Genomic DNA, 57,408 nt, shown 5'->3' with positions numbered 1-57,408 from the left:
ACCGGTCTTCCTGCCTTACCTGAGCGGCGAACGCACGCCGCATAACGACGCCTCCGCACGCGGCGTGTTCTTTGGCTTGTCGACGGAGCACGGGCGCGCCGAACTGGCCTACAGCGTGATGGAAGGCGTGGCCTTTGCCATGGCCGACGGCAATGCGGCCCTGCGCAGCGCCGGCACGCATCTGGAAGAAGCGTCGTTCGTGGGCGGCGGTTCGCGCAGCCGCTTCTGGGCGCAGTTGTGCGCGAATGCCTCGGGTTTGCACGTGCTGCGCCACGACCACGGCGTGGCCGGCGGCACCATGGGCGCGGCGCGCCTGGCGCTGATGGCGGTGACAGGCTTGCCGCCGGCGCAGGTGTGCACGCGCCCGCCCGTGCAGGAAACGGTAGCGCCGCAGGCGTCCGCCGTGCTGGACGAGCGCCTGGCGCGCTACCGGCGTTTGTATCCGCTGCTGCGCGCGGAGTTTGCGGGAGCGGCCGCGCACTGACGCCGGCATCGGCACGGCCCCGGCAGGTACTTTTGCATTGACATACGCAGCGTATGTCAATAATATGCCTTCACATGCACCATGCATGCGAAAGGACTGCCGATGCCCGTATCCACCGTATCCACCCCGCGCCGTAGCCGCAGCAGCATGATCGAGGAAACGCGCGCCAGGCTGCTGGCGGCGGCGCGCCATGCGTTCGCCGAGCACGGCTATGCGAACACTTCGATGGATGATTTCACGGCTGCCGCCGGCCTGACCCGCGGCGCGCTGTACCACCATTTCGGCAGCAAGGAAAAATTGCTGTTAGCCGTGATCGATCAGCTCGAGGGCGAGCTTGGCGAGCGCCTGCAAGCCATGGCGGACGCCGCACCCACATCGTGGCAAGCGTTTCGCCGCCGCTGCCAGGGCTACCTGGAACTGGCGCTGGTGCCCGAACTGCGCCGCATCATCTTGCAGGACGCGCGCGCCATCTTCGGCGACGTGCCGCAGGCGAACCAGAGCGTCGGCATCGCCGCGTTGCAGGCGGCGCTGCAGGGGCTGATCGATGAAGGCGTGGCGCTGCCCATGCACGCAGGCGTGACGGCGCGCATGCTGTATGGCGCCGTGACCGAAGCGGCCTTCTGGATCGCCGAAGCCGATGGCGACCCGCCCGCGCGGCTGGCCACATCGCTGGCCGCCCTCGACAACCTGCTGGGCGGCTTGCTGGCCGGCCCGGCATCCGCTTGCACTTCCCAGTAACCGCCCCATGCAATGGAAAAATAACGCCGACCGTTTTGGCGCGCTCGCCAAGTTCTTTCACTGGACCAGCGCCGCCGCCTTTATCGGTGCGTATATCGTTGTCTACTATGTGATCTGGTTCCTGGACGAGGAGGCACCCGGCACGCTGGCGGTGCTCAACGTGCACTGGATGCTGGGCTTGCTGGTGGGCGCGCTGGTGCTGCCGCGCCTGGCCTGGCGGCTGCTCGACGCGCAGCCACAGGATGCGCCCGGCTCCGCGCTGGAGCACAGGCTGGCGCGCACCGCGCACTGGGGCTTGTATGGCCTGCTGATCGTGCTGCCCCTGACCGGCTACGCGGGCACCAGCCTGCATACCGACTTTGGCCTGTTTGCCGTGCCCAGCTTTCGCGATACGGCGCTGTTCGAGTGGATGGCGGCGACCTTCGGCGTTACCTGGGAAGGCTTCGAAGCGCCGCTCGATATCGTGCACCACTTCCTGGGAAAATGGGTAGCCTGGGGCGTGGTGGGCTTGCATGTGCTGGCCGCCGTGTTCCATCACCGCGTGCGCAAGGACAATGTACTGACCCGTATGCTGCCGTGATGCGGGTACGGGCAAGCTTGCCCGGATGGCCATGGCAGCGTCGGGAGATCATGACCATCCAGTCAACTTTGCGCTGTAATTTGTTGTTTCTATGTTGAAAGTGTTTCTCTAGCGAAAGCACCGCTTGGTTTTTCACGGGGCGCGCCGCATGATTTCCTTATTTGGTGAGAATTGGATAGTTTTGGCGGCGCCTTTGTTGCCATCCTGTTCTTGCCGCAGGGAGAAACACATGCAACTCGCGAATCTGAAAATTTCCGTCCGCCTGGGTCTGTTGGGCGCTTTTTTCTTTCTAGCGCTGCTGTTCGTCGGCGTACGCGGCTGGAGCGCGCTCGACGCGGCCAGCGCGCGCGGCAACGAGGCCATGCAGCGCGCCGTGGCCCTGACGGAAGCGGTCGACGCGGCGCGCAGCGCGCAGGTGGAATTCAAGATCCAGGTGCAGGAATGGAAAAACATCCTGCTGCGCGGCGGCGATGCGGCCACCTTCCAGCGCTACCGCGAAGCGTTCGTCGCCAGCGGCGCGCAGACGCGCAAGGAATTGAAAAGCCTGCAGGCCATGATGGCGGCGCTGACGCTCGATACGGCGCCCGTGGAGCATGCGCTGCAGGCGCACGATGCGCTGGGCGTGAGCTACCTGGCGGCGCTGCAAAAATTTGATGGCGCGCGCGCCGACAGCGCCCAGACCGTCGATGCGCTGGTCAAGGGCAAGGACCGCGAACCGACGCGCCAGATCGACGCCATCGTTGCGACCATCGGCAAGCAGTCGCACGCCCTGATGGCGCAGATGAAGGAGCAGGACGCCGCCGCGCACCGCAGCGCCAGCATCGCCATGCTGGCCACCGTGCTGGTGACCCTGGTCATCGGCAGCGTCACCGTGTGGTGGCTGATCCGCAGTATCACGGTGCCGCTGGGCGCCGCCGTCGGCATCGCCCAGCAGGTGGCGGCGGGTGATTTGCGCGCCGTGGTGGCCGATGGCAGCCGCGATGAAATCGGCGACCTGCTGCGCGCCTTGAAGGCGATGAGCGGCAACCTGGCCGCCATCGTGGGACGGGTGCGCGCCGGCACGGACGCCATCGCCACGGCGTCGGGGGAAATCGCCAGCGGCAACATGGACCTGTCTTCGCGCACGGAGGAGCAGGCCAGCTCGCTGGAAGAAACGGCTGCCTCGATGATCGAGCTGACGTCCACCGTGCGGCAGAATAACGACAACGCCGACCAGGCGCGCCAGCTGGCTGGCGGCGCGTCCGACGTGGCGCAGCGCGGTGGCGAGGCCGTGGCGCAGGTGGTGCAGACCATGATGCATATCAATGCCTCGTCGAAGCGCATCGTCGACATCATCGCCGTCATCGACGGCATCGCTTTCCAGACGAATATCCTGGCCTTGAATGCGGCCGTGGAAGCGGCCAGGGCCGGCGAGCAGGGACGCGGCTTCGCCGTCGTTGCGACGGAAGTGCGCAGCCTGGCGCACCGGTCGGCAGCGGCGGCCATGGAAATCAAGCAGCTGATCGGCGAATCCGTGCGCACGGTGGAAGAGGGCAGCGTGCTGGCCGGCCAGGCGGGGCGCACGATGGATGACGTGGTGAGCAGCGTGCAGCGCGTCAACGCCATCATCGGCGAGATCGCCGTGGCCAGCGTGGAGCAGCGCGACGGCATCGAGCAGATCAGCATCGCCATCAGCCAGATGGATGGCGTGACGCAGCAGAACGCGGCCCTGGTGGAGCAGGCCGCTGCGGCTGCGGATGCGCTGCAGCAGCAGGCGGCCAGCCTGGCCGACGCTGTCAGCATCTTCAAGCTGCACGGCACGCCCGGCGCGGCCGCACCGGCGGGCGCCACCCCGGCCCGGAGGATGTCGCTGGCCTGAAGCAGGCGTGCCTCCGCGCCGCTTGATGCCAGTCAAGCGGTGCCCGATCAGGCAACTATCGCGCCGAAATTCTTATACTATTTCCTTTCCGCATGGTTCTGCGCCCGGCCGCATGGCGCGCGTTGCAAAGGAAAAGCATGTCTTCCATCTCTTGCCTGGCGGGTGACGCATGACGGCGCTGCTGCTGGCGCTGTGCCTGACCCTGGCCATGGTGCTGGCCGTGCTGCTGGGCTGCCAGTGGCAGGCGGCGCGCACGTGGCGCATGCGCCATGCGACCGGCGCGGTGCTGCAGGCGGCGCAGGCGCGGCAGATGGCAGATGCGCTGGCGCTGCTGCAAGCGCTGCCGGCGGCCATCATCGGCACCGACCACGATGGCGTGGTGCGCTACCTGAATCCGCGCGCCAGCGCCATGGGCGGGTTGCTGGGCGACGATGGCCTGGGCCAGCCCGTGACGCAGCTGCTGCCGCTGTTCCATGACGGCACGCCCATCGATGCGGCGCGCCAGGTACGCGACTGCGTGGCCCAGCAGGAAGTGCTGGAAGTGGCGCGCGGCGCCGTGCTGCTGCGCCATCTCGACGGCAAGCGCATCGACGTCCAGTACAGCTGCGCGCCGCTGGCGCAGGGCGGCGCCGTGCTGCTGCTGCACGATGTGTCGGCGCGCCGGCGCGCCGAGCAGCAGCTGGAATTCATCGCCCACCACGACGGCCTGACGGGGCTGCCGAACCGCCTGCATTTCCAGATCCGCTTCGAGCACGGCATCGCCTACGCGCGTCGCCACCAGGCTTTGCTGGCCGTGCTGTTCGTCGACATCGACCGCTTCAAATCCATCAACGACAGCCTGGGGCACGACGTGGGCGACCAGGTGCTGACGGAGTTCGCGCGCCGGGTGCAGCAGTGCGTGCGCAAGGTCGATACGGTGGCGCGCCAGGGCGGCGACGAGTTCATCATCCTGCTGACGGAATTGCGCACGGCGCACGATGCCGAGCGGGTGGCCGAGAAAATCGTCGGCGCCATCGCCGCACCCTTCGTCATCGGCGAATACAGCCTGTCGGTGGCGGCCAGTGTGGGCGTGGCCCTGTATCCTGACGATGACGACGACGTCAATGCGCTGATCGAAAAGGCCGACCTGGCCATGTATGCGGCCAAGCGCCACGCGCCGGGCACCTGCCTGCGCTACGCGCCGCGCATGCAGACGCAATCGTATTCGCGCACCATCCTTGAGACGGCCCTGCGCCACGCGCTCGAACGCAACGAATTCGCCCTGTTCTACCAGCCGCGCATGGACTTGAGGACGCGCACGATCACGGGCGTGAAAGCGCTGCTGCGCTGGAAGCACCCGGAACTGGGCCTGATGATGCCGCTCGACTTTCTACCGGTACTGGAGGAAATCGCCTTGATCCTGCCGGTCGGGGCGTGGGTGATGGCCACGGCGGTGGAACAGGCGCGCAGCTGGATCGCGCAGGGGCAGATGCTGACCGTGTCGGTCAGCCTGTCGGCGCGCCAGTTCTACCAGCGCGACATCGCGCGCAATTTCGCCGCCGCGCTGGAGGCGGCCGGCGTGCCGGGGCATTGCATCGAGCTGGAAATCGCCGCCGCCATCCTGATCGACCGCAGCCAGAACTGCGAGCTGATATTGCGCCAGTTCCGCCAGCTGGGCATGGCGATCGCCATCAGCGATTTTGGCACGGGCGACGCTTCGCTGAACTACCTGAAACGCTTTCCCACGGATGCCGTGAAGATCGAAAAGTGTTTTGTCGATGACGTGGGCAAGCCGGGCGGCGATGGCGCCATGGTGCGGGCCATCGTGGCGATGGCGCGCACGCTCGGACTGCGCACCATCGCCGGCGGCGTGGAAAGCGGCGAGCAGCTGGAACTGCTGGCCGAGATGGGCTGCGACGAGGCGTTTGGCTACTACCTGGGCCGCGCCATGGCGCCCGAGGGCATCGAGGCGCTGCTCAAGTCGCCTAGCCCGGCCTGACGGACAGCGCCGCCAGCAGCACGGCAGCCAGCACGGCCGCGCCGCCGATGACGCGCGCCAGGCGCATGGCCTGGTGGGGCGCGTAGGGCAGCAGCCAGATCAGCAGCAAACCGCAACCCGTCAGGCTGCCGACCCAGTAGACGAGGCCGTAGCCGCCGCCGGCGATGTGCATGGCCCAGGCCAGGCCGGCCGCCAGCGCCAGCCATCCGGCCCACTGCAGGCGGCGGCGTAGCGGCGCGGGCGGCTCGGCGCCACGCCCGTGCAGGTCGGCGTAGTGGCGGTCCATCGCCAGGCACAGCGAAGCCAGGCCCGCATAGCACAGCGCGAAGACGAGAAAATTCGACAGCAGCTCCATCACGCGGCCTCCATCGTCGTTGCCGGCTTGGCGGCGGGTGTGGGTTTGACCGCCTTTGCGGGCAGCGGTTTCAGCTTGAACGCCGCATACGCGAGGCCCAGGCCCAGCACCAGCACCACCAGGTCGAAGGCGGCCACCGCCACGGGGCCGCGGCCCAGGAACAGGGTCACGCCCAGGTGCGAATCGGTGGTGAAGACGTTCAGCACGGGCAGCGACGCCAGCAGGAAGGCGCCGGCGGCCAGCTGCATGCGCCACATGGCGCGCGAGGGGCGCAGCTGGGCGATGATGGCGGCCAGGGCCCAGGCGCCGAAGAAGCAGGCGATTTCCTCTTTCGGCCGCTCTTCCATCGCCACCGGCAGCAGTCGGTTGGCCCAGAAGTAGGCGCCGAAGGCGATCGGGATGCCGGCGATGGCGCCGATGTTGAGCGCTTCGACCAGGCGCAGGCCGAAGCTGGCGCGCTTGCCGGCGGCCAGCGCCTTGGCCTGCTTCTGGCGCGTCTTGACGGCCCACAGCAGGGCGCCCGTGGCGACCATGGCGCAGCCGGCCAGGCCGGAGAGGAAGAACAGGGCGCGCAGCAGCGGGCCGCCGAAATGCGCAATGTGCAGCCCATACATTATGCCGTGCGTGGCGGCCGCGCCGGGCAGCGCGTCGCCATTGGTCGACAGCAGCTTGCCGGAAACGCCATCGAATTCCATCGATGGCTGCTTCGACGACATGTCGCGTCCGGATGCGCGCGACAGCGTCACGGTGGCGTTGGCGTCGCCCGGGTGGTTGACGGAGATGCGCTCGACCTTGCCGCCGCCCCAGTGCTGTTCCGCCTGGCGCACGAGGGGCGCCAGTGGCGTCAGCGGCGCGGCCACGCCGGCCCGCTTGCTGTCGCCCGAGCGGCCCGGGAACGCTTCGGCGAAGAAGGCGTCCTGGTCGCCCTTGTAGGCGGCCGTTGCGCCGGACGGCATGTACAGGAACATCAGGGTGACCAGGCCCGTGTAGGTGATCATGATGTGGTAGGGCAGGGCCAGCACGGCCGTCACATTGTGCGCGTCGAGCCACGAGCGCTGACCCTTTTTCGGCCGGAACGTAAACAGATCCTTGAAGATGCGCTTGTGCGTGACGATGCCGCTGATGATGGCAACGAACATGAACATGGCGCAAAAGCCCACGATCCAGCGGCCCCAGATGGCCGACATGTAGTGCAGGTCGAAGTGCAGGCGGTAGAGGAATTCGCCGCCCCGCGTCTCGCGCGGCTTGGACAGCACCTCGCCCGTGGCCGGGTCGGCTTTTTCGCTATGAAAATTGCCGCGCCGTCCGCGTTTCTTTTCGCCTGGCTTCGACGGTTTGCTCCAGCCCAGCAGCGTGGCGGGACTGCGCTCGCCGGGCAGGCTGATGAACCAGCGCGTGGCGCCCGTGGCCCGCTCTTCCATCGCTTGTTGCGCGACCTTGACCGCTTCCTCGGTGCTCACCTGGCTGGCGGCGGCGCCGTGCAGTTCGGGCTGCATCCACAGCGTGATTTCATTGCGGTAGTAGCTGGCCGTGCCGGCGCAAAACACCAGCAATAAAATCCAGCAGACGAGCAGGCCGGACCAGGTGTGCAGCCATGCCATCGACTGGCGGAAACCTTCTTTCATGCGAGACTCCAGGATAGTGCGTCCATCGATTGCAGGATGGCGGCGATGACGGCGGCGGGGATCAACAGCCCGAGCCAGGCGCGCAGGGCGCTGCGCGTGGCGAAGACCCACATCACGGCGCAGGTATAGATGGCAAACGACAGCAGGGTGGCCGTCATGACGGCTTCGGCACGGGCCATGGGCAGGCTCACCGACAGCAGCATGGTGAGCAGCGCGGCCAGCACGTAGCCGCCGACGATGGCCGCCACGCTGCGCGACGCCACGCCGAGACGGTACACGGCGCCGGCGGAGAGCCGCAGGCGCGGCATTTTAATGGTGGCTGGCGCTTGCATGGTCAGTCGTGATCCTTGCTCGGTGGCTGGGCCGGGCCGGCCGGCAGCGGCGTCACGCCTTGCGGCTGCACCAGGCTCAGGGTGGTCACGAACATGGCCTTGTCATAGGCTTGCGCGCCGCGCTGGCCGGCCGTCTTGTCCGTGTGCTGCACTTCCAGCACATAGCTTCCCTTCCATGGCAGCGGGAAGCTGACCAGGCCTTGCGCATCGCTCCACGCTTCCTTGCCCCAGCCCGATTGCACCACGGCGTTGACCTTGGCTTGCGCCAGCGGCTTGCCCTGGTAGCTGACCTGGAACTGGCCCGGTTTGCCGGTCGGCACCAGGTCCAGGGTCAGCGCGGGCGCCTGCGCCTTGCCGTCGGCGATCAGGCGCGCGGCGGGAATCCACACGGTGCGCGTGCTCTTGCCATCCTTCTTTTCTTCCCACGACGGGTAGTTGTCTTCCTCGACGATGATGCTTTCGCCGGCGCCCGCCTTGCCATTCAGGATGAACGCGCCGGCCGTCTTGTTCGCCTGCAGCGGCTGCGCGCCCTTGGCCGACAGCCACGTCACGTTCCTGATGCTGAACTTGTCCAGCAGGCCAGGCGACGCTTCGCGCAGGTTGTCGCCGAATTCGCCGAAGTACACGCTGGCTGCCTTGCCGTCCTGCTGCAGCCAGATCTGGTGCGCGCCGGCGTTGCCGCAGGCGAGGGCCGCGCCCAGCAGGGCGGTGGCGAGGACGCCGAGGCGCGCGATGGAAGTGAGGTGCATGGTGTATCCCTTATCTTCTTATGTGAAATGGAAAAAGCGGCCGCGCTCCCGGGGGACAGCGGCCTGCGATGCATCAGTACTGGTGGCGCAGGTTCAGCGCCACGTTGCGCGGTTCGCCGTAATAGCCGCCGTTATAGAAACCCACGCGGCGGAAATACGTCTTGTCGAACAGGTTGTTGACATTCAGGCTGGCCGACAGTTTCGGGCTGATCTGGTAGCGCGCCATCAGGTTGGCCAGCACGTAGCTGCCCTGGCTGACCCGGATCTTGCTTTTGTTCGGCAAGGTGGCCGTCGTCCAGATTTCGTTCTGCCAGTTCAAGCCGCCGCCGATGGTGAGATCTTGCAGCTCGCCCGGCAGGCGGTAGGTGGTCGAGACGCGCAGCATGTTGGTCGGCTGGATGGTGTTGGTCACCACGCCCTTGCCCGTCTTCGATTTGCTGTGCGTGTAGCCAGCGAACAGCTGCCAGCCGCTCAAGGGGCTGCCCGACACTTCCGCCTCGTAGCCGCGGCTTTTCGTGCCCTTGCCCGCCGAGACATAGGGGCGGCTGCCGTCCGGCAGCACAAAGGTCAGCGGCACCGATCTGTCCTCCTCGCCCAGGTTGTCCTGCTTGGCTTCATACACGGCGAAAGAGGCGTTCACGGCGCCGTCGAAGAATTCGCTCTTCACGCCCGCCTCCACGTTGCTGCCCGTGATCGGGTCGAGGAAGGCGTTGTGCTTGTCCTTCAGGTTTTGCGGCTTGAACAGGTCGGTATAGCTGGCGTATAGCGAAGTGCTTTTGCTGACGTCGAGCACCACGCCCGCGTACGGCGTGACGACATCGTCCGTCTTGTAGGCCGAGCTGCGCTTTTCAAAACGGCCCTGGGTGTCGTAGCGGTCGTTATACGTTTCCCACCTGGAGACGCGCGCGCCGGCCAGCACCTTGAAGCTGTCCGTGACGTTGATGCGCGTGGCGATGAAGGCGCCGGACTGCTTGGTGGTGGCGACGTCGCGCGCGCCAGTGCGCGTGAGCACCGGCTCGGGCACGTCGCCCGTCCAGTGGCGGAAGTCGGGGATGGTGGTGGCGAATGGCAGCGGATCGGGCAGCAAGGTTTCATTCGTCGTGCCGGTGCGCTTCCAGCCGTTCACGCCCAGCACCAGGTCGTGCCGGCGGCCGAACAGGGGGAAGGTGCCGTTGGCCGACAGGTCGAAGTTGTCCTGCTTTTCATCGTAGGGGAAGGCGCCGCTCCAGACTTCCAGGCCGCTGCCGTCGCGTTTCGGATAGCCGCTGCCGCCGTAGAACAGCTTGCCGTTCGAGGAGCTGTCCAGGCGCCCGTAGGCGGCCTTGATCTTCCAGTCGTTGGCAAAGCGGTGTTCGAGGTAGACGTACTTGTTTTCGAATGCGCGCTCCCAGCTGCTCCACTTGGCCGCCATGTTGAACGAGCGGGGCATGTTGGCCGGCGTGCCGTCCGCGAAGAACAGGGGTGTGGTGCCCCAGCTCGTGCCTTTCGGCGTGTTCTTTTGATAGTCGATGCCGGCCGTCAGCAACGTTGCAGGCGTCAGGTCCGCCTCGACGATGACGGCGCCCACCAGCTTGCGTTCCTTGTACAGGTCCATATGGGAATGGCGGTTCTGGCCCGCCACGACGACTCTCCCGCGGATGCTGCCATCGGCATTGAGCGGCGCGCTGATGTCGCCTTCCAGCCGGACCTTGCTCCACGAACCGACCGTCAAGCCGGCCGAGGCGGCAAACTCCTTGCCGGGGCGCTTGTGCAGCATGTTGATGGTGGCCGACGGGTCGCCATTGCCGCTGACCAGGCCCGTGGCGCCGCGCACGATTTCGATGCGGTCATAGATGGCCGTGTCGAACAGCGCATTGGAGCCGGAATTGACGGCCACGCCATCGATCTGATAATTGCCGATGGAAAAGCCGCGCGCCGAAAAACTGGTGCGTTCGCTGTCGTTTTCCTGCACCGTCACGCCCGTCGACTGCACCAGCACCTCGGCCAGGCTGTTCAAGCCCATGTCGTCCATGCGCTGGCGCGTCACCACGGAAATCGATTGCGGCGTTTCGCGGATGGACAGGCCCAGGCGCGTGGCCGTGGCCATCTGTCTGGTCGTGTAGGAGCCAGTATGCTCGGTCGATGCCTTGTCTTGCCGGCCCAGCACCTTGATTTCGCTCAGGGTGGCTTCCTCGGACTTGGCCGGGGCGTCAGCGGCCAGCACCGCGCCGGCGCCCAGCGCTGCCGTCAGCAAGGCCGAATGCACGGCGATGGCCAGCGGACGCAGGGTGACCTTGGAAACGGGTGGGGAAAACGGGCCGGCAACCATGCCGGCCAGCGAACGTGCTCGCGCCATGAAACATCCTTCTTCTCGTGTGCCCGCCGTCGCGCGGCTGGCATTTTTTTTGGTATGGAAGGCTTGCTTGGCGGTGGTGCCTGGCTGGCGCAATGTGTCATCCAGCCGCGCATCAGTCGGGCGACTGTGCGCAAACTCGGGTGGGAGTCTAAATGTGAATGAGAACTATTCTTATTATAATGTGGGGTTGCGAGACATGCAAGAGTGCAAGTTGTCAACGCGCACGTCCGCCCCATTGCTGGCGGCGGCCGTGCAAGCGCGCAAGCGCGGGCGTTTACAGCTGGCCGCGCAGGGTCAGCATGGCGTTGCGCGGTTCGCCATAGAAGTTGGAGCCATAGGCGGCCCACACGCGCGTGTAGTATTTCTTGTCAAACAGGTTGTTCACCGTCAGCGACAGCTCCAGTGTGGGACTGAGGCGGTAGCCAGCCTGCAAGACCACCGTGGTGACGGGCCCCTGTTCGAATTTCACGGGCCCGTTCAGGCGGTACATGCTGCTGACGCTGCGCAAGCCGCCGCCCACGCTGACTTTATCGAGCGCGCCCGCGAGCCGGTAATTGCTCCACAGGTTGAAGTTGTGGCGCGGCGCGATGAAGGTGTACAGCTGCGCCTTCTGGTCGTCGCTGCCTTCGAGGGTGCGCGTGCTGGTGTAGGAATAGCCGCTCGTGATGTTCCAGCCCGGCAAGGGGCTGCCGCTCAGTTCGGCTTCCACGCCCTGGCTGCGCATCTTGCCGGCGCCGATGGAAAACAGCGGGTTGGCTGGGTCGGGCATGACGCGGTTCTCGTCTTCCATGCGGAACAGGGCCGCATGCGCGTTGACGTTCTTGTCGAACAGCTCCGCCTTCAGTCCCAGCTCGAATTGCTGGCCCGTGCGCGGTTTCAGCGTCTGGCCGGCAGCGTCCGTAGTGGACTGGGGCGAGAAGATGCGCGTGTAGCTGCCGTAGGCCGATACTTGCTTGTCGAGCTCGTAGACCAGACCCGCATACGGCGTGAATTTCGCATTGATGGTGTTGCTGACATCGGTGAACTGGTTGAAATACGCGTTGCGGTTGACGGTATGGTTGTCCCAGTGCGTCAGGCGCCCGCCCAGGTTGACGGCCAGACGCTCGGTCGCTTGCAGGCGGGTGCGCGCGTACAGGCCGAACTGCTTCGTGCGATTGTCATTGCCGTTGGAAAAAGTATAGCTGGGCTGGGCGATATTGTTATCCGGATGGAAGATGTTGATCGGCGCATTGTCTCCGCCGCCATACCGGAAATTCTTGTGCACCTGGCGGTAATCGGCGCCCACGATCAGGTCGTGGCTGCGGCCGAACGCCTGGAACGGCGTGGCCAGCCAGGCGTCCAGGCCCTGCGTCTTCCAGTGGCTGCGGTAGTTCCAGCTGATCAGGCAACTCTCGCCCGTGACGGGGTCGGCCGAACAGTCGGACCAGCCAAAGTTACGCGATGGCTCGTCCTGCTCACGGTACAGGGCGGTCACCTTGAACTGGCCGCCATTGTCCAGTTTGTGGTCGAGCTCGGCAAAGTATTCCGTGACCTTTTCCGTGATGTGGTTCCACGCCGGATCCAGGTACGTTGAACGGGGTACGTCGAGCAGGCGCCCGTCTTCATACGCGGGCAGGCCGAAGGCGGGACGGCCCTGGTATTGCTGCCAGGTGACGCCACCCGTCAGCACGGTGCCCGGCGCCACGTCGATGGCAACGGTGCCGTACAGCAAGGGCTTTTCCGCATACACATGGTCGACGAAGGAGCGCCGGTGTTCGTAGGCGGCCACCAGGCGGCCGCGCACCTTGCCGTCCGCGCTCAGGGGGCCCGTGACGTCCGCTTTCGCATAGTAGCGGTCCCAGGAACCCGCGCTGAGCACGCCGCTGGCGGCGAAGGTGTCGCGCGCCCGCTTGCGCACCAGGTTGATGGTGCCGCCCGGGTCGCCCGCGCCCTGGAACAGGCCGGCGGGGCCGCGCAGCACTTCCACCCTGTCATAGATGGCCAGGCCGAAACCGGCCGACAGGTCGTTGCCCGTGCTGGCCGGCGTCATCACGCCATCGACCTGCACCGCATCGAGCGCATAGCCGCGCGAGTAAAAATTGCCGTGGTTGCCACCCGTGCTGCTCGCTTCGACGGTGATGCCCGTCACGCCGCGCATGGCGTCGTCCAGGCTCAGCAAATTCTGGTCGTTCAGCTGCTGGCGCGTCAGCACGGAGACGGACTGGGGAATCTCGCGCAGGCTTTGCCGTCCCTTGCCGATACTTACCGCCTGCGCCGCATACGACTTGGTCAGTTCGGTATCGATCGCCGCCTCCTGGCGCGCGCTGACGGTGATTTCCGCCAGGGTCGCCACCTTGCCCGTGGCGGCGGGCGCGGGGCGGATGATGACGCTGTTGCCATCGATGGCAGCCGCCAGGCCGCTGCCGGCCAGCAGGCGCTCCAGACTGTCGGCCACGCTGAGGGTGCCGCTGACGGCGGGCGCCGTCTTGCCGGCCACGAGTTCGGGCGCAAACAGCAGTTGCAGATTGGCTTGCCGCGCCAGTTCATTCAGGGCTTGTCCCAGCGGCTGGGCGGCGATGGCCAGCTTCACGGTGGGCGCCGTTTGCGCCTGTGCCTGGGGGATGCTGCCCAGGGCCAGCATGGCGGCCAGGGCGAGGGGAGCGGGTGTCAGATTGAGGCGGGGGGACCACATGTTGCATTTCTCCAGGTTAATTTGGTGTCGATTAACTTGGTAGACGCGGCAGTGCGCCAAATCCTCACCTGCGAATGCGAACTATTTGCATTTATTTTTCAGGCCGCCGCATCGCAGGGGCTTGCGCCGGCATTTTTGCCGCCATGCGGATCTCGCTGACGCCACCATCGCGCACGACGTGGACGGGCAGCAGCTGCGGCAAGGCGGAGGCGAAGCGGTCGAGCTGGGTCAGGCTGAAGCTGCCGCCGATGCGCAGCCTGGCCACGGCGGGATCGCGCACGGCCAGGCCCGTGTCGCCATAGCGGTCGAACTCGGCCAGCGCCGCGCCCAGCGGCACATTGTCGAAGGTGATCCTGCCTGCGCGCCAGGGCGCCACGCTGCCTGGGGCCAGGCTGGCGACGTCGGACAAACGGCCGCCGGCATCGCTGCTGACGCCCTGGCCAGCCGTCAGCGCGACTTGCTCTTGCCGCGCGCCCGCCACGCGCACCAGACCGTGCTGCACGGCCACGCGCAGCTGGCCGTCGTGTTCGAGCGTGTTGCGCACGGAAAATTGCGTACCCACCACCGTTACCGTCAAAGGGCCGCTGACCACGTCGAACGGTTGTCCTTGCTTCGCTTGCACCTGGAACAGCGCTTCGCCGTGCGCCAGGCGCACTTCGCGGCGCTGGCGGTACACGGTGACGTGCAGCTGCGTGGCCGTATCGAGCTGAACCTTGCTGCCGTCCGGCAGGGCGACGGCCAGGCGCTGGCCGCGCGCGGTGGCATACGACTGGCTGAAGACGGCTTGCTGTTGCCACCACTGGTAGCCGCCCCCGCCCACACTCAGCAGCAGCATGGCGGCGGCCGCATACGGCAGCGCGCGCAGGGAGCGCAGAAGCGGGCGGCGGGGGGCGGAGGCTGGCGGGCCTTGGGGCACGTGCCAGCGCGCGGCGACCTGCGCGGGAATCCGGCGCGCCGCGCGGCGCGTCTGCTGCAGCTGCGCATATGCTGGCGCGTGCAGCGCGTCGGCCGCCAGCCAGGCGGAAAATTCGGCCTGCTGCTGTGCATCAAGGTTGTTGCGCCGGCTGAACCAGGTGGCGGCCGCCAGCGCCACGTCGTCTTGCGTGGCGGCAAAGTCGGCGTACTCGCGCAAGTCCGCCTGCTCCTGGGCCGAGGGGCCGAAATCGTGGCGGGGCGGGTGGGCGGTCATGGGCGCCATTATGTGGCTTCCCGCAAAGAATGCAACTGCGCCTGGCAACTGAGCATGCCCCGCGCGATATGTTTTTCCACCATGCTCACGGAAATACCCATGCGCGCGGCGATCTGCGCGTGCGGCAATTGCTCGAACACGTGCAGCACGAAGGCGTCGCGGCAGCGAGGCGGCAGGGCGTCGATGGCGGCCACGCAGGCTTGCCAGTCCTGGCTGCTTTCCAGTGCCTGTTCCGGCTGCAAATGGCGCGGCGCGGCCGGATGCGCGGCCTCCGGCAGGACGTCGAGTTCCTCGTGCTGGCGCAAGGCGGCGCGGCGGTGCTGGTCGATCAGCAGGTTGCGCGCCGTGCGGTACAGCAGCGCGCGCGGTTCGCGCACGGCCGCTTCGCCCAGCATGCGCGCATAGCTTTCCTGCACCAGGTCGGCAGCAGCCTCGCGGTTGCGCAAGCTGCGCCAGCAAAAGTTCAATAGTTCTTGGTAGTAGCGTGCAACCACGGCGTCCGATGTATGAGTCCGCAGCCAGGAATGCCGCATATGAGAATGATTCTCATTATATGCCATGGTGGGCAGGCGGCGCTAAGCGGCTTGCCGCACCGTGGCAGACGTACAACGCTTTGCCGCTGGCCCGGCATGCGTTAACATGGGGAGTTAATAGGGAGGCAACATGACTATACAAATCATCAATACGGCGCCGATGGCCGGCCAGCGGCCAGGCACCTCGGGCCTGCGCAAGAAGGTGGGCGTGTTCAGCCAGCCGCAGTTTCTGGAAAACTTCGTGCAAAGCGTTTTTGACACGCTCGGCGACTGCCATGGCCAGACTTTGGTGCTGGGAGGCGACGGGCGATATTACAACCGCGCGGCCATCCAGACGGTGTTGCGCATGGCGGCCGCGCACGGCTACGCGCGCGTGCTGCTGGGGCAGGGCGGCATTTTGTCGACGCCGGCCGTCAGCTGCGTCATCCGCAAGCATGGCGCCAGCGGCGGCCTCATCCTGTCGGCCAGCCATAATCCGGGCGGCCCCGATGGCGATTTCGGCATCAAGTACAACATCGCCAGTGGCGGCCCGGCACCCGAGAAGGTCACCGAGGCCATCTACGCCTGCACGCAAACCATTACCGAATACCGCATCAGCGACGCAGCCGACATCGACCTCGATGCGCCGGGATTGGCGCGCATCGAGCAGATGACGGTCGAAGTGATCGACCCGGTGCTTGACTACGCGGAACTGATGCAGCAGCTGTTCGACTTCGACGCCATTCGCGCCCTGTTCGCGGGCGGCTTGCGCATCTGCTTTGACGGCATGCACGCCGTCTCCGGCCCGTATGCGACGGCCATCCTGGAAGGCAGGCTGGGCGCGCCGAAGGGCAGCGTCATCAATGGAGTGCCCCTGGAAGACTTCGGCGGCGGCCATCCGGATCCGAACCCCGTCAACGCGCAGGAATTGATCGCCATCATGGCATCCGACGATGCCCCCGACTTCGGCGCCGCCTCGGACGGCGACGGCGACCGCAACATGATCGTCGGCCGGCGCTTCGACGTCACGCCCTCGGACAGCCTGGCGATTTTGGCCGCGAATGCCATTGTGGCGCCCGGCTACCGCGCCGGCTTGTCCGGCATCGCCCGCTCCATGCCGACGTCGGGCGCGGCCGACCGCGTCGCCAGCGCGCTGGGCATTCCGTGCTACGAGACGCCGACGGGCTGGAAGTTCTTCGGCACCCTGCTCGACGCGGACATGGCGACGCTGTGCGGCGAGGAAAGCTACGGCACGGGCTCGAACCACGTGCGCGAAAAGGACGGCCTGTGGGCCGTGCTGTTCTGGCTCAACCTGCTGGCGGCGAAAAAACAGTCGGTGGAAGAGATCGTGCGCGCGCACTGGGCCACGTATGGCCGTAATTACTATTCGCGCCACGACTATGAAGACATCGACAGCGCCGGCGCGCAGCAGCTGATGGACGCCGTGCGCGGCCAGCTGGCCGCCTTGCCGGGCCGGGTACTCAATGGCTACACGGTGGCGCTGGCCGACGATTTCAGCTACACGGACCCCGTCGACGGTTCCGTGGCGACGCAGCAGGGCATCCGCATCATCATGACGGACGGCGCGCGCATCGTGTTGCGCCTGTCCGGCACGGGCACCGAGGGCGCCACCCTGCGTCTGTACCTGGAGCGCTACGAAGCCGATCCCGCGCAGCATGGCATCCCGACCCAGGAAGCGCTGGCGGGACTGATCGCCGTGGCCGAGCAAGTGGCGCAGATACGCGAGCGCACGGGGCGCGACGCGCCGACCGTGACGACGTAAAAAAAGGGCGCCCGAGGGCGCCCTTCTTCATTGCGGCAGATCAAACCGGCATCATGCTTTTGCCGGGATGGCCGTCTGGCGGTAGTTGTCGACCATCTTGTAGCGCTTCGCATACAGGCCGAAGGCCAGCATGGCGACGGCGGCAAAGGCGGCGAAGAAGAACATCTGGAAGGCCGTCACGCTGATGCCGCTTTCGGCGATCTTGCCGATCACGCCTTCGTTCATGACGCTGCGGTTGACGATCAGCACCCACAGGTTGCCCACCGTGGTCGACAGGTTCCAGAAGCTCATGATGGCGCCCTTCATCGACACGGGCGCCTGGCTGTACGCAAACTCCAGTCCTGTCGCCGAGACCAGCACTTCGCCAAACGTCAGCAGGGCGTACGGCAGGATCTGCCACATGATGGAGACGGCGTTGCCGCTGTCGAGGGCCAGTTGCAGCAAGCCGATGACGATCCAGGCCAGCGAGGAAAAGCCGATACCGGCCGTCATGCGGCGCAGGGCCGTCGCTTCCAGGCCGAAGCGGTTCAGCATCGGGTACAGCACCAGGTTGTTGAACGGGATCAAGAGCATCACCAGCATCGGGTTCAGCGCCTGCATCTGCGCCGGCAGGAACCAGCTTGGTTTTTCCATGGTGTTCGCCTGCACGATCCACGTCGAAGCCTTCTGGTCGAACAGCGAGAAGAACGGCGTGACGAGGGCGAAGATGACGAGGATGCGCAGCACGGCGCGCACGCCTTCGACGGCTTCGTCAGGGTGGATGCCGCGCGCGCGTTCCAGCTGCATGGCCGTGCCGATGCTGCCGAAGGCCAGCAGCAATACCAGCGCGGTACACGCGGAAATCACGAAGCCCCATTCGGAAATGCTGTAGAACGCATACAGGGCGCCGATCACGCCGACGTAGGCCACATACAGGCCGGGACGCGAACCGCCATCGACGCGGGCCAGCAGGGCCGTGCGGGCCACGCGGGTGAACGAATCGGGGTTCGGCGGTGCCGGCGGCACGTGCACGTATTTCTTGGCGCCCATCCAGAAGACGAGGGTGGCGGCCAGCATCATCAGGCCGGGGATGCCGAAGGCGATCGACGGACCGTAGTCGCGCAGGAACATCGGCATCAGCAGCGAAGCGAAGAAGGAGCCGAAGTTGATGATCCAGTAGAACAGGTCGAACACCAGCTTGGCCTTGTGCTTGTTGGTCTGGTCGAACTGGTCGCCGACGAACGAAGCGACGAGCGGCTTGATGCCGCCGGAACCGAAGGCGATCAGGAACAGGCCGAAATAGAAGCCGTTGACGCTGTTTTCAAACAGGGCCAGGCAGGCATGGCCGGCGCAATACACGAGGCTGAGCCAGAAGATGGTGTTGTACTTGCCAAAGAAGCGGTCGGCCAGCCAGCCGCCCAGCAGCGGGAAGAAGTACACGCCGATGACGAAGGTGTGGAACACGTGCTTGGCTTCGCCCGTGCGCTGGTCGATCGGGATCATCAGCAGCAAGGTGCTGATGAGGAATGGCGTCAGGATGTTGCGCATGCCGTAAAAGCTGAAGCGTTCGCAGCCTTCGTTGGCGATGATGTACGGTATTTGCCGGGGCATCTTGCCCGTGGCGGTTTGTGTCTCGGCCGATGACATTGGCTCTCCCCAAGTTTTTTTTGTAAGCCGCGATGCTAAGGCCTGCCGCGTTTGCTTGCAACAGAAAAAACGGCCTGTCTGCTATTTCGCAGGGATTTGTAAGGTATTGATTTTCATAAAGACATTACTTTCGGCACTTGCACTGGCACTGGCACGCGCCGGGCGGGGCAGCAATAGTTGCATTTGCAGCATGCCATCCGATGCGGGACAGTCCTCCAGGGTAAAACCGCAAGCCAGGTAGAGGCTCAGTGCCGCGTGGTTGTCCTGTGCCACGGCAAGGCGCACGCGGCCCAGTTCGGGAATGGCGCAGGCATGGTCGATGGCCGCCTGCACCAGTTGCCGTCCCGCGCCGCGCCCGCGCGCCAGCGGCGCCACGTACACGCCCCACAGGCTGGCCTTGTCATGCACGACGGCGATCGGTTCGCGGCGCAGGCCGGCCATGGCGATCAATTGTTCCTTGTCCAAAACGCCAAATATTATTTGGTGGGAGGTGGCGCGCAAGCGCTCGGCTATCTGTGCCAGCGGCAAGCTGCTTTCCGCCGCATGCGTGGTGCAGAAGCCAGCGGGCAGTTCGGCGATGCCGGCCAGGCGCAGCGCGCGGTAGGCGCTGGCGTCGTCTGGGGTGAGGGGGCGGACAGTGATGGCGGGCATGTGGGCGAGTATCGGGCTTCGATGCCAGAAAGTAAAGCTTGCGCTGCAAGGCAAGCGTCCCCGGCCATCGCGCCCGCAGCCGGCGCAGGGCGTTACTGCGTGGCGATGCGCTGCAGGGGCGCGCTGTCCTTGCGCCATTGTTCCAGGCTGATCAGGTCGCCGCTGACGATGTCGTCGACGAGGATGCGCTTGCCGTCGGGCGTGACGACGAAACTCTCCCACCGGTGCGCCGCGTCCGGCGTGTTTTCGACAAAGCTCAGCTGATAACAGGCGACGCCATCGACGAGGCGCGTCTCGGGCGACGTTTCCATCACGGCGCCATGGGCGCGGCCGCCCGATGCCTTTTCGATATGTGCCGACCACGCCTTGATTTCCGGCAAAGCCATCAGCGCATCGACGGCGCGCGCGTTCTGTTCCTGCGCCGCCCGGCTTTGCGCGGCCGGGGCATTGACCTCGTGCGGCGCGGACTGCTGGTGCAGGTAGAAGGCGCCGAGCCCGGCTGCCAGCAAGCCGGCCAGGATGCCGGCGATGATGGTGGTTTTGGAAGAAGAGGCGCGTGGCGGCATGATGGTGGCATGAGAAAGAAGGACGATGGCGGCCATGCTAAAGCAAAACGCGCAGGCGGGCAATCGCCGGGCTTGCCAACGGGCTTGCTAAATGAATAGGCGAAAAAAAGCCACCTTCCGTAGAAGATGGCTTTCGGGGCTGCCGGGCAGGCGCAAACAGCTTTTGGTCTGCCTGTCCTGTCCCGGCGTGGCGGCTGCGCGCGCCGTCGCCTGCGCGCGCGGCCGCCTGGATTACATCATGCCGTCCATGCCGCCCATGCCGCCCATACCACCCATGCCGCCGCCCATGCCGCCGCCTGCTTTGTCGTCAGCGATTTCGCAGACCATGCAGTCGGTCGTCAGCATCAGCGAAGCGATCGAAGCGGCGTTTTGCAGCGCCGAACGGGTCACTTTGGCTGGGTCCAGAACGCCCATTTCCACCATGTCGCCATACGTGCCGTTGGCAGCGTTGTAGCCGTAGTTGCCCGTGCCAGCCAGTACGGCTGCCACGACGACCGACGCTTCTTCGCCAGCGTTTTGCACGATCATGCGCAGTGGCTCTTCCATTGCGCGCAGGACGATCTTGATACCGGCATCTTGATCAGGGTTGTCGCCCTTGACCGTGATGTTGGCGCGTGCGCGCAGCAGGGCTACGCCGCCGCCTGGCACGATGCCTTCTTCCACGGCAGCGCGGGTAGCGTGCAGTGCATCTTCAACGCGGGCTTTTTTCTCTTTCATTTCGACTTCGGTGGCAGCGCCAACCTTGATCACGGCAACGCCGCCAGCCAGTTTGGCGACGCGCTCTTGCAGTTTTTCACGGTCGTAGTCCGAGGTCGCTTCTTCGATCTGTACACGCACTTGTTTCACGCGTGCTTCGATCGAGGCAGCTTCGCCGGCGCCATCGATGACGATGGTGTTTTCTTTGCCCACTTCGATGCGTTTCGCCTGGCCCAGTTCGGCCAGGGTCACTTTTTCCAGGGTCAGGCCGACTTCTTCAGCGATCACTTGGCCGCCGGTCAGGACAGCGATGTCTTCCAGCATGGCTTTGCGGCGGTCGCCGAAGCCAGGTGCTTTCACTGCGCACGTTTTCAGGATGCCGCGGATGTTGTTCACCACCAGGGTCGCCAGCGCTTCGCCTTCGATGTCTTCCGCGATGATCAGCAGTGGACGGCCAGCTTTTGCGACTTGTTCCAGTACCGGCAGCAGGTCACGGATGTTCGAGATTTTCTTGTCGCACAGCAGGACGAATGGGCTGTCCAGTACGGCAACTTGTTTCTCCGGGTTGTTGATGAAGTATGGCGACAGGTAGCCGCGGTCGAACTGCATGCCTTCAACGATGTCCAGCTCGTCGTTCAGCGACTTGCCGTCTTCCACGGTGATGACGCCTTCTTTACCGACTTTTTCCATCGCTTCAGCGATACGCTCGCCGATCGAGTAGTCCGAGTTCGCCGAGATCGCGCCAACTTGGGCGATTTCTTTGGTCGTGGTGCAAGGACGGGCGATTTTCGCCAGTTCTTCGACGGTGGCGGCAACTGCCTTGTCGATACCGCGCTTCAGGTCCATCGGGTTCATGCCGGCGGCAACGAACTTCATGCCTTCGCGCACGATGGCTTGTGCCAGCACGGTGGCGGTGGTGGTGCCGTCGCCGGCGTTGTCGCTGGTGCGGGAAGCCACTTCCTTGACCATTTGCGCGCCCATGTTCATGAGCTTGTCTTTGAGTTCAACTTCTTTCGCGACCGAGACACCATCCTTGGTGACGGTAGGGGCGCCGAACGAGCGCTCCAGGACGACGTTGCGGCCTTTCGGGCCCAAGGTTACTTTGACTGCGTTGGCGAGGATATTGACGCCTTCGACCATCTTGGCGCGCGCTGCGTCGCCGAATACTACTTCTTTAGCTGCCATGTTCAATTCTCCAGAAATTTCGGAATCAGTTATCTAAAACGTGGAAACAATTACTTGACGACGATCGCCATGATGTCTTCTTCGCGCATGACCAGCAGCTCATCGCCGTCAACTTTGACGGTTTGGCCGGCGTACTTGCCGAACAGGACGCGGTCGCCCACTTTGACATCCAGAGGACGCACTTTGCCGTCGTCGAGAATCTTGCCATTGCCTACGGCAAGGACTTCGCCTTGATCCGGTTTTTCAGCAGCTGCATCAGGAATGATGAGGCCGGACGCAGTTTTGGTTTCCTGGTCGAGGCGTTTGACGATGACGCGATCGTTCAATGGGCGCAGATTCATACAAAACTCCTTAAAGTTCAATGGATAAATGTTGCTAAATGAATACATGTCCGGCACAGCGCCAGACGTGCTTTCAGTGACTGCCGTTGAAAGCAGCCCGCAACGGTCAAGCAAACCCCATGTCATCCTGTCCTTGCCTTATCCGGCAGTGGTGCATCGCGGCGTCGCCCGCCGCGTAGCGTTCCCTGCAGTGGTCTGGCAAGCACCATCAGTCCTGAGGATTGCTACGAAAGAGTTTGTTAGCACTCTCTACTAACGAGTGCTAATTATAGGGACGGTATGGGTCAACTTCAAGGGCTTATTCAAGAGGAACATATACATACATGATAAGCAGAGCCTGCATCTGCACAGGGTTTGCGCCAGCACAAGCCGCGTTCCCGGGCGTCAGCAGCAGCGACTCTAGCATGCCGTCCGGATAGGGGGCGTTCCTGTAGGCGCAAGAAACAGAGTTTCACTATGGAATTTGATAAGATGATTGCAATTGCATATCAATATCGCCACCTGCACCAGAAAGCACATCATGCCATCGACTACTTCCCGTCCCGCCCTGCGCCTGCTGGGCGCCACCCTGATCGGTCTCGTTTGCCTGGGCAATGCCGCCGCGCAAACGCCCACCATCGTCGACGAGATCACCGTGGCGGCCCTGACGCCACTGGAAAAGGAAATGCTGCTGGGTGAGCTGTTCAACGACTTGAACAAGGATGACGACGACCAGGAAGCCCATGTATGGGACAACGGTGGCGATAGCGGCGTGCTGGTGAAGGTCACATATCACTTCAGTAATTCCGGCATGACGGAACACAGCCTGAAGGCGCACATCTGCCGCGACCTGAAATTCGTCGTCACGGCCGGCGGCAAGTCGCAGGACCTGAGCCGCCGCACCTGTTCGCAGAACAGCGGACGCTGGGATGTGCAGGGCAAGGACCCGGCGCCCGTCGCGTATCCGCCATTCCTGTCCGACGTCACTATCGCCAAGCTGAATGCGAAGGAAAAACAGGCCTTGCTGACGGCCGCCGTGCGCACCTTGAAAGATGAAGAGGATGGCAAGAGCCGTGAATGGAGCAACAAGGGCCTGGGCAATGCGGCGCCGCTGGCAGTGCGCCTGACGCCCTCGCAGACGGACGCCAAACCTGGCAGCTACCGCCGTACTTGCCGCGACTTGACGATGGTGCTTGACGGCAAGGGCGGACAGCAGACGCTGACGCGCCGCTCTTGCGAAAATAGCTATGGCGGACTCGATATCGAAGCCGATTACGTCGACGAGTAAAGCGCTGCCATCGCGGCGCTGGCAGATGCGCGCAGTTGGCGAAAAGCGCCAGAAAAAGCGTGTATTGTCCGCCAACTGCCCTGCATTGATGTAAATATGTGTGACAGCGGCCTGATTCGATTGACGCCCATGGAGCGTCCGCCCTATAGTGGCGGGATGATTTCCGAATTCAACGAATTATCCGACAAAATAGGCCTGCTGGCCGAAATGACCCATGCGCTGCGCCGTGAAAACGCGCAACTGCGCAAGGACAATGCAGCCCTGGCCGCCGACAACGCGCAGTATGTGCAACGCATGCGCGAGGCGCAGGAGCGCGTGGAAGCATTGCTGGAAAAAATTCCCGAACTGGTGCAAGCTGGCCTGGAGCAAGCCGCTTCGGAAGCGGGCGCCTATATTGCCGAGAACGAGAAGGAAGCGTAATGCCGCGTGTCGATGTCAATATCATGGGCCAGTCCTATAGCATGGTGTGCCGCGATGGCGAAGAGCGCGCGCTGCGCGAAGCGGCGATCTACCTGGACAGCAAAATGAAAGCCATCCGCGACGCGGGCAAGGTCAAGGGCAATGACCGCATCGCCGTGCTGGCCGCCCTGGGCGTGGCCGCGGAATTCCTCTCCGTGAAGTCGCCGCAAGGGCCGCTGTCGGAGCTGACGATACTGGAAGTGAAGCAGAAAATCTCGGCCATGCATACAGTCTTGGATAGCGCACTGACGCCCCAGGAAAATCTTTTTTAAACGCGTACGCGACGATTTGTCTTTGCGATGCGCGGCCAAAGGAGTAAACTTGGGTCTACCCTGCGGTGTTCGCGATTGCCATATATTCCTTGAACCATTTATGCGCATCGGTTGCGAATTTTGTTTGATGGGAGTGAGCGTCGCTCGTTCGACGAACCCGAAATTGAACTAACGTGACCACCTTGAACCGTTTGGTTCGGGATGCCGGCATAGCGGCACAGGCGGGGCCCAATTTGCACTACAACTGAAAACGGTTGCCGCATTGATGCGCAACCGTTTTTTTACGTCTGTCGCTATGACACGGAGTCTAGATGAAACAATATTGGCTGATGAAGTCCGAACCCGATGAAGTGAGCATCGACGACCTGATGGCCGCGCCTAAGCACACCATGCCGTGGTTTGGCGTGCGCAACTACCAGGCGCGCAACTTCATGCGCGATGGCATGCAGCCGGGCGACGGCGTGCTGTTCTATCACTCGAGTTGCCCGCAGCCAGGCGTGGCGGGCGTGGCCGAAGTGGCCAGCGGCGCGTATCCCGATCACAGCCAGTTTGAAGAGGGGGGCAAATATTTTGACCCGAAGGCCACGCCTGAACAGCCGCGCTGGATCAGCGTTGACGTGCGCGGCGTGAAGAAGACGGCGCTGCTGCCCCTGTCCGAGATGCGCCAGATGCCGGAGCTGGAAGACATGCTGCTGCTCAAGAAGGGCAGCCGCCTGTCCATCACGCCCGTGACGCCGGCGCAATGGAAAGTGATTACAAGCAGGTTGAAGGACTAGTCTACGCCTGGACCTCGACCCGGTTGCGGCCATTCTGCTTGGCCCGGTACAGAGCCTGATCGGCGGCGGTGAGCAATTGTTCCGGCGTCTGTCCTTCGCTACCCAGCGCCAGGCCGATGCTGGCCGTCACCAGGCCGCCGCGCGACGGCGCGTGGACGATGGCGGCGGCGGCGATCGCTTGCTGCATCTTGTGCGCCACCGCCAGCGCGCCGTCGGTATCGGTGGCGGGCAGGATGGCGGCAAATTCCTCGCCACCGAAGCGGGCGGCCAGGTCGCTGGCGCGCGGTAGCGCGGAATGCAGGGCCGCCGCGATTTGTACCAGGCAGGCGTCGCCATACGGGTGGCCGAAGGTATCGTTGAGGCTTTTGAAGAAATCGATATCGATGATCAGCAGCGCCATCGGTTTGCTGTCGCGTGCGGCGCGCTGCCATTCCAGCTGCAGGGTCTGGTCGAAGCAGCGCCGGTTGGCGATGCCCGTCAAGCCATCCGTCAGCGACAGCTTTTCCAGTGTGTCGAGGGCTTCGCGCAAGGCCAGTTCGCTTTGCATGTAGCGGCTTTGCAGCGTGGCCGAGCGCAGCGCGTGGACGAGCAGCGCGACGAACAGCGACACCGCGGCCAGGTAAAAATGCGCGCGCATGACGGCAAAGCCCAGGCCCAGCAAGGCGGCTGTAAAGAAGATGGGACTGAAATTGTCGATCATCAGGGTCAGCTTTTGCGGGGCCCCCTGCGCCTGCGTACTTTCCGTCCCGGATTGCACCGCCGGGACGCGGGCGGCCAGCAGCACCAGCAGCAGGAATGGCAGGCTCGGCAGCACTTCGCTCCATGCTTCGGTCACGCCATGCAAGGTCAGATAGTTATACGCGGCCGCGCAGCCCGCATAGCACCATAAAAACAACGTCAGCAACTGGTAAAAGCGGCCTTGCCCGCCATCGCGGCGGTGCGCCAGCAGGCGCAACGAGGCGCAGCCGGCCAAGGCCAGGTTTTCCACGTTGTAGGTCAACACCAGCAGGCTGGCGGGAATCGGCGCGATCGAGCGCTGGTCGAATGGCGACACGGAAAAGATGGCTGTATAGGCCAGGTAGGCCGCCAGCAGCACCTGCACGGCATCGAGCCATTGCAGGGCGCGCGAGGGATGCTCGTGCGTCACGGATGACATGGCCAGCAGCAGGGGCGCGCCATACATGAAATACGCGAAATCGGAAAAATACGTGGCATCGGATGCCACCTGTCCGCTCAGGTCTTGCCAGGCCGACAATATCATGCCCGTGCTCCAGAACAGCATGGCCACGGCGAACAGGATCCAGCCTGTCCTGGCGGCGCCTGCCGCGCTGACATAGGCGCAGCGGCAACAGGCGGCCAGCGCCAGCAGGGGCGAGGCAATGGTGAATGCATAGCTCACCCACGGGGCGCGCGTGCCAGCCCAGGCCGTCAAGGCCAGCTGGGCCAGCACATAGCAGGCGCCCAGCGCAATCGAGCATGTCAGTGTTCGCCCGGCAGGCGGCATGGCAAGGCACTCCCCGGTAGCGTCGTGGCGTGCCGCCAAGATGGCGGCACGTGAAAACGATGATACCCAGATGCCAACAGCAAGTCTATTCCGTACGGAAATTTTGCTATTTTTAGGGAAATGTTGCCAGAGGGAGCAAGGAAATGGCGCGCCTGCCTGGCGCGCCATCGGGGGGGGCAGCGGTTTACGTGTTTGCCGGGCGGACCTTGGTGGGCGGCGTGCCCATCACCTGGCTTGTATATGCCCACACCAGCAGCGCGATGGCGCCGACGATCATCGGCAGCGACAGCATCTGGCCCGACGTGATCGGCACGCCCAGCCAGACGACTTCCCAGTCCGGCGTGCGGAAGTATTCCGTGAAGAAGCGCGCGCAGCCGTACAGCAGGGTGAACATGGCGCCGACGGCCATGCGCGGGCGCTGCTTGCGCGCAAACAGCCACAGGATGATGAACACCAGGATGCCGTCGACCAGCATCTGGTAGATCGGCGACGGGTGCACGGGATACGCAATGCCTGGCCATTGCATGGCCCACGGCAGGGTTTCCGGGGCGATGCGGCCCGGCAGTTCGGCATTGATGAAGTTGCCCAGGCGGCCGGCCGCATAACCGAGCGGCACCAGCGGCGCGATGAAATCGAGCACGTCGAACAGGTTGCGGCCCGCCTTGCGGCTCCACAGGTACATGGCCAGGATGACGCCGAGGAAGCCGCCATGGAAGGACATGCCGCCATGCCAGACCATGAAGATCTCGAGCGGATTGTGCATGAAGTATTCGGGGCGGTAGAACAGCACTTCGCCCAGGCGCCCGCCGATCACCACGCCCAGCATGCCGTAGAACAGCATGTCGTCGAGGTCTTCCTTCTTCCAGCCCAGCACGGCGATGTGTGGCTGCTTGATGCGCACGCGGCCCAGGATAATGAACAGGGCGAAGGCCAGCACATACATCAGGCCGTACCAGTGCACGGCGAGCGGGCCGATTTGTATGGCGATCGGATCGGGCATCGGGTGTATCAGCATGGTGTTTCTTTCTTTGTTTAAAGCCAAGGTTGCGTAGTATGGGGGCGCTGGCGGTTTTTTGCCTTAGCGGCCACTTAATCAAGGGGCGGTAGCGCCGATCTGCTTGCGCAGCAGGGCCAGGAAACCCTGCAGCACGGCGGACGGATTGTCGCGGCGCCAGGCCAGGCCCGTTTCCACCAGCGGCGTGGCGTCCTGCAGCGGCCTGTATTCTACGCCCGGGCGCATCAGGTTCGATACCGATTGTGGCACAAGCGCGATCCCCATGCCAGCCGAGACGAGGCTGACGATGGTTTGCATCTGGATCGCTTCCTGGCCGATCTGCGGCGTGATGCCGGCCGCGCGGAACACGCCGAGGATGGCGTCGTGCAGGGCGGGAGAAATCGCGCGCGGGAAGATGATCAAAGGCAAGGACGGCACGTCGCGCAGGCGCACGGGCCCCGGCGCTGTCAAGACGTCGAGTCCGGACGGCGCGGCCAGCACCAGCGGCTCGGCCAGCACGGGCAGGTAATCGAGCTCTCCTTTCGCCTTCTCGGGCAGGGGGGGGATCAACAGGCCCGCATCCGTGCGCCCGGCCAGCAATTCCTCGAGCTGCAGATCCGAGGTGGCTTCCTGTAGCGCAATCTGCACTTGCGGATAGGCCGTCTGGTAGGCGCGCAGCAAGGGCGGCAGCACGCTGTAGTCGGCCGAGGAAACAAACGCCAGGCTCAAACGCCCCGCCTCGCCCTGCGCCGCCCGCCGCACCAGCGCGGGCAAATCGAGCGCCTGCGCCAGCAGCCGGCGCGCCTCGGGCAGCAGGGCCGTGCCGGCCGGCGTCAGCTGCACTTCGCGGCGCGTGCGCACGAACAGCGGCGCGTCCAGCAATTCTTCCAGGGCCATGATGGTTTGCGACAGGGGCGGCTGCGTCATGTGCAGGCGCGCGGCGGCGCGGCCAAAGTGCAATTCCTCGGCAACGGTGACAAAGTAGCGCAGCTGGCGCAGCTCAAGATTCATATGTGTTTCCATGCGGATTGATTGCTGTGATATGCAAATCGACTCACAGACACGTGCATCATATATTTGACAGTGGCGCGCGCGCAAGGCAATCTGGCGTACCCCCACTGTATGCAGGGTTTTGTTGAAAATCCGCGCAGTCAGGCATTATTCATTTCTCGGAAGGTCCCCATCATGCCGCAATACCGCTCCCGCACCACCACCCACGGCCGCAACATGGCTGGCGCCCGCGCCCTGTGGCGCGCCACCGGCATGAAGGACGGCGACTTCGACAAGCCGATCATCGCCGTCGTCAACTCGTTCACCCAGTTCGTGCCCGGTCACGTGCATCTGAAGGACCTGGGCCAGATGGTGGCGCGCGAAATCGAGGCGGCCGGCGGCGTGGCCAAGGAATTCAACACCATCGCCGTCGATGACGGCATCGCCATGGGCCACGGCGGCATGCTGTATTCGCTGCCCTCGCGCGACCTGATCGCCGACTCCGTCGAATACATGGTCAACGCCCACTGCGCCGACGCCATGGTCTGCATCTCGAACTGCGACAAGATCACGCCGGGCATGCTGATGGCCGCCATGCGCATCAACATCCCCGTCGTCTTCATTTCCGGCGGCCCGATGGAAGCGGGCAAGGTCGTCAAGGTGGTCAACGGCAGCCAGAAGATCATCAAGCTCGATCTGGTCGACGCCATGATCAAGGCGGGCGACAGCACCGTGTCCGACGCCGACGTGGCGGAAATCGAACGTTCGGCCTGTCCGACCTGCGGTTCCTGCTCCGGCATGTTTACGGCCAACTCGATGAATTGCCTGACCGAGGCGCTGGGCCTGGCCCTGCCCGGCAACGGCACCATCCTGGCCACGCACTCGGACCGCCAGCAGCTGTTCCTGCGCGCCGGCCGTCTGATCGTGGAGCTGGCCAAGCGCCATTACGAGCAGGACGATTACTCGGTGCTGCCACGTTCCATCGCCACCAAGTCCGCGTTCGAAAACGCCATGGCGCTCGACGTCTCCATGGGCGGCTCGACCAACACCGTGCTGCACCTGCTGGCCGCCGCGCACGAGGCGGAAGTGGAATTCACCATGGCCGACATCGACCGCATCTCGCGCAAGGTACCGTGCCTGTGCAAGGTCGCGCCGATGACGGACAAATACCATATCGAAGACGTGCACCGCGCGGGCGGCATCGTGGGCATCCTGGGCGAACTGGCGCGCGCGGGCCTCTTGAACACGACCCTGCCGACCATCCACGCGCCGACCCTGGCCGACGCCATCGCGCAAAACGACATCATGTGCACGGATAATCCGGCCGTGCATGAGCTGTTCCGCGCCGCGCCGGGCGGCGTACCGACGCAGACGGCGTTCTCGCAGTCGGAGCGCTTTGCCTTTGTTGACACGGACCGCGCCACCGGCTGCATCCGCGACAAGGCGCATGCGTATTCGCAGGATGGCGGCCTGGCGGTCTTGTACGGCAACCTGGCGGAAAAGGGCTGCATCGTCAAGACGGCCGGCGTGGATGAAAGCATCCTGAAATTCTCGGGCAAGGCGCGCGTGTTCGAAAGCCAGGATGCGGCCGTCGCTGCCATCCTGGAAGACACCGTGCATGAAGGTGACGTCGTCATCATCCGCTACGAAGGTCCGAAAGGCGGCCCGGGCATGCAGGAAATGCTGTATCCGACTTCGTACATCAAATCGAAGGGCCTGGGCAAGGCGTGCGCGCTGTTTACGGACGGGCGCTTCTCGGGCGGCTCCTCGGGCCTGGTGATCGGCCACGCTTCGCCGGAAGCGGCCGAAGGCGGCGCCATCGGCCTGGTGGAAGAGGGCGACTTCATCGACATCGACATCCCCGAGCGCAGCATCAATCTGCGTGTCACGGATGCCGAACTGGCCGCGCGCCGCGCCGCCATGGAAGAGAAGGGCGATGCGGCCTGGCTGCCCGTCAACCGCGAGCGCTACGTGTCGCAGGCGCTGCAGGCGTATGCGGCTCTGACGACGTCGGCCGACCGCGGCGCGGTGCGTGATCTCTCGCAGCTGAAGAAGCAGAAGCGCTGATTTGTTGCATAAGTGCGACGGCCGGCCCCGTTTGACTGTGCGGGGCCGGCTGTCGTTACATCGCCTTACAAACAACGTGGTCATGGGCGCGCAGATGGGGCAGAATATGCATGCCTCCCGTCTACATTGCGTTACTACATTGAAACGCTTGATCTGGGCTCGTGGTGCATCTGCGGAAACACAGTAAAATGCCGCAGGAAGTAACTTTGGAGAAAAGACAATGAAACGTTTTATGTTGGTGAGTGTATTGACCGTATCGGCTCTGGCATCGCAAGCAGCGTTGGCCAATCCGGATCTGGCGAAAGCAAAAAACTGCATGGCTTGCCACGCAGTGAGCACGAAACTGGTGGGCCCCGCGTTCAAGGACGTGGCTGCCAAGTATGCCGGTCAGAAAGACGCGGAAAACAAGCTCGTGGCGAAAGTCACGAAGGGCGGTTCCGGCACCTGGGGCGCGATCCCGATGCCAGCCAACCCGCAAGTGAGCGATGCGGAAGCCCACACCCTGGTCAAATGGGTACTCGCACAGAAATAATCTGTGCCGCAGCACCTGCAATCAGCGCGCCGGCAATCCCGGCGCCTTTTTTTTGACTGCTGCTTTCTGCAGATTGCCCATGCCCTCCAATGTCGCCCGCACGGCCTCGTCGAGCGGCGTATGCGGCTCCTGGCCCAGCACGGCCAGCAGCCGCGCATTCTCCATGGACAAGGGCGTTTGCCACAGATAGCGCATCTCGCGCATTTCGCGCAGGGTCGCCACGAACGGCGACGCCAGCGCCACCAGCCACCACGGAAAACGCCGGATGGCGGGCGCAGCTCCGGTTGCCTGTTCCACCACGCGGGCAATGGCGCCCGTCATCTGCCGGCCATCGTGGTCCCAGTGGCCGGCCATGTGAAAGCGCGCAAACGCGGGCAAGGAGGCGCGCCTGGCCAGCAATTGCAGCATCGTGCGCGCCACGTCGGGCAGGTAGGACCACTGGTGGCCCACGCCGGGCGCACCCGGATACAGGATGCTGCGCACGCTTTGGCCCGGTTTCACCAGCCCCTGCGAAAACCAGTTGTTGCCGGCGCGGGGGCCGAAGAAGTCGCCCGCGCGCACGATCAGCACCCTGGCGCCCTGCGTGCTGGCCCGTTCCAGCCGCGCTTCCAGTTCCACGCGGATGGCGCCCTTGCGCGTGCGCGGATGCTGCTGCGCGTCCTCCGTCAGCACGGGAAAGGCGTCGGGGCCGAAGTTGTACACGGTGCCAGGCAGCACGATGGTGGCGCCTTCGGCAATCGCCGCGGCGATGGTGTTGTCGAGCATGGGCAGCACCAGCTGGCCCCAGTGGCGGTAGCCGGGCGGGTTGACGGCGTGCACGATGACGGCGCAGCCTTTGGCGGCCGCCAGCACGTCCGCGCGCGACAGCGCATCGCCGCGCAGCCACTCGATGTTATCTGCCCGTGGCGATGGCGTCTCGCCCCGCGTCAAGGCGCGTACCTGCCAGCCCGCCGCCAGGAGCTGGCGCACCATCTCGCCGCCGATGCCGCCCGTGGCGCCCAGTACCAATGCCATGTTTTTCGTGTTCTCCATCCTGACCTCCCTGTGGTTGATGGCGCCAGTATCTGCCGCGCAAGGCTAATTGGGAATTGACGAGCATCGGCCACAGGCTATACATTTATGTATGACCAATTCGATTGCCTGGGAATACTACCGTTCGCTGCTGGCCGTGCTGCAGCATGGCTCCTTGTCCGGCGCGGCACGCGCGCTGGGCATCACGCAGCCCACTGTCGGGCGGCATATCGCCGCGCTCGAGCAGGCGCTGGGCGCGACCCTGTTCACGCGCTCTCAGCTGGGCTTGCTGCCCACGGAAGTGGCCCTGGCGCTGCGGCCCCATGCGGAAACCATGGAGCATACGGCCGCCCTGATGCAGCGCGCCGCCAGCAGCCAGGGGCAGGGCGTAGCGGGCGTCGTGCGCATCGCGGCCAGCGAAGTGGTGGGCGTGGAGGTGCTGCCGTCCATACTGGCCCGCCTGCGCGCGCGCCATCCGGGCTTGATCATTGAATTGGTGTTGAGCAACAAGGTGCAGGATTTGCTGCGCCGGGAGGCGGACATCGCCGTGCGCATGCTGCGTCCGCGCCAGGAGCAACTGGTGGCGCGCAAGGTGGGCGATATCGAACTGGGCCTGCATGCCCACGCGGATTACCTGGCACAGCATGGCACACCGCTGGCACTGGCCGATTTGGCTCAGCATGCCGTCATCGGCTACGACGAGGCGAGCCCCTTCGTACGCAACGCGGGTGCGGCCTTCCAGGAATTTTCGCGGGACAACTTTGCCTGGCGCAGCGACAGCGACCTGGCGCAACTGGCCCTGATACGCGCGGGCGCCGGCATCGGCGTGTGCCAGGCGGGGCTGGCGGCGCGCGATCCGGCCCTGCGGCGCGTGTTGCCGCAAGCGTTTGCGCTGCCGATGGAAACCTGGGTCACCATGCATGCAGACTTGCGCGGCAGCCTGCGCTGCCGCGCCACCTTCGACGCGCTGGCCGACGGATTACTGGCTTATGTAGCCGGACAGCAAGAACCGTAGCGAGCGGATGTGAGTTGTGGCTGAGAAGCGGAGCTGTGCGAATGCACAGTGAGCATCGCAGGCCGCAAATCGCGCCGCGCAGTAGGTTCTATTATTTGACCACTTCCATCTTGGTCTTCTTGCCATCGCGATAGGTGAACAAGGTCAGCGCGCCATCCTTGATGTCGCCGTTGGCGTCGAACGAGATCGGCCCCGTCACGCCCTGGTATTTCACCTTGGCCAGGAAAGGCAGGTAGACCGACGGTTTCGACGATTTGGCGTCGGCCATGGCGGTGGCCATGGTCATCACGGCGTCGTACACATATGGCGCGTACAGCTGTACTTCCATATTGTATTTTTGCTTGTAGCGGGCGCGGAAATCGTCCATGCCTTTTTGCTGATCGCCCGTCACGCCGCCCGCTTCCGCGCAGGTGACCATGTTTTCGCCGACAGCGTCGCCGGCCAGCTTGCCCAGCGGTTCCGTGCACAGGCCGTCGCCGCCCATGAATTTGGCCTTGATGCCCAGCGCCTTCATCTGGCGCAGCATGGGGCCGCCCACGGAATCCATGCCGCCAAAGAAGATCAGGTCGGGATTTTTCGACTTGATGCTGGTCAAAATGGCATTGAAATCGGTGGCGTTGGCATTGGTAAATTCCTTGCCGACGATTTGCACGCCTGGGGCCGCCTTCTTGGCGCCCTTGACGAACTGTTCCGCCACGCCCTGGCCGTAGGCCGTGCGGTCATCGATGACGGCGATTTTCTTCGCTTGCAGCTTGCCGACGGCATACGCGCCCAGGGTGCCCCCGAGCTTGTTGTCATTGGCGACGACGCGGAAGGCGGTATTGAATTTCTGCTGGGTATATGTCGGGTTGGTGGCGGCCGGTGAAATCTGCGGAATGCCGGCATTGAAGTAAATGCGCGACGCGGGAATCGTCGTGCCCGAGTTCAGGTGGCCGACCACGCCGTTGACCTTGGCGTCGACCAGCTTTTGCGCCACGGCCGTGCCCTGCTTGGGATCGGCTGCGTCATCTTCGGGCACCAGCACGAATTTCACGGCTTTGCCGTCGATCTTGAAGCCTTTGGCGTTCAAGTCCTCGATGGCCATCTTGGCCGCGTTCTCGTTATCCTTGCCCAGGTGGGAGCTGGCGCCAGAGACCGGCGCGACGTGGCCTATCTTGATGATTTCCTGCGCGCCCGCATGGCCGGCAAAGGCGAGGGCGACGGCGAGAGGAAGGACTTTGGTCTTGAGCAGCATAAACATTCTCCAATGGATAAAGATACGGCGGCGTCTCGTGAAAACCGCTTCGACAGGCGGTACGTGTGAAGAAAGGTACAACAAAAAACTGGCTGCGCAAAGCCGCTTTTGGGGCTTTTTACATTTTGTCGCAACAATCACCAAAGTGAGGCGCGATGCACCGGTTTCGCAGGCGCGAGCGCACCAAAGAATGGCGTTGGAGGAAAGAATAGGGTAGGTCGGGTAGGTCGGGTTAGCGCGCAGCGCGTAACCCGACATTGTGCAGCATGCTCAGGGTTGCAGCGTCTGTGCGGGTGGGTGCAGGTGACCGAGCTCATGGCTCACGGCATGGGCCACGATCTGTTCCAGCGATTGCTGCAAGTCTTCGCGCAGGGCGCCGCGCATGCCGATCAGGGCGTTTTGCAGGGCGGTCTGCAGGACGTGGGCGATGCGCTCTTCCAGCAGATGGTCGATCTTGCCTTGCACCTGGTGCAGGATGCGCTGCGTCAGGCGTGATTCGATGGCGTCCCAGTCGGGCTGAGCTATGCTCGGTGGCAATGCGGGCGCTTCCTCGACGGCAGGCGCAGCAGGCACGATGGCATCCGCCACCTCAGCCACCTCCGGCCCCAGCAGCACCTCCGTCAGCAGGGGAATGCCCTGGTCGAATGGCTGTAGGCTCATGTCTTCCCGGCCACGAAGTGGGTCGGCTGCACGTCTTGCTGGCGGTAGTGCAGGAAGCGCTGGCGGCCCGCCTGCGCATCTTGCTCATCCATGGAAACGATTTCGAAGACGCGCTGGAATTGCGCGTAATTGGCGGGCGGCAGCTGCGACAGGTTGACGAGGATGTCGTGGTGCGGCAACTCGGCCGCTTCGTCATCGGTCAGGATGATGGGTGTTTGCGCCGCCAGCGGATCGCCGGCCAGCACGTGCGGCAGGAAATCCGTGGCGGAAATGGTCCACATGGCGCTGTTCAAGGCGTCGAGCTGGGCGCCATCCTGCACCAGCACGACGACCTTGCTGCCGGCCATGTAGGCCTTGCGCGCCAGGCGGCAGGCGTAGGCCAGCTTGTCGGGCACGTTGCTGTGAAAATCGACGCGGCTCATGGCGATCAAGCGGCCATGCCGCTGTGGCGCAGCAGGGCGTCGATCGACGGTTCGCGGCCGCGGAAGGCCGTGAACGATTCCAGCGCGGGGCGCGAGCCGCCGACGGACAGGATTTCTTCCAGGTAACGCTTGCCCGCCGCCGTGGTGGCGGCCGGTCCCAGCGCACGGGCTTCCTCGAAGGCTGCATAGGCATCGGCGGACAGCACCTCGGCCCACTTGTAGCTGTAGTAGCCAGCCGCGTAGCCGCCGGAAAAGATATGTCCAAAGGCATTCTGGAAGCGGTTGAACGGGGGCGGGATGATCAGCGCGAACTTGGCGCGCACGCCGTCGATCAGCTGCTGCACGCTCTGGCCCGTGCCGGCATCGTAGTCGTAGTGCAAATGCATGTCGAGCAAGGAGAACTCCACCTGGCGCAGGGTTTGCAAGCCGGACTGGAAATTCTTGGCAGCCAGCATCTTGTCGTACAGCGCGCGCGGCAGCGGCGCGCCCGTGACGGCATGCGCCGTCATGTGTTCGAGCACTTCCCATTCCCAGCAGAAGTTTTCCATGAATTGCGATGGCAGTTCCACGGCATCCCATTCTACGCCGGCAATACCCGACACGCCCAGCTCGTCGACCACCGTGAGCATATGGTGCAGGCCATGGCCGAATTCGTGGAACAGGGTGATCACTTCATCGTGCGTAAACAGCGCCGGCTGGACGTTGCCGTCGACCACGGCCGGTTCCGTGAAGTTGCAGGTCAGATAGGCGATCGGCGTTTGCACTTGGCTGGCGTCGGCGCGGCGGCCGCGCGCGTCGTCCATCCAGGCGCCGCCGCTTTTTCCCGCGCGCGCATACAGGTCCAGGTAGAACTGGCCGATCAGCTGGCCGTCGCGCTCGATGCGATAGAAACGCACATCCGGGTGCCAGACGGGCGCCGTATCCAGTTTGATCTCGACCGCGAACAGGTTCTGGATCTGGCGGAACAGGCCGTCGATCACCTTGTGTTCAGGGAAGTACTGTTTGACTTCCTGGGCCGAGAACGCGTAGCGGCGCTCCTGCAGCTTTTCGGACGCGTACGGCACGTCCCACGCTTGCAGTTCGGCGATGCGCAGTTCTTCGCGCGCGAATTGCTTCAGTTCTGCCAGGTCCTTCTCGGCGAACGGGCGTGCGCGTTGGGCCAGGTCTTCCAGGAAAGCGATGACTTGCGCGGGCGAGGTGGCCATCTTGGAGACCAGCGACACTTCGGCGAAATTGGCGTAGCCGAGCAGCTGCGCCTCTTCTTTACGCAGTCGCAACAAGGTGACGATGTTCTGCGTATTGTCCCACTCGTCCTTCTTGCTGAAGACGTCGCCCTGGTCCGACGCCTTGGTGGCGTTGGCGCGGTAGATAGTTTCGCGCAACGCGCGATTGTCGGCAAACTGCAGGATCGGATAATACGAGGGGAAATGCAGCGAGAATTCATAGCCTTGCTTGCCGGCCTTGTCGGCGGCGGCGCGCGCGGCGGCCTTCACGTCGTCGGGCAGGCCGGCCAGGTCGCTTTCGTTTTCGACCAGCAACTTGTAGTCATTGGTGGCGTCGAGCACGTTTTCGGAAAAGCGCGTCGAGACGGCTGCGTGTTCTTCCTGGATGGCGCCAAAGCGCTCTTTCTTGTCCTCTGGCAACTCGGCGCCACCGAGGCGGAAGTCGCGCACGGCATTGTCGACGATGCGACGGCGCGCCGGCGACAGGCTGGAGAAATCGGCGCGCACCTGCAGTTGCTTGTATTTGCCGAAGAGGATGTCGTTCTGGCCCAGTTCGGTCCAGAATTCCGTCACCTTGGGCAGGTTGGCATTGTAGGCGGCGCGCAGTTCCGGCGTATCGATCACGCTATTCAAGTGGTTGACGATGCTCCAGGCGCGGCCCAGGGTTTCGGCGATCTGGTCCTGGGGCGCGACGAAGTTTTCCCAGCTGACTTCTTCCATGGGCGCTTCCAGCCGCGCCACCGTGGCGCGCGCCTGTTCCAAGAGGGTATCGATGGCAGGCGTGACATGCTCGTGCGTGATCGCGTCGAAGCGGGGCAGGCCGGAAAAATCAAGCAGGGGATTGGTATTCATCGTCGGTTCATCCATTCTGTCTTCATATATGGAGCGCCTGAAAAACGTTCAGGGCAAGGCGCGGTGCCGAAGGCAGTACGAATAGTACGGCGAGGCACTGCAACGCAGCCATGGACGTTTTCTCAGGTGCTCCTCTTAAACGCGCTCGGCAGCCTCGACCGTGTTCATCAGCAACATGGTGATCGTCATCGGACCCACGCCACCCGGTACCGGGGTGATGTGGGAGGCGACGTCTTTCACTCCGGCAAAATCTACGTCACCGCACAGCTTGCCGTCATCGTCGCGGTTCATGCCCACGTCGATGACGATGGCGCCCGGCTTGACCATGTCGGCCGTCAGGGTGTTGCGGCGGCCGACGGCGGCCACGACCACGTCTGCCTGGCGCGTGTACAGGCCCAGATCCGGGGTCGCACTATGGCAGATGGTGACGGTGGCATTCGCTTGCAAGAGCAGCAGGGCCATCGGCTTGCCGACGGTGTTGCTGCGGCCGATGACGACGGCGTGCTTGCCGCGCAGGTCCACGCCCGTGCTTTCGATCAGTTTCATGCAGCCATACGGCGTGCACGGGCGAAAGCCGGGCAAGCCCGTCATCAGTTCACCTGCGCTCAGGACGGAATAGCCATCCACGTCCTTCGTCGTGGCGATCGCTTCGATGACCTTGTGCGGGTTGATGTGCTTGGGCAAGGGCATTTGCACGAGGATGCCGTGGATGGCCGGGTCCGCGTTCAGGCTGGCGATGCGTGCCAGCAAGTCCGCTTCGGACAGGTCCGCTTCATATTTTTCCAGCACCGAGTGAAAACCCACGTCGCCGCACGCCTTGACCTTGTTGCGGACATACACCTGGCTGGCCGGGTCTTCACCGACGAGTATCACGGCCAGGCCGGGCTGGGTGCCCTTGGCCGTGAGGGCGGCGGCGCGCGTGGCGATTTCGCTGCGCAGTTTTTGGGAGAGGGCGATTCCGTCGATCAGTTGTGCTGGCATGGTAGGGAGGCTGTGTGGGAGGGAAAAGACAGATTATAAAGCCGGGCGGCGCAAAGGGGCGGTTTTGGCTATGCAAAGGCGTCACAACAGCGGGTCAGGGACGCGGGGCTGAGAAAATGCCGATGGCGGCGTTGCAGCTCCTTGCCGTACTGGCGTACTGTCTGCGTCGCCGCGCCTTGCCCTCGACATTTTTCAGGCCCGCTTGGCCCGGTATGCCTGTGCGGACGACTGGGGTTTTAATTCGGTTTGCTGATGTGCTCGTAGAGCAGGGGCGGCCAGGGCATGAAAAGTTTTCCGGTTTCGGCGCTATTTGCTACTCTGCTCATCCTAATTTCCGGGCAGAATTTGCGGCAGTGCAGCATAAATTTCATAGGGAGATTTCACAATACGAAATGCTATATCGTAATTTGAAAAATAGTAAATACGCTGTTAGAATCCCCACACTAAACCGACTTAATAGTAAATAATCAGCGAAATACCGTCCGACAGCGATCCGGAAAATCGGGGTGGGGCGTTCACAAAGGAGACTCAACAGATGTCAGCTCAACTGAACCAGGTAACGACACAGATCGGCACCGACCCGGATATGCAGGAAACCAAGGAGTGGCTGGACGCGCTCGAAGCCGTGCTGGAAAATGAAGGTCCGGAACGCGCGCATTACCTGATGGAGCGCATGGTTGACCTGGCCCGCCGCCGCGGCGCCCAGATCCCGTTCTCCAGCACCACCGCCTACGTCAATACCATCCCCACCAAGCAAGAAGCACACTGTCCCGGCAACCTGGAATACGAAGAGCGCCTGCGCTCGTGGATGCGCTGGAACGCCATGGCCATGGTGGTCAAGGCCAACCGCGCCGACGGCGACCTGGGCGGCCACCTGTCCTCGTTCGCTTCGCTGGCGAACATGCTGGGCATCGGTTTCAACCATTTCTGGCATGCGCCAACGGCCGACCACGGCGGCGACTTGCTGTACATCCAGGGCCATTCCTCGCCCGGCGTCTACGCGCGCGCCTTCCTCGAAGGCCGTTTGACGGAAGAGCAGATGCTGAACTTCCGCAAGGAAGTCGACGGCAAGGGCCTGTCCTCGTACCCGCATCCGAAGCTGATGCCTGACTTCTGGCAGTTCCCGACCGTGTCGATGGGCCTGGGCCCGCACATGGCGATCTACCAGGCGCGCTTCCTGAAGTACCTGCACGCACGCGGCATCGCCAAGACCGACAACCGCAAGATCTGGGCCTTCTGCGGCGATGGCGAGATGGACGAGCCGGAATCGCTGGGCGCGATCGGCCTGGCCGCACGCGACATGCTCGACAACCTTGTCATCGTGGTCAACTGCAACCTGCAGCGCCTGGACGGCCCCGTGCGCGGCAACACCAAGATCATCCAGGAACTGGAAGGCGAATTCCGTGGCGCCGGCTGGAACGTCGTCAAGGTTATCTGGGGTCCGGGCTGGGATGCCCTGCTGGCACAGGACAAGGAAGGCATCCTGCAGCGCGTGATGATGGAAACCGTCGACGGCGAGTACCAGAACTACAAGGCGAAAGATGGCGCCTACGTGCGCAAGCACTTCTTCGGCAAGCATCCGAAGCTGCTGGAAATGGTTGCCAACATGACGGACGACGACATCTGGCGCCTGACCCGTGGCGGCCACGATCCGCACAAGATCTACGCGGCATTCAAGATCGCCCAGGAACACAAGGGCCAGCCAACCGTCCTGCTGGTGAAAACCATCAAGGGCTACGGCATGGGCAAGTCCGGCGAAGCGCGCAACACGGCGCACCAGACGAAAAAACTCGACGACGAGGCGATTCGCGAAATGCGCGACCGCTTCTCGCTGCCTATCCCTGACGACAAGCTGGCCGACATCCCGTTCTTCAAGCCAGCCGACGACGCGCCGGAAATGGTCTACCTGCACGAGCGCCGCAAGGCCCTGGGCGGCTACCTGCCGCAGCGCCGCCAGAAGTCGGAAGAAACCCTGCCCGTGCCTGGCCTGGACGCCTTCAAGAACGTGCTCGAAGCGACGCCTGAAGGCCGTGAAATCTCGACCACGCAAGCGTTCGTGCGCGTCATCTCGACCCTGCTGAAAGACCCGAACCTGGGCCAGCGCGTGGTGCCTATCCTGGTCGATGAATCGCGTACCTTCGGCATGGAAGGCCTGTTCCGCCAGATCGGCATCTACAACCCGAAAGGCCAGTTGTACGAGCCGGTCGACAAGGACCAGGTCATGTACTACCGCGAAGACAAGGCTGGCCAGATCCTGCAAGAGGGCATCAACGAAGCGGGCGGCATGAGCTCGTGGATCGCTGCGGCGACGTCGTATTCGACCAACGACCGCATCATGATCCCGTTCTACACCTTCTACTCGATGTTCGGCTTCCAGCGCATCGGCGACCAGGTATGGGCTTCGGCCGACATGCGCGCCCGTGGCTTCCTGATGGGCGGCACGGCCGGCCGTACGACCCTGAACGGCGAAGGCTTGCAGCACGAAGATGGCCACAGCCATATCTTCGCCGCGACCATCCCGACCTGCATGCCGTACGATCCGACCTTCAGCCATGAAGTCGCCGTCATCATCCAGGACGGCCTGCGCCGCATGATCGCCAACCAGGAAGATGTGTTCTACTACATCACGATCATGAACGAGAACTACGCCCAGCCAGGCATCAAGCCAGGCCAGGAAGAAGGCATCCTGAAAGGCATGTACAAGCTGCAGGAAGGCCAGGCGGACGCCAAGCTGCGCGTACAGCTGATCGGTTGCGGCACCATCCTGCGCGAATCGATCTTCGCCGCCGAACTGTTGCAAAACGACTGGGGCGTGGCTGCGGACGTGTGGTCGGCGCCGTCGCTGACCCTGGTGGCCCGCGATGGCCAGGATGCGGAACGCTGGAACATGGTCAACCCGTCGAAACAGCAGCGCGTGCCATACGTAACGTCGCTGATGCAGGACACGGATGGCCCGATCGTCGCCACGACCGATTACATGCGCGCGTTTGCAGAACAGATCCGCGCCTTCATGCCGAAGGGCCGCACTTATAAAGTGCTCGGCACCGATGGCTTTGGCCGCTCGGACAGCCGCGCCAAGCTGCGCGAGTTCTTCGAAGTGAACCGTTATTATGTCACCGTGGCCGCGTTGAAATCGCTGGCTGACGAAGGCAAGATCGACGTGTCGGTGGTGGAGCAGGCGATTGCCAAGTACGGCATCGACGCGAACAAACCGAATCCGGTGACCCAGTAATCGTTGTGCGGACCCGATGATGCCAGGGCGGTGCGAAAGTGCCGCCCTGGCGTGTGTGCGGGTCCATCTGACAAATAAAATAACGGAGCAAGCTATGAGCATTGTGGAAGTCAAAGTCCCGGATATCGGCGATTTCAAGGAAGTCGAGATCATTGAACTGATGGTCAAGCCAGGCGACACGGTCAAGGTTGACCAGTCCCTGATCACGGTCGAATCGGACAAGGCCAGCATGGAAATTCCATCGAGCCATGCCGGTGTCGTCAAGGAATTGAAAGTCAACGTGGGCGACAAGATCGCCGAAGGTTCGCTGGTCCTGCTGCTGGAAGTGGCGGACGACGCGTCGGCCCCGGCATCGGCGCCTGTCACTGCCGCGCCAGCTGCGGCACCTGCCGCTGAAGCTGTCCCCGCCGCCGCTGCACCAGCACCTGCCGCCCCTGCCGGCGCGCCGGCCCTGGTGGAAGTGACCGTGCCCGATATCGGCGACTTCAAGGAGGTCGAAGTCATCGAACTGATGGTCAAGGTTGGTGACGCGATCAAGGTCGACCAGTCGCTGCTGACGGTCGAATCGGACAAGGCCAGCATGGAAATCCCGTCCAGCCACGCCGGTATCGTCAAGGAATTGAAGGTCAAGGTCGGCGACAAGGTTGCCAAGGGCAGCCTGGTGCTGGTGGTGGAAACGACGGGCGGCGCTGCCGCTCCTGCCGCTGCCGCCCCAGCCGCCGCGCCAGCGCAGGCTGCCGCCGCACCAGCCGCTGCCGTCGCTTCGGCGCCGGTCGCCGCTCCTGCCGCTGCCCCCGCTGCTGCCGCCCCTGCCGTGAATGGCAAGCTGGCGCACGCGTCGCCATCGATCCGCAAGTTCGCGCGCGAACTGGGCGTGGACCTGGCCCGGGTGGGCGGTTCCGGTCCGAAAGGCCGCATCACCCAGGAAGACGTGCAGAACTTCGTCAAGGGCGTGATGTCGGGCGCCGTCGCCGTGCCAAATGCTCCGGTCGCCAAAGCCGGTTCCGGCGTGGGCCTGGATCTGCTGCCATGGCCGTCGCTGGATTTCAGCAAATTTGGCGCGACCGAATTGCTGCCGCTGTCGCGCATCAAGAAAATCTCGGGTCCGAACCTGCACCGCAACTGGGTCATGATCCCGCACGTCACGCAGTTCGACGAAGCGGACGTGACGGACCTGGAAGCGTTCCGCGTCGATACCAACGCGGCCAATGCGAAGAACAAGGACGCGGCCAAGCTGACCATGCTGGCATTCGTCATCAAGGCTTCCGTCGCCGCGCTGAAGAAATTCCCCGCGTTTAACGCGTCCTTGGACGCCAAGGGCGAAAACCTGATCCTCAAGCAGTACTACAACATCGGCTTCGCGGCCGACACGCCGAATGGCCTGGTGGTACCGGTGATCAAGGGCGCGGACCAGAAGTCGGTTTCGCAGATCGCCCGTGAAATGACGGAACTGTCGCTGCAGGCGCGCGAAGGCAAGCTGAAACCGGCCGATATGCAGGGCGCCAGCTTCACGATTTCGTCCCTGGGCGGCATCGGCGGCACGCACTTCACGCCTATCGTGAATGCGCCGGAAGTGGCCATCCTGGGCCTGTCGAAAGCCTCGATCAAGCCGGTATGGGATGGCAAGGCCTTCCAGCCACGTCTGATGATGGGCACTTCGCTGTCCTACGACCACCGCGTGGTCGATGGCGCGATGGGCGCGCGATTCTCCGTGTACCTCGGCGAAGTCCTGGCCGACATGCGCAAAATTCTGCTGTAAGGAGCGATTGATGAGCACAGTAGAGGTAAAAGTACCGAATATCGGCGATTTCAAGGAAGTCGAAGTCATCGAACTGATGGTCAAGGTGGGCGACACCATCAAGGTGGACCAGTCCCTGATCACGGTTGAATCGGACAAGGCCAGCATGGAGATCCCGTCGACCCACGCCGGCGTCGTCAAGGAAGTCAAGGTCAAGGTTGGCGACAAGATCGCCGAAGGCAGCGCGCTGCTGGTGGTGGAAGCGGCTGAAGGTGCGGCTGCTGCCGCACCAGCGGCCGCTCCTGCGCCTGCCGCTGCGGCTCCGGCTGTGGCACCAGCGGCACCTGTCGCCGCCATCCCGGCCGGCAATTACAGCGGCCAGGTCGACATCGACGTCGACATGATGGTGCTGGGCGGCGGTCCCGGCGGCTATTCGGCGGCATTCCGCGCGGCCGACCTGGGCATGTCGACGGTCATCGTCGAGCGCTACGCGACCCTGGGCGGCGTGTGCCTGAACGTGGGCTGCATCCCGTCGAAGGCGCTGCTGCACGTCGCTTCCGTCATCGATGAAACGGCGCACATGTCCAGCACGGGCGTGACGTTCGCCAAGCCGACGATCGACATCGACCAGGTACGCGCTTACAAGGAAGGCGTGATCAAGAACATGACGGGCGGTCTGGCCGGCATGGCCAAGGCGCGCAAGACGCAAGTCGTCACGGGCGTGGGCCAGTTCCTGTCCGCGAACCACATCGAAGTGACGGCAGGCGACGGCTCGAAAAAAGTCGTGCAGTTCAAGCAAGCCATCATCGCCGCCGGTTCGTCCGTGGTGAAGCTGCCCTTCGTGCCGGAAGACCCGCGCATCGTCGATTCGACGGGCGCGCTGGAATTGCGCCAGATACCGAAACGCATGCTGGTCATCGGCGGCGGCATCATCGGCCTGGAAATGGCGACGGTGTATTCCACCTTCGGCGCGCGCATCGACGTGGTTGAAATGATGGATGGCCTGATGCAGGGCGCGGACCGCGACGCCGTCAAGGTGTGGCAGAAGTTCAACGAGAAGCGCTTCGACAACATCATGACCAAGACCAAGACGGTGGCCGTCGAGGCACTGCCGGAAGGCATCAAGGTCACGTTCGAAGCGGCCGAAGCGGGCGCCACGGCACCGGCGCCGCAAATCTACGACCTGGTGCTCGTCGCCGTGGGCCGCAGCCCGAACGGCAAGAAGATCGCCGCCGACAAGGCCGGCGTGACGGTTACCGACCGTGGCTTCATCAACGTCGACAGCCAGATGCGCACCAACGTGCCGAACATCTTCGCCATCGGCGACCTGGTGGGCCAGCCGATGCTGGCGCACAAGGCCGTGCATGAAGCCCACGTGGCGGCGGAAGCGGCTTCTGGCCAGAAGTCGCACTTCGACGTCAAGGTGATTCCATCGGTCGCCTACACGGATCCGGAAGTGGCATGGGCCGGCATCACGGAAGACGAAGCGAAAGCCAAGGGCATCAAGGTCGAGAAGGGCCACTTCCCCTGGGCCGCTTCCGGCCGCGCCGTGGCCAACGGCCGCGCCGAAGGCTTCACCAAGTTGCTGTTCGACGCGGAAACGCACCGCATCATCGGCGGCACCATCGTCGGCACGCATGCGGGCGACATGATCGGTGAAATCGCCCTGGCCATCGAAATGGGCTGCGACGGCACCGACATCGGCAAGACCATCCACCCGCACCCGACCCTGGGCGAGTCGATCGGGATGGCCGCCGAAGTGTACGAAGGCGTGTGCACGGACTTGCCGCCGCCGCGCAAGCGCTGATGTTTTAAGCGCACGTTGCAACATTAAAAACCCGCAAGCGATTGCGGGTTTTTTTATTTTCCTTGATCCTGGCAAGGTAAACCGCAGGTGAACTGTAGCGCATCGGCCTCATGTGAAAATTGGTGAGTATTGCCATATGGAAAAAATGGCAGAATGGAGGCCTGTCACCCTGTTCTGCTTTTGCAGCAACAGAAGCGTGTGATTTTTCCAGGAATGTTGCCAGCGTGGGGTTCGGTCAAGTTCCGCTGTACTAAGAGCCTGTCCCAGTAGATGAATACATCCCCTGCTGGCGCCCCTCAGAAGCGGGGGACTGCGTCGATCGTCGTCGCGTGGCTCGCCACGCTTCCTCCTCACGCCTTGCCCGCGCTCCTGATGAACTACCAGCAGAAGACGCTCCCTACTGGGATAGGCTCTAAGAAAGTTTTGCAACGATGAAAAAATTTACCGCCCTGCATATTGCCGATGTCCGCTTGCGCCGAGCTGACGAGCAAGAGCAAGCCGTGATGCTGCATGCCTTGTACCAGGATGTGGCCGCTATCCTGGCGGCGGGCAAGAAGATCGATGCGATTTTCTTCACGGGCCAGCTGGTGGCGCCCGACGCCTGTGCCGGCACGACGCCCGTGTACGTCTACGAGTACTTCCTGCGCCCCTTGCTGCAGGCGGCCAGCTTGCCTGGCGCGCGTTTCTACCTGGTGCCTGGCAGCCGCCAGCAGGGTGTCGCGGCTGCGGCGCTGGGCAATGCCGGTTTCAGTTTTTTCTCCGCCGACGAGCACGCAAGTGCCGAGCAGCGCGCGCACTACAAGAATATCCACGCCGTGTTCCATGGCCACCAGCATACGGGCGATGCCAGTTCGCTGATGAAGTCGCTGGGCATCTTGTTCAAGAGCAATCCCGGCAGCCTGTACGGCGCGCAGGGCCAGATGGCGGCATTTGCCGTGCTCGAGTTCGACAGCGCGGCCGATGGCGGCGCGGCAGGCACGCAGTGGACGGTGTCCCTGCGCGAATTCGATGACGTGAGCAAGAGCTTCGCCCTGTCGGTGCTGTACACGCCAAATGGCCAGGAAACGGGGCAGGTGGATGCCGAGTATGTGTTTGCTGCCTTGTTGCCGCAATTGGCGGCCGAGCGCGCTTATCTCGATGGCTTGCTGGGCAAGGCGGGCGTGCAGCAGCGCGTGGACGCCGGCGTGGCTGCCGATGCGCGCGAATTCCTGATCGAGCTGGCATTCGTGATGTTCGAAGCCAAGACCGTCTTCCTCAACGGGGCGGAGCTGGAGCGCTTTGCCAGCGACTATTGTGGCGTGAAGGGCTGGAGCATGGCGGCCGGGGACTGGTTGGCGCCGCTGTATGCGCATGGCTTGCTGCTGCAGACCGATGGTCAGGTGGCGTTTTCCTTCGATTACTTCCGTACGTATTTCCTGGCGCAGCGCTTTGAAACCTCGTTTGATCTGATGCGCTATGGCCCGGACCGTTACGATGGAAGTGAGTCTTCACTTAGTGTTGATGGCGCGTCGGCGGCCCAGCCTTTCCTGCGCGCGCTGGGCTTGAGCGATGAGCACGCCGAAGCGGCGCTGCCGGAAGATTGCAGCCGTCCTGGCTGACTTGCGCTTCAGGCCGTCGCGCGTCAGGCGTCAGGCGGCTGGCGCAGGGTGCCGCGCAGGAACAGGTCCAGACTGACCTCCACCTTGGCGCGCAATTGCGCCACGTCCGGCTGTGTTTGTGGTGGGAACAGCAGGCGCGACATCTGGTCGCCCAGCAGGCAATTGAGCAGGTGCAGTGCCAGCATGGCCGCCGTCAGCTCTGCGCGAAACAGGGGGGCGATGTCGGGGCGGCTGAAAAACCGGGTCAGCATCTCGCGCGTCTGTCCCGGTCCCACCTTGTAGAACGTTTCCGCCAGTTCCGGGTGCGTGGCCGCTTCAGCCACGACCATGCGATTGAGGCGGATCGCCGCCGGCATGGTGACCAGTTGCAGGAACAGCAGGCCGAACTCGCCCAGGATGGTGGGCAGGGGGCGCATGTCCGTTTCCAGCGCCGGCATGGTCGAAAAATAGGCGGCACGGCGCAATTCCACCACGGCATTGAACAAGCCCGACTTGCCGCCAAATTTCACATAAATCGTGCGCACGGCCACGTGGGCTTCGCGGGCGATCATTTCCAGGCTCACCTTTCCATACCCTTTTTCCAGAAACAGGCTGCCGGCCGTGTGCAGCAGGTTTTCCATGCGCGCCTCCATGTCCGCCGCGCGCGGCCGGCCGGCTGGCTTGCCGCAGCAGGAAAGCGCGTGGACGGCATCGCCGGATTCTGTATCGGTAGGCAAGGTATCGCTGAGGCCGGGATCGGACATGGTCTGGGTCTCTTTATAAGTTGGAGGGTAAGTGATGGCTCACACTGTAGTGCAAATTAAAATGAAATGCAATCGTTTCATTTCTTGACTTTGGCTTTTCTTTGCCCAATAATGAACCTATATCATTTCATTTTCGGAGCGAGTATGTCCAACCAGCCAGGCCAAGCAGAGCACAAGGTGCTGAGCGCCGTCCCACCCGCGGCCCCTGCCGCACCTTCCACGCCCGCCGCTTCCGCCAGCTCCGCCCCGCCGAACAACCGCGTCAAAATCATCGCCGGCCTGATCGTCCTGGTCGCGCTGGGCGCCGGTGCGCGCATGTGGTACCGCAGCCACTATTTCGTGGAAACGGAAAACGCGTATGTGGCCGGTCACGTGCATCCCGTCTCGGCACGCATTTCCGGCGTCGTCACCAAGGTCTTCATCGACGACAATCAGATCGTGAAAGAGGGCGACGTGATCGCCGAACTCGACCCGTTCGACCAGCGCGTGAAAACCGAGCAGATCGCCGCGCAGATCGCCAGCGCCGAGCAGCAAGTGCTGCAAGCGGACGCGCAGATCGCGCAAGTGCAGGCGCAAGCGAGTGCCGCCCAGGCGCAAGTGGCGCAAGCCGATGCACAGCTGCTGCGCGCAAAACAGGATGCCGAGCGTTATGGCCAGCTGTACACGAGCCAGATGAAAGCCGTCTCGAAAGCGGAACTCGATGCGGCCAACGCGGCCCGCTCTGGCGCCGTGGCCGACCTGGCCGCCCGCCGCGACAGCGCTTCGGCCGCCAAGGCGCAGATCGGTGCGGCGCAAGCTGCGCGCGACGTGGCCAAGGCGCAAGTGGCCGTGCTGCGCGTGCAATTGAAGGACGCGGAACAGCAACTGCAATACAACCGCATCCTGGCACCCGTCGCCGGCCGCATCGGCAAGCGCAACGTGGAAACGGGCATGCGCGTCCAGCCTGGCCAGCAACTGACGGCCATCGTGCAAGACAACGTCTGGGTCACCGCCAACTTCAAGGAAACGCAGCTGGCCGACCTGCACCGCGGCCAGAGCGTGCACGTGACCATCGACGCCATGCCGGGCAAAAAACTGGTGGGTACCGTGGACAGCTTCGCCCCTGCCTCGGGCGCGCAATTCGCCCTGCTGCCGGCCGATAACGCCACCGGCAACTTCACCAAGATCGTCCAGCGCGTGCCGGTAAAAATCGTCTTCCAGCCGGAAGACATCAAGGCCATGAACGGCCGCCTGGTGCCGGGCATGTCGGTGATCGCCGAAGTGGAAGTGAATCAGCCCGAGCCGGCGCAGGACAAGGCCGCGCGCCACGCCGCAGCTCCTGCCGCTCCTGCCGCCCAGACCACCACCCGCTAAGCTTCCATGAGCAGCCCCTCCACCACGCTGGCGAAGCCGCCGGCGTTTCCCGTGATCGACGAGAAAGTCTCCGGGCGCACCTGGCTGGCGGTCGCCGCCGGCATGCTGGGCGCCTTCATGGCGGTGCTCGACATCCAGATCACCAACTCCTCGCTCAAGGATATCCTTGGCTCGCTGTCGGCCACCCAGGAAGAGGGTTCGTGGATTTCCACGGCCTACCTGGTGGCCGAAATCATCGTCATTCCCCTCACCGCGCTGCTGGCGCGGGTGTTCGGACTGCGCACCTACATGATCGGCACCACCGCTTTCTTCCTGCTGTTCTCCACCCTGTGCGGGGCGGCCTGGAACCTGGAAAGCATGATCGTCTTCCGCATGCTGCAAGGCTTTACCGGCGGCGCCCTGATTCCGATGGCGTTTACCCTGGTGATGCTCAAGCTGCCGCCGTCGAAGCGCGCCGTCGGCATGGCCATCTTCGGTCTGACGGCGACCCTGGCGCCGGCCATGGGCCCGACCCTGGGCGGCTATCTGAGCGAGCTGTATGGCTGGCCTTCGATCTTCTACATCAACTGGGTGCCGGGCGTGCTGCTGATCGCCGGCATGATCTATGGCCTCGACAAGGAGCCGCTGCAGCTGAAGCTGTTCTGGAAGGCCGACTGGTTGGGCATCTTCTTCATGGCTCTGGGCCTCGGTTGCCTGACCATCTTCCTGGAAGAGGGAAATTCGAAGGACTGGTTCGACTCGGGCTTCATCATCGCCTTTGCCGCGCTGGCCCTGACGGGCATCCTGGGCTGGGTCGTCACCAGCACCACGCGCGCCGAACCGTTCGTCAACCTGGCCCTGTACGGCCAGCGCAATTTCCTGGTCGCTACCGTGCTGTCGGCCGTGACGGGCATGGGCCTGTATGGCTCGGCCTTTTTGCTGCCCCTGTTCCTGGGCCAGATCGCCGGCTATTCGCCGATGCAGATCGGTGAAGTCATCATGTGGGTGGGCTTGCCGCAGCTGTTCATCATGCCCTTCGTCGCCAAGCTGTCGTCCGTGGTGGATAACCGCATCCTGTGTTCGATCGGCCTGCTGCTGTTTGGCGGCTCATGCATGATGAATGCCTACATGGACGCTTCCACCGGCTATGACCAGCTGTTGTGGTCGCAGGTGGTGCGCGCGCTGGGCCAGCCCTTCGTCATGCTGACGCTGTCGAACTTCGCCATGAAGGGCATCGCGCCGAAGGACATGGCGTCCGCTTCAAGCCTGTTCAATATGACGCGCAACCTGGGCGGCTCCATCGGCATCGCCCTGCTGGCCACGGCACTGAGCACCCGCGAGCACTTCCACTCGCAGCGCCTGGGCGAAGCGATCAATGCCTATTCCAGCGCCACGCAGCTGCGCATCGACCAGCTGACGTCGTCGTTCATGGCCAAGGGCTATGACGCCGTCACGGCCGGCAACCAGGCCTTGCAGGCGATCGACGGCATCGTGCGCCGCGAAGCGTATGTGATGGCCTACAACGATGGCTTCTTCCTGATCGGCGCCATTCTGCTGGCCTGCATCGTGCCCCTGTGGCTGGCCGACAAACTCAAAGCCCCCGGTGGCGGCGGCGGTCATTGACCGCGCACGCCAACACCTCAAGAACAAGAAGGTATACATCATGCAAACAGTATTGACGAAAATCGCGCTGGCCGCTTCCCTTGCCGTGGCGCTCTCCGCCTGCGGCAGCGTGGGCCAGGATTTCATCGCCCCGGCGAACGTGGCCGGCGTCGACAACGGCGTTTTCCGCCACGGCGCGGCCGCAGCGGATGCAGCGCAGCTGCCGAAAGAGTGGTGGAGCATCTACGGCGATCCTGCCCTGGACCGCCTCGAACGCAGCGCGCTGCAGGACAACCCCGGCGTGAAAGCGGCCGGCGAGCGCTTGCTGCAGGCGCTGGCGCAAAGCGGCACGGCGCGCGCCAACCAGGGCCCGAGCGTGAACGTCAGCACGGGCATCTCGAACTCGCGCACTTCGGCCAACACCTCGCAGGGCCTGGCCCTGGGCAACCGCTCCATCAGCGGCAATAATTTCTCCGTCGGCGGCTCGCTGTCGTATGAAGTCGACTTGCTGGGCCGCGTCAAACGCATGGTCGAAGCGGCCGATTCGCAGGCGCTGGCGGCGCAGGCCGACCGCGACGGCGTGCTGCTGATGTTGTCGGCGCAAGTGGCCAGCAACTACTGGCAGCTGCGCGGGCTGGATGCGGAAATGGCGATCCTGAACGGCGCCTTGGACACGCGCCGCGAATCGGCGCAGCTGGTCGAGGCGCGCTTCAATGCGGGCTTGACGAATGAGCTGGACCTGGCGCGCGCGAAAGTCGAACTGTCGAACGCGCAGGCCGACCTGCATGAAGTCAAGCGCCAGCGCAACCAGCTGGAAAACAGCCTGGCCACCCTGACGGGCAAGCCGCCGTCGGCGCTGCAATTGCCGGTGGCCGCCCAGCCATCGAGCTTGCCGCTGCCGCCCGCCATTCCCGTCGGCCTGCCCGCCAGCCTGCTGGCGCACCGCCCGGACCTCGTCTCCAGCGTGGCGGGCCTGCGCGCGGCCAACGCGCAAGTGGGCGTGGCCGAAGGCGCGTTTTATCCGACGCTGCAATTGACGGGCAACTTCGGCTACGCGTCGGAAAAGCTGCACGACCTGGCGCAGGGCGGCTCGCGCCAGTTCAGTGTTGGCCCGCTGGCCCTGTCCCTGCCGATCTTCGACGGCGGCCGCAACCAGGCCAACCTGGATGTGAGCAAGGCGCGCTATGCGGAAGCCGTGGCGAACCACGAGACGAAGCTGTTGACGGCCTTGCGCGAAGTGGAAGACGCGTTGTCCGACGTGGAGCAGCGCCAGTTGCAGGGCGACGCCCAGGCCCTGTCGCAGGCAGCGGCGGCGCGCGCCTACCTAGTGGCGCGCACGCGCTACGAGCGCGGCATCTCGACCTACCTGGACGTCACCGATGCGCAGCGCAGTTCGCTGGCAGCGGACCGCGCCGCCGCGCAGATCAAGACCCAGCGCCTGCTGGCGACGGTCGCCGTGGCGAGGTCCCTTGGTGCCGGCTGGCAGCCGGACGGCGAGCTGGCGACGCTGGCGTCGGCGCCCGCCGCAAAGGTCAACTAAGCATCCCCAGTTACGTGAGCGTGGCCGGCGGCGGTGTCGCCGCCGGCCCGTAGCGTTCCAGCAGAAAATCGATAAACGTCGTCAGCTTCGGCGTGGGCTGGCGGTCGCGCGCATACACGAGGTGCATGGGGCGCGGCGCCGGCACGTAGTCGGCCAGCAGCGGCACCAGCCTGCCGGCGGCGATATCGCCGGCCATCAGGATTTCCGCCTGCATGACGATGCCAAAGCCGTGCAGGGCCGCCACGCGCAAGGCCTGCCCATTGTTTGAGCGGAAGCGGCTCTCGCGCACGGGGCTGCCGTCGTCGTCGCCGCTCCTGGCCAGGCGCCAGCGCACGTGGCGCGTCCACTGCATGAAATCCAGGCATTCGTGGCGCGCCAGGTCGGCCGGCATGCGCGGCGTGCCGTGTCTGGCCAGATAGGCGGGCGCGGCGCAGATCACCATCGCATACGGCCGCAGCGCGCGCGCCACCATGGCGGAATCTTCCAGCTTGCCGATGCGGATGGCCGCATCAAACCCTTCTTCCACCAGATCCACCGTCCTGTCGTTCAGGCTCAATTCCAGGCTCACTTCCGGATATGCGTCGAGGTAGTCGGCCATCAGCGGCGCGATGCACTCGCTGCCGAACGACACGGGCGCCGTGATCTTCAGCTTGCCGCGCGGCGCCGTGCGCATGGCTTCCGCGCCCCGTTCGGCCGCATGGATGCTGGCCAGGATCTGGCGGCACTGTTCCACATACTGCTGGCCGATTTCCGTCAGACTTTGCCGCCGCGTGGTGCGCGCCAGCAGCCGCGCGCCCAGCCGCTCTTCCAGGTATTTGATGTGCTTGCCCACCATCACGGGTGAAATCTGGAACGCCTCGGCGGCGGCCGTGAAACTGCCCGCATCGACGACGGACACAAAGATTTCCATGCTGCGCAATTTATCCATGGGCACCTTGATTGCAAACTGTGGATTGGTAATCTTGTAAATTCTAGCGTATTTATTCCTTTTTGTAAGCGGCGCATACTGGCTCCATCGTTCAACCCACACAAGGAAACAGCATGAAAATCGTCATCATCGGCGCCAGCGGCACCATCGGCACGGCCGTCGCCGCGCAACTGGCGCAACGCCATGAAATCATCGAAGTGGGCAGCCGCAGCGGCACGCATCAGGCCGACATGGGCGACATCGCGCAAGTGCGCGCCCTGTTCAAGCGCATCGGCAAGGTCGATGCCGTCATCGTCACGGCCGGCAAACTGCATTTCGGCCCGCTGGCCGAATTTACGCCCGAGCAATTCCAGCTGGGCCTGGACAGTAAACTGATGGGCCAGGTCAACGTGGCGCTGGTAGCGCAGGAATACTTGAACGACGGTGGTTCCATTACGCTCACCAGCGGCATCGTGGCCGAGCAGCCGATCCGCTTCGGCACGGCCGCCAGCATGACGAACGCGGCCGTGGAAGGCTTCGTGCGCGGCGCCGCCATCGAACTGGCGCGCGGCGTGCGCATCAATGCCGTCAGCCCCACGGTGCTGGCCGAATCGCTGGAAGCGTATGGCCCCTTCTTCTATGGCTTCGAGCCGGCCGCCGCCAGCCGCGTGGCCCTGGCCTACAGCCGCAGCGTGGAAGGGGCGCAGACGGGGCAGGTGTACAAGGTCTGGTAAGCCGCTTGCCATGCCATGGGGGCAGGTGGGACAATCGCAGGCTGAGCAAGAAAGCGCCAGCGCGCCATCCGCGCCGGCCGCTTTTGAGAAAAATCTTACCGAGACCCCCATGAAAAAACTCCTGATTCCCCTGCTGATGGTCGTCGCCGTCGGCAGCGCCTGCGCCGCAACGCCAGCCACCCCGGCCACTGCGCAGCAACTGACCAGCATGAGCGCCCGCTATGCACCCGTTGCGCTGACGGCCGATGTCGCGCACCTGTCCGCGGGCGACCGCCAGGCCATCGCCAAGCTGGTCGAAGCGGCCAAGCTGGTCGACGTGCTGCAGCTGCGCCAGCGCTGGTCCGGCAATGAAGCGCTGTGGGCAGCCCTGAAGAAGGACAAATCAAAGCTGGGCCAGGCCCGTTTGAACTATTTTTGGATCAACAAGGGGCCCTGGTCGGTGCTCGATGCGCATGCCTCGTTCATGCCGGCCAGCTATGCCGGCATCGCGATTCCCGCGCACAAGCCGGAAGCGGGCAATTTCTATCCGCAAGGCGCCACCAAGGCCAGCCTGGAAACGTGGATGAATGGCTTGCCGGCGGACGACAAGCAGCAGGCGCAATGGTTCTTCACGACGATTCGCGCGGGCAAGGATGGCAAATACCAGACCGTCAAGTATTCGGATGAATACAAGGTGGAGCTCAAGCAACTCGCCAGGCTGCTCGACGAGGCCGCCGCCGCCACGGACAACGCATCCTTGAAGAAATTTCTTACCTTGCGCGCCAAGGCTTTCCTCGACAACGATTACTTGCCGTCCGACTTCGCCTGGATGGACCTCGATTCGCCCGTCGACATCACCATCGGCCCGTACGAAACGTATAACGACGAGCTGTTCGGTTACAAGGCCGCGTTTGAAGCGTACGTGAACATCCGCGACCAGGCGGAAACGCAGAAGCTCAATTTCTTTGCCAAGCACATGCAGGAGCTGGAAGACAACCTGCCGCTGGACGCCCGGTACCGCAACCCGAAAGTGGGCGCGCTGGCGCCGATGGTGGTGGTCAACCAGGTGTATGGCGCCGGCGACGGCAACATGGCCGTGCAGACGGCCGCCTACAACTTGCCCAATGACGAGCGCATCATCAGCGCGCGCGGCTCGAAGCGCGTGATGCTGAAAAACGTGCAGGAAGCCAAGTTCAAGGCCACCCTGACGCCGATCTCGAAACTGGTGCTCACGCCTGAGGCGCAGCAGGACGTCGATTTCAATTCCTTCTTCACGCACATCCTCGCACATGAAATCATGCACGGCCTGGGCCCGCACGCTACCGTCGTTGACGGCAAGCCATCGACGCCGCGCCAGGACTTGAAGGAAGCGTATTCGACCATCGAAGAAGCCAAGGCCGACATCACAGGCCTGTTTGCGCTGCGCTACATGATGGACAAGGGACAATTGAATGACACCCTGGGCCAGGGCGAGGCGGCCGAGCGCAAGCTGTACAACACTTTCCTTGCCTCCGGTTTCCGCACCCTGCACTTCGGCCTGACGGATTCGCACGCGCGCGGCATGGCCATCCAGATGAATTACCTCCTCGACAACGGTGGTTTTGTCTCGCTGGGCGATGGCAAGTTCGGTGTCGATTTTTCCAAGATCAAGCAGGCAGTGATCGACCTCGACCGTGAGTTTTTGACCATCGAGGCGACGGGCGATTATGCGCGCGCGCAAGCGATGATGAGCAAGTACGTGGTCATCCGCCCTGAAGTGCAGGTGGCGCTCGATAAGATGAAGGCCGTGCCCAACGATATCCGCCCGGAATTCGTCACGGCCCGCGCGCTGGATCAAGCGACGCAGAAATAACTCGCCCTTGATTGGTATCAGTCTGGAAAGCCGGCGCTTGCGCCGGCTTTCTTCCGTCTTTATTTATGAAAAGTTGCCAGTTTTTCCTTGTGGAAATATCTGCACCGCTTACTCTGCAGTGGTAAAGCCTCTTTCCTCCTGTCGATCCCATGTTGAAACTGTTCTCGCTGTTGAGTTTGTTCCTTGCTGTGCCTGCCATGGCGCACGCCCAGCTCACCGATCTGGAAACCCGTTGGCTGCAGGCGGGCCAACCCGTCATCGCATTTGCGCGTGCGCAAGGCCTGCCCATCGATATCATCGTGCAGCCGCAGGATGCGCCCGGCGCCGTGCCGCTGGCGCTGGGTTACGCAGCAGGGCGCTGCAAGCTGGTGCTATCGCTGCGCGGCAATGCGCAGGCGGACAGTATCTTGCAGGGCGTACCACCCGCGCGCCACGGCTTGATGATGGAAGCGATGACGGCGCATGAGATCGGCCATTGCCAGCGCTATGCGCAGGGCGACTGGCATGCGTTGCCGCGCAGCTTTGTCGAGCCGCTTGGCACGCAGCGGAGCAAGCTGACACCGCTGGCGCAGGAGCTGCGCGAGACGCGCCGCGAAGAGGCCTATGCGGACCTGGTGGCCCTTGCCTGGATGCATGGACGCCACCCCGGGCAGTACCAGGATGTGCTGGCCTGGATGCGGGGCGTGCGCGCCAGCGGCGATGGCGCGGGTGGTTCGCACGCCACGCAAGGCTGGCTGGCGCTGGCCGATAGCGCAGGTGTGTTTGATGTGTCCGCTTCACCATTTGAACAGGCGCAAGTATTGTGGCGGAAGGGCTTGAGCGGCGACAAATAAACGATGATTTTTATGCGAATGGCCTGTCAGCGTGTGCTGTCGCACGGAGCTTTGCGCGCGGCAGGGGTCTAATCTGGGCATCAACTAACCAGAGAGGAACCATCATGAACAAAATGATCGCACTCATGCTGGCCGCTAGTGCCAGCGCCCTGTTTGCCGCCACACCCGCGTATGCGCAGGATGCCTCGTACAAGAGCTTGACGGACAAGGCAACGGCCGACTACAAACAGGCCAAGGCCGCTTGCGATGCCCACAGCGGCAACGCGAAAAAAGTCTGCGTGGAAGAAGCCAAGGTGGCGCGCGCCAAGGCCGAATCGGACGCCGTGGCGCAATACCGCAACACCCCGCGCGAACTGGGCAAGGCCCGCAAGGACGTCGCCAATGCCGAGTATGACCTGGCCAAGGCCAAGTGCGGCGACCGCACGGGCGCCGACAAAACCACGTGCATGAACGATGCCAAGGCGGCGAAAACGGCCGCGCTGGCCGACGCCAAGACGGGCGCCAGGGCCGGCACCAACGTGGCGCAGAATCCCCCTGCCACGATGAAGGAAAACTGCGACGCCATGGATGCGGCGGCCAAGGCTGCCTGCATGACGCGCAATGCGGCCGGCAGCACCAGGACGGCAATGGCCGACTCCGTCATCACCACCAAGATCAAGGCGGACCTCGTCAAGGACAACGACTTGAAAGCGCTTGACGTGCACGTGGAGACCGTGAATGGCGTCGTCATGCTCAGCGGCTTCGTGCCCTCCCAGGCGCAAGTGAAAAAAGCCGCCGACCTGGCCCGTGGCGTGGAAGGCGTGACGGAGGTGAAGAATGGCTTGAAGGTGAAGTAGGCCAGCTGGCGCCTGCCGTTGTAATACCTTGCCTGCATGAAAAAAGCCAGGTCCGCGCGAGCGGAGCCTGGCTTTTTCATTTTTTCAAGAAGCGTGCAGCAAGATTATTTTAGGCTCTGTCCTCGGCAAATAGGGGAAATGCCGGAATCTTCTCTTGGCAGT

48 protein-coding genes and 1 other RNA gene (1 of these 49 only partly in view) are annotated in these 57,408 nt (G+C 63.8%); 25 read left to right on the top strand and 24 right to left on the bottom strand.

What is annotated here, in order from left to right:
* The 5 genes from xylB to AC54AF_RS07035 all read left to right on the top strand — a co-directional run.
* Window positions 1-484 carry the 3' end of a xylulokinase gene (gene xylB, locus AC54AF_RS07055; protein ID WP_131688512.1) on the top strand. The gene continues 986 nt to the left of window position 1, outside the view, so only the last 484 of its 1,470 coding nucleotides appear in the window; the start codon falls outside the window, past its left edge; it ends in the stop codon at window positions 482-484.
* A 102-nt stretch (window positions 485-586) separates the two neighbouring features.
* On the top strand, window positions 587-1,222 hold the full coding sequence (locus AC54AF_RS07050) for a TetR/AcrR family transcriptional regulator (RefSeq protein WP_496635961.1): 636 nt from the start codon (window positions 587-589) through the stop codon (window positions 1,220-1,222).
* 7 nt (window positions 1,223-1,229) lie between these two features.
* Window positions 1,230-1,802: a cytochrome b gene (locus AC54AF_RS07045; protein ID WP_496635960.1), complete on the top strand. Its 573-nt coding sequence runs from the start codon at window positions 1,230-1,232 to the stop codon at window positions 1,800-1,802.
* 229 nt (window positions 1,803-2,031) lie between these two features.
* Complete coding sequence (locus AC54AF_RS07040; RefSeq protein ID WP_496635959.1) at window positions 2,032-3,660, top strand: methyl-accepting chemotaxis protein; 1,629 nt, start codon at window positions 2,032-2,034, stop codon at window positions 3,658-3,660.
* A gap of 169 nt (window positions 3,661-3,829) precedes the next feature.
* A complete protein-coding gene (locus AC54AF_RS07035) occupies window positions 3,830-5,638 on the top strand; it encodes a putative bifunctional diguanylate cyclase/phosphodiesterase (RefSeq protein WP_496635958.1) in 1,809 nt (602 codons plus the stop codon).
* Here AC54AF_RS07035 and AC54AF_RS07030 read toward each other — a convergent pair.
* The 8 genes from AC54AF_RS07030 to AC54AF_RS06995 form a co-directional block, all read right to left on the bottom strand.
* On the bottom strand, window positions 5,625-5,993 hold the full coding sequence (locus AC54AF_RS07030; protein ID WP_131688553.1) for a DUF3325 family protein: 369 nt from the start codon (window positions 5,991-5,993) through the stop codon (window positions 5,625-5,627). The genes AC54AF_RS07035 and AC54AF_RS07030 overlap by 14 nt on opposite strands.
* Window positions 5,993-7,618 carry a PepSY-associated TM helix domain-containing protein gene (locus AC54AF_RS07025; protein ID WP_496635957.1) on the bottom strand — a complete coding sequence of 542 codons (1,626 nt, stop codon included), beginning with the start codon at window positions 7,616-7,618 and terminating at the stop codon, window positions 5,993-5,995. Before AC54AF_RS07025 ends, AC54AF_RS07030 begins: the two co-directional genes overlap by 1 nt.
* Entirely contained in the window at window positions 7,615-7,950 is a 336-nt protein-coding gene (locus AC54AF_RS07020; protein WP_496635956.1) for a DUF3649 domain-containing protein, read from the bottom strand. The genes AC54AF_RS07025 and AC54AF_RS07020 overlap by 4 nt, the downstream gene beginning before the upstream one ends.
* A gap of 2 nt (window positions 7,951-7,952) precedes the next feature.
* Window positions 7,953-8,699 carry a DUF4198 domain-containing protein gene (locus AC54AF_RS07015; RefSeq protein ID WP_496635955.1) on the bottom strand — a complete coding sequence of 249 codons (747 nt, stop codon included), beginning with the start codon at window positions 8,697-8,699 and terminating at the stop codon, window positions 7,953-7,955.
* Window positions 8,700-8,772: 73 nt separating this feature from the next.
* Complete coding sequence (locus AC54AF_RS07010) at window positions 8,773-11,034, bottom strand: TonB-dependent siderophore receptor (protein ID WP_496635954.1); 2,262 nt, start codon at window positions 11,032-11,034, stop codon at window positions 8,773-8,775.
* 274 nt (window positions 11,035-11,308) lie between these two features.
* A complete protein-coding gene (locus tag AC54AF_RS07005; RefSeq protein WP_496635953.1) occupies window positions 11,309-13,705 on the bottom strand; it encodes a TonB-dependent siderophore receptor in 2,397 nt (798 codons plus the stop codon).
* Between the two features lie 91 nt (window positions 13,706-13,796).
* Window positions 13,797-14,903 carry a FecR family protein gene (locus AC54AF_RS07000; protein ID WP_496635952.1) on the bottom strand — a complete coding sequence of 369 codons (1,107 nt, stop codon included), beginning with the start codon at window positions 14,901-14,903 and terminating at the stop codon, window positions 13,797-13,799.
* Window positions 14,903-15,388, bottom strand: coding sequence for a sigma-70 family RNA polymerase sigma factor (locus AC54AF_RS06995; protein ID WP_496635951.1), 486 nt, complete (start codon window positions 15,386-15,388; stop codon window positions 14,903-14,905). The genes AC54AF_RS07000 and AC54AF_RS06995 overlap by 1 nt, the downstream gene beginning before the upstream one ends.
* Before the next feature lie 169 nt (window positions 15,389-15,557).
* On the opposite strand from AC54AF_RS06995, the gene AC54AF_RS06990 reads away from it, so the two are divergent.
* On the top strand, window positions 15,558-17,189 hold the full coding sequence (locus tag AC54AF_RS06990) for an alpha-D-glucose phosphate-specific phosphoglucomutase (RefSeq protein WP_496635950.1): 1,632 nt from the start codon (window positions 15,558-15,560) through the stop codon (window positions 17,187-17,189).
* A 51-nt stretch (window positions 17,190-17,240) separates the two neighbouring features.
* Here the strand turns inward: AC54AF_RS06990 and AC54AF_RS06985 are convergent, their stop codons facing one another.
* The 5 genes from AC54AF_RS06985 to groES form a co-directional block, all read right to left on the bottom strand.
* Complete coding sequence (locus tag AC54AF_RS06985) at window positions 17,241-18,815, bottom strand: POT-type proton-dependent oligopeptide transporter (protein WP_496635949.1); 1,575 nt, start codon at window positions 18,813-18,815, stop codon at window positions 17,241-17,243.
* An 81-nt stretch (window positions 18,816-18,896) separates the two neighbouring features.
* A complete protein-coding gene (locus tag AC54AF_RS06980) occupies window positions 18,897-19,466 on the bottom strand; it encodes a GNAT family N-acetyltransferase (protein ID WP_496635948.1) in 570 nt (189 codons plus the stop codon).
* Window positions 19,467-19,558: 92 nt separating this feature from the next.
* On the bottom strand, window positions 19,559-20,068 hold the full coding sequence (locus AC54AF_RS06975) for a hypothetical protein (RefSeq protein ID WP_496635947.1): 510 nt from the start codon (window positions 20,066-20,068) through the stop codon (window positions 19,559-19,561).
* A 195-nt stretch (window positions 20,069-20,263) separates the two neighbouring features.
* Window positions 20,264-21,913 carry a chaperonin GroEL gene (groL, locus tag AC54AF_RS06970; RefSeq protein ID WP_010400981.1) on the bottom strand — a complete coding sequence of 550 codons (1,650 nt, stop codon included), beginning with the start codon at window positions 21,911-21,913 and terminating at the stop codon, window positions 20,264-20,266.
* Window positions 21,914-21,963: 50 nt separating this feature from the next.
* Window positions 21,964-22,254: a co-chaperone GroES gene (groES, locus tag AC54AF_RS06965; RefSeq protein ID WP_010400979.1), complete on the bottom strand. Its 291-nt coding sequence runs from the start codon at window positions 22,252-22,254 to the stop codon at window positions 21,964-21,966.
* A gap of 520 nt (window positions 22,255-22,774) precedes the next feature.
* Here groES and AC54AF_RS06960 point away from each other — a divergent pair.
* The 5 genes from AC54AF_RS06960 to AC54AF_RS06940 all read left to right on the top strand — a co-directional run bounded on the left by AC54AF_RS06960 (window position 22,775) and on the right by AC54AF_RS06940 (window position 25,028).
* Complete coding sequence (locus AC54AF_RS06960; RefSeq protein ID WP_496635946.1) at window positions 22,775-23,521, top strand: hypothetical protein; 747 nt, start codon at window positions 22,775-22,777, stop codon at window positions 23,519-23,521.
* A gap of 156 nt (window positions 23,522-23,677) precedes the next feature.
* Window positions 23,678-23,941: a DUF904 domain-containing protein gene (locus tag AC54AF_RS06955; RefSeq protein WP_099378049.1), complete on the top strand. Its 264-nt coding sequence runs from the start codon at window positions 23,678-23,680 to the stop codon at window positions 23,939-23,941.
* Entirely contained in the window at window positions 23,941-24,252 is a 312-nt protein-coding gene (locus AC54AF_RS06950; RefSeq protein WP_034747344.1) for a cell division protein ZapA, read from the top strand. The genes AC54AF_RS06955 and AC54AF_RS06950 overlap by 1 nt, the downstream gene beginning before the upstream one ends.
* A gap of 54 nt (window positions 24,253-24,306) precedes the next feature.
* Window positions 24,307-24,484: non-coding RNA, 6S RNA (gene ssrS / locus AC54AF_RS06945), on the top strand.
* 79 nt (window positions 24,485-24,563) lie between these two features.
* Complete coding sequence (locus tag AC54AF_RS06940; RefSeq protein WP_496635945.1) at window positions 24,564-25,028, top strand: EVE domain-containing protein; 465 nt, start codon at window positions 24,564-24,566, stop codon at window positions 25,026-25,028.
* A 1-nt stretch (window position 25,029) separates the two neighbouring features.
* Here the strand turns inward: AC54AF_RS06940 and AC54AF_RS06935 are convergent, their stop codons facing one another.
* From AC54AF_RS06935 to AC54AF_RS06925, 3 genes are all read right to left on the bottom strand, one after another.
* Window positions 25,030-26,532 carry a GGDEF domain-containing protein gene (locus AC54AF_RS06935; protein WP_496635944.1) on the bottom strand — a complete coding sequence of 501 codons (1,503 nt, stop codon included), beginning with the start codon at window positions 26,530-26,532 and terminating at the stop codon, window positions 25,030-25,032.
* Between the two features lie 184 nt (window positions 26,533-26,716).
* A complete protein-coding gene (gene lgt / locus AC54AF_RS06930; protein WP_496635943.1) occupies window positions 26,717-27,547 on the bottom strand; it encodes a prolipoprotein diacylglyceryl transferase in 831 nt (276 codons plus the stop codon).
* 78 nt (window positions 27,548-27,625) lie between these two features.
* Window positions 27,626-28,537, bottom strand: a complete 912-nt coding sequence (locus AC54AF_RS06925; RefSeq protein WP_496635942.1) for a LysR family transcriptional regulator — start codon at window positions 28,535-28,537, stop codon at window positions 27,626-27,628.
* Window positions 28,538-28,711: 174 nt separating this feature from the next.
* Between AC54AF_RS06925 and ilvD the strand changes: the two genes are divergently transcribed.
* Complete coding sequence (gene ilvD / locus AC54AF_RS06920; protein WP_496635941.1) at window positions 28,712-30,583, top strand: dihydroxy-acid dehydratase; 1,872 nt, start codon at window positions 28,712-28,714, stop codon at window positions 30,581-30,583.
* Between the two features lie 220 nt (window positions 30,584-30,803).
* Window positions 30,804-31,115, top strand: coding sequence for a c-type cytochrome (locus tag AC54AF_RS06915; protein WP_131688528.1), 312 nt, complete (start codon window positions 30,804-30,806; stop codon window positions 31,113-31,115).
* Window positions 31,116-31,136: 21 nt separating this feature from the next.
* On the opposite strand, the gene AC54AF_RS06910 is transcribed toward AC54AF_RS06915, so the two are convergent.
* A complete protein-coding gene (locus AC54AF_RS06910; RefSeq protein ID WP_496635940.1) occupies window positions 31,137-32,147 on the bottom strand; it encodes an NAD-dependent epimerase/dehydratase family protein in 1,011 nt (336 codons plus the stop codon).
* A gap of 91 nt (window positions 32,148-32,238) precedes the next feature.
* Between AC54AF_RS06910 and AC54AF_RS06905 the strand changes: the two genes are divergently transcribed.
* A complete protein-coding gene (locus AC54AF_RS06905) occupies window positions 32,239-33,141 on the top strand; it encodes a LysR family transcriptional regulator (protein ID WP_496635939.1) in 903 nt (300 codons plus the stop codon).
* 91 nt (window positions 33,142-33,232) lie between these two features.
* Here AC54AF_RS06905 and AC54AF_RS06900 read toward each other — a convergent pair whose 3' ends face one another.
* The 5 genes from AC54AF_RS06900 to folD all read right to left on the bottom strand — a co-directional run bounded on the left by AC54AF_RS06900 (window position 33,233) and on the right by folD (window position 38,513).
* Window positions 33,233-34,375 carry an ABC transporter substrate-binding protein gene (locus tag AC54AF_RS06900; protein ID WP_131688531.1) on the bottom strand — a complete coding sequence of 381 codons (1,143 nt, stop codon included), beginning with the start codon at window positions 34,373-34,375 and terminating at the stop codon, window positions 33,233-33,235.
* A gap of 270 nt (window positions 34,376-34,645) precedes the next feature.
* Window positions 34,646-35,035, bottom strand: coding sequence for a DUF2486 family protein (locus AC54AF_RS06895; RefSeq protein ID WP_496635938.1), 390 nt, complete (start codon window positions 35,033-35,035; stop codon window positions 34,646-34,648).
* On the bottom strand, window positions 35,032-35,457 hold the full coding sequence (locus tag AC54AF_RS06890; protein WP_496635937.1) for a DNA polymerase III subunit chi: 426 nt from the start codon (window positions 35,455-35,457) through the stop codon (window positions 35,032-35,034). Before AC54AF_RS06890 ends, AC54AF_RS06895 begins: the two co-directional genes overlap by 4 nt.
* 5 nt (window positions 35,458-35,462) lie before the next feature.
* On the bottom strand, window positions 35,463-37,532 hold the full coding sequence (locus AC54AF_RS06885; protein ID WP_496635936.1) for a M3 family metallopeptidase: 2,070 nt from the start codon (window positions 37,530-37,532) through the stop codon (window positions 35,463-35,465).
* 135 nt (window positions 37,533-37,667) lie between these two features.
* A complete protein-coding gene (gene folD / locus AC54AF_RS06880) occupies window positions 37,668-38,513 on the bottom strand; it encodes a bifunctional methylenetetrahydrofolate dehydrogenase/methenyltetrahydrofolate cyclohydrolase FolD (protein ID WP_034786559.1) in 846 nt (281 codons plus the stop codon).
* 535 nt (window positions 38,514-39,048) lie between these two features.
* Between folD and aceE the strand changes: the two genes are divergently transcribed.
* The 4 genes from aceE (at window position 39,049) to AC54AF_RS06860 (ending at window position 46,888) form a co-directional block, all read left to right on the top strand.
* Complete coding sequence (aceE, locus tag AC54AF_RS06875) at window positions 39,049-41,745, top strand: pyruvate dehydrogenase (acetyl-transferring), homodimeric type (protein WP_010400959.1); 2,697 nt, start codon at window positions 39,049-39,051, stop codon at window positions 41,743-41,745.
* A gap of 94 nt (window positions 41,746-41,839) precedes the next feature.
* Entirely contained in the window at window positions 41,840-43,504 is a 1,665-nt protein-coding gene (gene aceF / locus AC54AF_RS06870) for a dihydrolipoyllysine-residue acetyltransferase (RefSeq protein WP_496635935.1), read from the top strand.
* A 10-nt stretch (window positions 43,505-43,514) separates the two neighbouring features.
* Window positions 43,515-45,290, top strand: coding sequence for a dihydrolipoyl dehydrogenase (lpdA, locus tag AC54AF_RS06865; protein WP_496635934.1), 1,776 nt, complete (start codon window positions 43,515-43,517; stop codon window positions 45,288-45,290).
* A 431-nt stretch (window positions 45,291-45,721) separates the two neighbouring features.
* Window positions 45,722-46,888, top strand: coding sequence for a hypothetical protein (locus AC54AF_RS06860; protein WP_131688538.1), 1,167 nt, complete (start codon window positions 45,722-45,724; stop codon window positions 46,886-46,888).
* A 23-nt stretch (window positions 46,889-46,911) separates the two neighbouring features.
* Here AC54AF_RS06860 and AC54AF_RS06855 read toward each other — a convergent pair whose 3' ends face one another.
* Entirely contained in the window at window positions 46,912-47,631 is a 720-nt protein-coding gene (locus AC54AF_RS06855; protein ID WP_496635933.1) for a TetR/AcrR family transcriptional regulator, read from the bottom strand.
* Window positions 47,632-47,775: 144 nt separating this feature from the next.
* Here AC54AF_RS06855 and AC54AF_RS06850 point away from each other — a divergent pair, with 144 nt between their 5' ends.
* The 3 genes from AC54AF_RS06850 to AC54AF_RS06840 are packed head-to-tail and all read left to right on the top strand — an operon-like array spanning window position 47,776 to window position 52,105.
* On the top strand, window positions 47,776-48,984 hold the full coding sequence (locus tag AC54AF_RS06850; RefSeq protein ID WP_496635932.1) for an HlyD family secretion protein: 1,209 nt from the start codon (window positions 47,776-47,778) through the stop codon (window positions 48,982-48,984).
* Window positions 48,985-48,990: 6 nt separating this feature from the next.
* The gene (locus tag AC54AF_RS06845; protein WP_496635931.1) at window positions 48,991-50,586 is read left to right on the top strand and encodes a DHA2 family efflux MFS transporter permease subunit; all 1,596 of its coding nucleotides are present in this window, start codon (window positions 48,991-48,993) and stop codon (window positions 50,584-50,586) included.
* Window positions 50,587-50,626: 40 nt separating this feature from the next.
* Window positions 50,627-52,105, top strand: a complete 1,479-nt coding sequence (locus AC54AF_RS06840) for an efflux transporter outer membrane subunit (protein ID WP_496635930.1) — start codon at window positions 50,627-50,629, stop codon at window positions 52,103-52,105.
* A gap of 10 nt (window positions 52,106-52,115) precedes the next feature.
* Here the strand turns inward: AC54AF_RS06840 and AC54AF_RS06835 are convergent, their stop codons facing one another.
* A complete protein-coding gene (locus AC54AF_RS06835) occupies window positions 52,116-53,033 on the bottom strand; it encodes a LysR family transcriptional regulator (RefSeq protein WP_496635929.1) in 918 nt (305 codons plus the stop codon).
* A gap of 113 nt (window positions 53,034-53,146) precedes the next feature.
* On the opposite strand from AC54AF_RS06835, the gene AC54AF_RS06830 reads away from it, so the two are divergent.
* The 4 genes from AC54AF_RS06830 (at window position 53,147) to AC54AF_RS06815 (ending at window position 57,246) form a co-directional block, all read left to right on the top strand.
* Window positions 53,147-53,746, top strand: a complete 600-nt coding sequence (locus tag AC54AF_RS06830; protein ID WP_496635928.1) for a short chain dehydrogenase — start codon at window positions 53,147-53,149, stop codon at window positions 53,744-53,746.
* A gap of 109 nt (window positions 53,747-53,855) precedes the next feature.
* Window positions 53,856-55,577, top strand: coding sequence for a dipeptidyl-peptidase 3 family protein (locus tag AC54AF_RS06825; RefSeq protein ID WP_496635927.1), 1,722 nt, complete (start codon window positions 53,856-53,858; stop codon window positions 55,575-55,577).
* Between the two features lie 149 nt (window positions 55,578-55,726).
* The gene (locus tag AC54AF_RS06820; RefSeq protein WP_496635926.1) at window positions 55,727-56,410 is read left to right on the top strand and encodes a hypothetical protein; all 684 of its coding nucleotides are present in this window, start codon (window positions 55,727-55,729) and stop codon (window positions 56,408-56,410) included.
* A gap of 104 nt (window positions 56,411-56,514) precedes the next feature.
* Window positions 56,515-57,246, top strand: coding sequence for a BON domain-containing protein (locus AC54AF_RS06815; RefSeq protein ID WP_496635925.1), 732 nt, complete (start codon window positions 56,515-56,517; stop codon window positions 57,244-57,246).
* Window positions 57,247-57,408: the final 162 nt, after the last annotated feature.

The sequence above is a fragment of the Janthinobacterium sp. JF4 genome, assembly GCF_059617925.1.
This window is presented reverse-complemented; position numbering and strand designations above follow the sequence as displayed.

Bases quoted from the DNA above. Each gene is read 5' to 3' on its own strand.
- aceE (WP_010400959.1), top strand. From the start codon at position 39,049: ATGTCAGCTCAACTGAACCAGGTAACGACACAGATCGGCACCGACCCG.
- AC54AF_RS07015 (WP_496635955.1), bottom strand. From the start codon at position 8,699: ATGCACCTCACTTCCATCGCGCGCCTCGGCGTCCTCGCCACCGCCCTG.
- AC54AF_RS06885 (WP_496635936.1), bottom strand. From the start codon at position 37,532: ATGAATACCAATCCCCTGCTTGATTTTTCCGGCCTGCCCCGCTTCGAC.
- AC54AF_RS06975 (WP_496635947.1), bottom strand. From the start codon at position 20,068: ATGGCCGCCATCGTCCTTCTTTCTCATGCCACCATCATGCCGCCACGC.
- groL (WP_010400981.1), bottom strand. From the start codon at position 21,913: ATGGCAGCTAAAGAAGTAGTATTCGGCGACGCAGCGCGCGCCAAGATG.
- groES (WP_010400979.1), bottom strand. From the start codon at position 22,254: ATGAATCTGCGCCCATTGAACGATCGCGTCATCGTCAAACGCCTCGAC.
- AC54AF_RS06825 (WP_496635927.1), top strand. From the start codon at position 53,856: ATGAAAAAACTCCTGATTCCCCTGCTGATGGTCGTCGCCGTCGGCAGC.
- AC54AF_RS06980 (WP_496635948.1), bottom strand. From the start codon at position 19,466: ATGCCCGCCATCACTGTCCGCCCCCTCACCCCAGACGACGCCAGCGCC.
- AC54AF_RS06845 (WP_496635931.1), top strand. From the start codon at position 48,991: ATGAGCAGCCCCTCCACCACGCTGGCGAAGCCGCCGGCGTTTCCCGTG.
- AC54AF_RS07005 (WP_496635953.1), bottom strand. From the start codon at position 13,705: ATGTGGTCCCCCCGCCTCAATCTGACACCCGCTCCCCTCGCCCTGGCC.
- AC54AF_RS06950 (WP_034747344.1), top strand. From the start codon at position 23,941: ATGCCGCGTGTCGATGTCAATATCATGGGCCAGTCCTATAGCATGGTG.
- AC54AF_RS07010 (WP_496635954.1), bottom strand. From the start codon at position 11,034: ATGGCGCGAGCACGTTCGCTGGCCGGCATGGTTGCCGGCCCGTTTTCC.
- AC54AF_RS07000 (WP_496635952.1), bottom strand. From the start codon at position 14,903: ATGGCGCCCATGACCGCCCACCCGCCCCGCCACGATTTCGGCCCCTCG.
- ilvD (WP_496635941.1), top strand. From the start codon at position 28,712: ATGCCGCAATACCGCTCCCGCACCACCACCCACGGCCGCAACATGGCT.
- AC54AF_RS06835 (WP_496635929.1), bottom strand. From the start codon at position 53,033: ATGGATAAATTGCGCAGCATGGAAATCTTTGTGTCCGTCGTCGATGCG.
- AC54AF_RS06935 (WP_496635944.1), bottom strand. From the start codon at position 26,532: ATGCCGCCTGCCGGGCGAACACTGACATGCTCGATTGCGCTGGGCGCC.
- aceF (WP_496635935.1), top strand. From the start codon at position 41,840: ATGAGCATTGTGGAAGTCAAAGTCCCGGATATCGGCGATTTCAAGGAA.
- AC54AF_RS06840 (WP_496635930.1), top strand. From the start codon at position 50,627: ATGCAAACAGTATTGACGAAAATCGCGCTGGCCGCTTCCCTTGCCGTG.
- lpdA (WP_496635934.1), top strand. From the start codon at position 43,515: ATGAGCACAGTAGAGGTAAAAGTACCGAATATCGGCGATTTCAAGGAA.
- AC54AF_RS06910 (WP_496635940.1), bottom strand. From the start codon at position 32,147: ATGGAGAACACGAAAAACATGGCATTGGTACTGGGCGCCACGGGCGGC.
- AC54AF_RS06830 (WP_496635928.1), top strand. From the start codon at position 53,147: ATGAAAATCGTCATCATCGGCGCCAGCGGCACCATCGGCACGGCCGTC.
- AC54AF_RS06955 (WP_099378049.1), top strand. From the start codon at position 23,678: ATGATTTCCGAATTCAACGAATTATCCGACAAAATAGGCCTGCTGGCC.
- AC54AF_RS06915 (WP_131688528.1), top strand. From the start codon at position 30,804: ATGAAACGTTTTATGTTGGTGAGTGTATTGACCGTATCGGCTCTGGCA.
- AC54AF_RS07035 (WP_496635958.1), top strand. From the start codon at position 3,830: ATGACGGCGCTGCTGCTGGCGCTGTGCCTGACCCTGGCCATGGTGCTG.
- AC54AF_RS06905 (WP_496635939.1), top strand. From the start codon at position 32,239: ATGACCAATTCGATTGCCTGGGAATACTACCGTTCGCTGCTGGCCGTG.
- AC54AF_RS06985 (WP_496635949.1), bottom strand. From the start codon at position 18,815: ATGTCATCGGCCGAGACACAAACCGCCACGGGCAAGATGCCCCGGCAA.
- AC54AF_RS06815 (WP_496635925.1), top strand. From the start codon at position 56,515: ATGAACAAAATGATCGCACTCATGCTGGCCGCTAGTGCCAGCGCCCTG.
- AC54AF_RS06900 (WP_131688531.1), bottom strand. From the start codon at position 34,375: ATGCTGCTCAAGACCAAAGTCCTTCCTCTCGCCGTCGCCCTCGCCTTT.
- AC54AF_RS06860 (WP_131688538.1), top strand. From the start codon at position 45,722: ATGAAAAAATTTACCGCCCTGCATATTGCCGATGTCCGCTTGCGCCGA.
- AC54AF_RS07025 (WP_496635957.1), bottom strand. From the start codon at position 7,618: ATGAAAGAAGGTTTCCGCCAGTCGATGGCATGGCTGCACACCTGGTCC.
- AC54AF_RS06850 (WP_496635932.1), top strand. From the start codon at position 47,776: ATGTCCAACCAGCCAGGCCAAGCAGAGCACAAGGTGCTGAGCGCCGTC.
- AC54AF_RS07030 (WP_131688553.1), bottom strand. From the start codon at position 5,993: ATGGAGCTGCTGTCGAATTTTCTCGTCTTCGCGCTGTGCTATGCGGGC.
- AC54AF_RS06855 (WP_496635933.1), bottom strand. From the start codon at position 47,631: ATGTCCGATCCCGGCCTCAGCGATACCTTGCCTACCGATACAGAATCC.
- lgt (WP_496635943.1), bottom strand. From the start codon at position 27,547: ATGCTGATACACCCGATGCCCGATCCGATCGCCATACAAATCGGCCCG.
- AC54AF_RS07050 (WP_496635961.1), top strand. From the start codon at position 587: ATGCCCGTATCCACCGTATCCACCCCGCGCCGTAGCCGCAGCAGCATG.
- AC54AF_RS06820 (WP_496635926.1), top strand. From the start codon at position 55,727: ATGTTGAAACTGTTCTCGCTGTTGAGTTTGTTCCTTGCTGTGCCTGCC.
- AC54AF_RS07040 (WP_496635959.1), top strand. From the start codon at position 2,032: ATGCAACTCGCGAATCTGAAAATTTCCGTCCGCCTGGGTCTGTTGGGC.
- AC54AF_RS06925 (WP_496635942.1), bottom strand. From the start codon at position 28,537: ATGAATCTTGAGCTGCGCCAGCTGCGCTACTTTGTCACCGTTGCCGAG.
- AC54AF_RS06890 (WP_496635937.1), bottom strand. From the start codon at position 35,457: ATGAGCCGCGTCGATTTTCACAGCAACGTGCCCGACAAGCTGGCCTAC.
- AC54AF_RS06895 (WP_496635938.1), bottom strand. From the start codon at position 35,035: ATGAGCCTACAGCCATTCGACCAGGGCATTCCCCTGCTGACGGAGGTG.
- folD (WP_034786559.1), bottom strand. From the start codon at position 38,513: ATGCCAGCACAACTGATCGACGGAATCGCCCTCTCCCAAAAACTGCGC.
- AC54AF_RS07020 (WP_496635956.1), bottom strand. From the start codon at position 7,950: ATGCAAGCGCCAGCCACCATTAAAATGCCGCGCCTGCGGCTCTCCGCC.
- AC54AF_RS06990 (WP_496635950.1), top strand. From the start codon at position 15,558: ATGACTATACAAATCATCAATACGGCGCCGATGGCCGGCCAGCGGCCA.
- AC54AF_RS06960 (WP_496635946.1), top strand. From the start codon at position 22,775: ATGCCATCGACTACTTCCCGTCCCGCCCTGCGCCTGCTGGGCGCCACC.
- AC54AF_RS06940 (WP_496635945.1), top strand. From the start codon at position 24,564: ATGAAACAATATTGGCTGATGAAGTCCGAACCCGATGAAGTGAGCATC.
- AC54AF_RS07045 (WP_496635960.1), top strand. From the start codon at position 1,230: ATGCAATGGAAAAATAACGCCGACCGTTTTGGCGCGCTCGCCAAGTTC.